The organism is Streptosporangium subroseum, assembly GCF_900188345.1.
GTDB classification, from domain to species: domain Bacteria; phylum Actinomycetota; class Actinomycetes; order Streptosporangiales; family Streptosporangiaceae; genus Streptosporangium; species Streptosporangium subroseum.
Window position 1 is genome coordinate 56175 of sequence record NZ_FZOD01000017.1, and the last position, 55353, is coordinate 111527.

59 protein-coding genes (2 of these 59 running past the window's edge) are annotated in these 55353 nt (G+C 70.0%); 18 read left to right on the plus strand and 41 right to left on the minus strand.

Annotation, left to right across the window (positions count from 1 at the left end; all coding sequences use genetic code 11):
* On the minus strand, window positions 1–466 hold the 5' portion of the coding sequence (locus CHC08_RS18765; protein ID WP_089208606.1) for a hypothetical protein. The gene continues 563 nt to the left of window position 1, outside the view; only the first 466 of its 1029 coding nucleotides appear in the window; the start codon lies at window positions 464–466; its stop codon lies off the left edge, out of view.
* 283 nt (window positions 467–749) lie between these two features.
* Window positions 750–1409: a hypothetical protein gene (locus tag CHC08_RS18770; RefSeq protein WP_143653271.1), complete on the minus strand. Its 660-nt coding sequence runs from the start codon at window positions 1407–1409 to the stop codon at window positions 750–752.
* Between the two features lie 579 nt (window positions 1410–1988).
* Here CHC08_RS18770 and CHC08_RS18775 point away from each other — a divergent pair.
* Complete coding sequence (locus tag CHC08_RS18775) at window positions 1989–3002, plus strand: NAD(P)/FAD-dependent oxidoreductase (protein ID WP_089208608.1); 1014 nt, start codon at window positions 1989–1991, stop codon at window positions 3000–3002.
* Between the two features lie 125 nt (window positions 3003–3127).
* Window positions 3128–3763, plus strand: a complete 636-nt coding sequence (locus CHC08_RS18780; RefSeq protein WP_089208609.1) for an SAM-dependent methyltransferase — start codon at window positions 3128–3130, stop codon at window positions 3761–3763.
* A 152-nt stretch (window positions 3764–3915) separates the two neighbouring features.
* Here CHC08_RS18780 and CHC08_RS18785 read toward each other — a convergent pair whose 3' ends face one another.
* The 4 genes from CHC08_RS18785 to CHC08_RS18800 form a co-directional block, all read right to left on the minus strand.
* Window positions 3916–5160 carry an RNA polymerase sigma factor gene (locus CHC08_RS18785; protein WP_089208610.1) on the minus strand — a complete coding sequence of 415 codons (1245 nt, stop codon included), beginning with the start codon at window positions 5158–5160 and terminating at the stop codon, window positions 3916–3918.
* An 8-nt stretch (window positions 5161–5168) separates the two neighbouring features.
* Window positions 5169–5576: a YciI family protein gene (locus tag CHC08_RS18790; RefSeq protein WP_245878411.1), complete on the minus strand. Its 408-nt coding sequence runs from the start codon at window positions 5574–5576 to the stop codon at window positions 5169–5171.
* 138 nt (window positions 5577–5714) lie between these two features.
* A complete protein-coding gene (locus tag CHC08_RS18795; protein ID WP_218825365.1) occupies window positions 5715–6776 on the minus strand; it encodes a serine hydrolase domain-containing protein in 1062 nt (353 codons plus the stop codon).
* Between the two features lie 27 nt (window positions 6777–6803).
* A complete protein-coding gene (locus tag CHC08_RS18800; RefSeq protein WP_089208613.1) occupies window positions 6804–8195 on the minus strand; it encodes a phthalyl amidase in 1392 nt (463 codons plus the stop codon).
* Between the two features lie 414 nt (window positions 8196–8609).
* On the opposite strand from CHC08_RS18800, the gene CHC08_RS18805 reads away from it, so the two are divergent.
* The gene (locus tag CHC08_RS18805) at window positions 8610–9320 is read left to right on the plus strand and encodes an SDR family NAD(P)-dependent oxidoreductase (protein ID WP_089208614.1); all 711 of its coding nucleotides are present in this window, start codon (window positions 8610–8612) and stop codon (window positions 9318–9320) included.
* A 756-nt stretch (window positions 9321–10076) separates the two neighbouring features.
* Window positions 10077–11153, plus strand: coding sequence for an esterase-like activity of phytase family protein (locus CHC08_RS18810; RefSeq protein ID WP_245878405.1), 1077 nt, complete (start codon window positions 10077–10079; stop codon window positions 11151–11153).
* Window positions 11154–11441: 288 nt separating this feature from the next.
* On the opposite strand, the gene CHC08_RS18815 is transcribed toward CHC08_RS18810, so the two are convergent.
* On the minus strand, window positions 11442–11777 hold the full coding sequence (locus tag CHC08_RS18815) for an NIPSNAP family protein (protein ID WP_089208710.1): 336 nt from the start codon (window positions 11775–11777) through the stop codon (window positions 11442–11444).
* Window positions 11778–12187: 410 nt separating this feature from the next.
* Here CHC08_RS18815 and CHC08_RS18820 point away from each other — a divergent pair, with 410 nt between their 5' ends.
* Both CHC08_RS18820 and CHC08_RS18825 read left to right on the plus strand, forming a co-directional pair.
* The gene (locus CHC08_RS18820) at window positions 12188–13411 is read left to right on the plus strand and encodes a beta-ketoacyl-[acyl-carrier-protein] synthase family protein (protein WP_089208615.1); all 1224 of its coding nucleotides are present in this window, start codon (window positions 12188–12190) and stop codon (window positions 13409–13411) included.
* Between the two features lie 112 nt (window positions 13412–13523).
* A complete protein-coding gene (locus tag CHC08_RS18825; RefSeq protein ID WP_245878406.1) occupies window positions 13524–14540 on the plus strand; it encodes a hypothetical protein in 1017 nt (338 codons plus the stop codon).
* Between the two features lie 39 nt (window positions 14541–14579).
* Here CHC08_RS18825 and CHC08_RS18830 read toward each other — a convergent pair whose 3' ends face one another.
* From CHC08_RS18830 to CHC08_RS18845, 4 genes are all read right to left on the minus strand, one after another.
* Window positions 14580–15398 (minus strand): GNAT family N-acetyltransferase, encoded by an 819-nt coding sequence (locus tag CHC08_RS18830; protein ID WP_089208616.1) that lies wholly within the window; start codon window positions 15396–15398, stop codon window positions 14580–14582.
* Between the two features lie 86 nt (window positions 15399–15484).
* Window positions 15485–16510, minus strand: a complete 1026-nt coding sequence (locus tag CHC08_RS18835; RefSeq protein WP_143653272.1) for a hypothetical protein — start codon at window positions 16508–16510, stop codon at window positions 15485–15487.
* A gap of 363 nt (window positions 16511–16873) precedes the next feature.
* On the minus strand, window positions 16874–17341 hold the full coding sequence (locus tag CHC08_RS18840) for a hypothetical protein (protein ID WP_089208618.1): 468 nt from the start codon (window positions 17339–17341) through the stop codon (window positions 16874–16876).
* A 192-nt stretch (window positions 17342–17533) separates the two neighbouring features.
* On the minus strand, window positions 17534–18238 hold the full coding sequence (locus tag CHC08_RS18845; protein ID WP_089208619.1) for a cytidylate kinase family protein: 705 nt from the start codon (window positions 18236–18238) through the stop codon (window positions 17534–17536).
* Between the two features lie 498 nt (window positions 18239–18736).
* On the opposite strand from CHC08_RS18845, the gene CHC08_RS18855 reads away from it, so the two are divergent.
* A complete protein-coding gene (locus tag CHC08_RS18855) occupies window positions 18737–19126 on the plus strand; it encodes a hypothetical protein (protein WP_089208621.1) in 390 nt (129 codons plus the stop codon).
* A gap of 75 nt (window positions 19127–19201) precedes the next feature.
* Here CHC08_RS18855 and CHC08_RS18860 read toward each other — a convergent pair whose 3' ends face one another.
* The gene (locus CHC08_RS18860; protein WP_143653273.1) at window positions 19202–19579 is read right to left on the minus strand and encodes a hypothetical protein; all 378 of its coding nucleotides are present in this window, start codon (window positions 19577–19579) and stop codon (window positions 19202–19204) included.
* Between the two features lie 177 nt (window positions 19580–19756).
* Here CHC08_RS18860 and CHC08_RS18865 point away from each other — a divergent pair, with 177 nt between their 5' ends.
* The gene (locus CHC08_RS18865) at window positions 19757–20044 is read left to right on the plus strand and encodes a DUF1905 domain-containing protein (protein ID WP_089208623.1); all 288 of its coding nucleotides are present in this window, start codon (window positions 19757–19759) and stop codon (window positions 20042–20044) included.
* Window positions 20045–20142: 98 nt separating this feature from the next.
* On the opposite strand, the gene CHC08_RS18870 is transcribed toward CHC08_RS18865, so the two are convergent.
* The 11 genes from CHC08_RS18870 to CHC08_RS18920 all read right to left on the minus strand — a co-directional run bounded on the left by CHC08_RS18870 (window position 20143) and on the right by CHC08_RS18920 (window position 30983).
* Complete coding sequence (locus CHC08_RS18870; RefSeq protein ID WP_089208624.1) at window positions 20143–20667, minus strand: GNAT family N-acetyltransferase; 525 nt, start codon at window positions 20665–20667, stop codon at window positions 20143–20145.
* Between the two features lie 143 nt (window positions 20668–20810).
* Window positions 20811–22295, minus strand: a complete 1485-nt coding sequence (locus CHC08_RS18875; RefSeq protein ID WP_218825366.1) for a hypothetical protein — start codon at window positions 22293–22295, stop codon at window positions 20811–20813.
* 42 nt (window positions 22296–22337) lie between these two features.
* On the minus strand, window positions 22338–23429 hold the full coding sequence (locus CHC08_RS18880) for an FAD-dependent monooxygenase (RefSeq protein WP_089208626.1): 1092 nt from the start codon (window positions 23427–23429) through the stop codon (window positions 22338–22340).
* A 39-nt stretch (window positions 23430–23468) separates the two neighbouring features.
* Window positions 23469–24416, minus strand: coding sequence for an amidohydrolase family protein (locus CHC08_RS18885; RefSeq protein ID WP_089208627.1), 948 nt, complete (start codon window positions 24414–24416; stop codon window positions 23469–23471).
* On the minus strand, window positions 24413–25591 hold the full coding sequence (locus CHC08_RS18890) for a vWA domain-containing protein (RefSeq protein ID WP_089208628.1): 1179 nt from the start codon (window positions 25589–25591) through the stop codon (window positions 24413–24415). The genes CHC08_RS18885 and CHC08_RS18890 overlap by 4 nt, the downstream gene beginning before the upstream one ends.
* A 176-nt stretch (window positions 25592–25767) precedes the next feature.
* The gene (locus CHC08_RS18895; RefSeq protein WP_245878407.1) at window positions 25768–26742 is read right to left on the minus strand and encodes an AAA family ATPase; all 975 of its coding nucleotides are present in this window, start codon (window positions 26740–26742) and stop codon (window positions 25768–25770) included.
* A gap of 80 nt (window positions 26743–26822) precedes the next feature.
* Window positions 26823–27125 (minus strand): EthD family reductase, encoded by a 303-nt coding sequence (locus CHC08_RS18900; protein ID WP_089208629.1) that lies wholly within the window; start codon window positions 27123–27125, stop codon window positions 26823–26825.
* Between the two features lie 31 nt (window positions 27126–27156).
* The gene (locus CHC08_RS52780) at window positions 27157–28164 is read right to left on the minus strand and encodes a xanthine dehydrogenase family protein molybdopterin-binding subunit (protein WP_089208630.1); all 1008 of its coding nucleotides are present in this window, start codon (window positions 28162–28164) and stop codon (window positions 27157–27159) included.
* A gap of 3 nt (window positions 28165–28167) precedes the next feature.
* A complete protein-coding gene (locus CHC08_RS52785) occupies window positions 28168–29553 on the minus strand; it encodes a xanthine dehydrogenase family protein molybdopterin-binding subunit (protein ID WP_089208631.1) in 1386 nt (461 codons plus the stop codon).
* Entirely contained in the window at window positions 29550–30086 is a 537-nt protein-coding gene (locus CHC08_RS18915; RefSeq protein WP_089208632.1) for a (2Fe-2S)-binding protein, read from the minus strand. The genes CHC08_RS52785 and CHC08_RS18915 overlap by 4 nt, the downstream gene beginning before the upstream one ends.
* A 93-nt stretch (window positions 30087–30179) precedes the next feature.
* Window positions 30180–30983, minus strand: coding sequence for an FAD binding domain-containing protein (locus tag CHC08_RS18920; protein ID WP_245878412.1), 804 nt, complete (start codon window positions 30981–30983; stop codon window positions 30180–30182).
* Window positions 30984–31124: 141 nt separating this feature from the next.
* Here CHC08_RS18920 and CHC08_RS18925 point away from each other — a divergent pair, with 141 nt between their 5' ends.
* The 5 genes from CHC08_RS18925 (at window position 31125) to CHC08_RS18940 (ending at window position 33737) form a co-directional block, all read left to right on the plus strand.
* Window positions 31125–31802 (plus strand): GntR family transcriptional regulator, encoded by a 678-nt coding sequence (locus CHC08_RS18925; protein ID WP_089208634.1) that lies wholly within the window; start codon window positions 31125–31127, stop codon window positions 31800–31802.
* A 128-nt stretch (window positions 31803–31930) separates the two neighbouring features.
* Window positions 31931–32098, plus strand: coding sequence for a hypothetical protein (locus CHC08_RS49645; RefSeq protein WP_179282107.1), 168 nt, complete (start codon window positions 31931–31933; stop codon window positions 32096–32098).
* Between the two features lie 2 nt (window positions 32099–32100).
* Window positions 32101–32751 (plus strand): TetR/AcrR family transcriptional regulator, encoded by a 651-nt coding sequence (locus CHC08_RS18930; protein WP_338055684.1) that lies wholly within the window; start codon window positions 32101–32103, stop codon window positions 32749–32751.
* A gap of 57 nt (window positions 32752–32808) precedes the next feature.
* The gene (locus tag CHC08_RS18935) at window positions 32809–33009 is read left to right on the plus strand and encodes a ferredoxin (RefSeq protein WP_089208636.1); all 201 of its coding nucleotides are present in this window, start codon (window positions 32809–32811) and stop codon (window positions 33007–33009) included.
* Entirely contained in the window at window positions 33006–33737 is a 732-nt protein-coding gene (locus CHC08_RS18940) for a hypothetical protein (RefSeq protein ID WP_089208637.1), read from the plus strand. Before CHC08_RS18935 ends, CHC08_RS18940 begins: the two co-directional genes overlap by 4 nt.
* 129 nt (window positions 33738–33866) lie before the next feature.
* Here the strand turns inward: CHC08_RS18940 and CHC08_RS18945 are convergent, their stop codons facing one another.
* From CHC08_RS18945 to CHC08_RS18960, 4 genes are all read right to left on the minus strand, one after another.
* A complete protein-coding gene (locus CHC08_RS18945; protein WP_218825367.1) occupies window positions 33867–34706 on the minus strand; it encodes an MmyB family transcriptional regulator in 840 nt (279 codons plus the stop codon).
* Window positions 34707–34713: 7 nt separating this feature from the next.
* Window positions 34714–35709 carry an aldo/keto reductase gene (locus CHC08_RS18950; protein WP_338055685.1) on the minus strand — a complete coding sequence of 332 codons (996 nt, stop codon included), beginning with the start codon at window positions 35707–35709 and terminating at the stop codon, window positions 34714–34716.
* 92 nt (window positions 35710–35801) lie between these two features.
* On the minus strand, window positions 35802–35987 hold the full coding sequence (locus CHC08_RS18955; protein ID WP_143653274.1) for a hypothetical protein: 186 nt from the start codon (window positions 35985–35987) through the stop codon (window positions 35802–35804).
* A gap of 38 nt (window positions 35988–36025) precedes the next feature.
* A complete protein-coding gene (locus tag CHC08_RS18960; RefSeq protein ID WP_089208640.1) occupies window positions 36026–36949 on the minus strand; it encodes a LysR family transcriptional regulator in 924 nt (307 codons plus the stop codon).
* Window positions 36950–37020: 71 nt separating this feature from the next.
* Here CHC08_RS18960 and CHC08_RS18965 point away from each other — a divergent pair, with 71 nt between their 5' ends.
* The 3 genes from CHC08_RS18965 to CHC08_RS18975 all read left to right on the plus strand — a co-directional run bounded on the left by CHC08_RS18965 (window position 37021) and on the right by CHC08_RS18975 (window position 39540).
* A complete protein-coding gene (locus CHC08_RS18965; protein WP_089208641.1) occupies window positions 37021–37908 on the plus strand; it encodes an SDR family NAD(P)-dependent oxidoreductase in 888 nt (295 codons plus the stop codon).
* A 102-nt stretch (window positions 37909–38010) separates the two neighbouring features.
* Window positions 38011–38481: a DnaJ family domain-containing protein gene (locus CHC08_RS18970; protein ID WP_089208714.1), complete on the plus strand. Its 471-nt coding sequence runs from the start codon at window positions 38011–38013 to the stop codon at window positions 38479–38481.
* 408 nt (window positions 38482–38889) lie between these two features.
* The gene (locus tag CHC08_RS18975) at window positions 38890–39540 is read left to right on the plus strand and encodes a pyridoxamine 5'-phosphate oxidase family protein (protein ID WP_089208642.1); all 651 of its coding nucleotides are present in this window, start codon (window positions 38890–38892) and stop codon (window positions 39538–39540) included.
* 120 nt (window positions 39541–39660) lie between these two features.
* On the opposite strand, the gene CHC08_RS18980 is transcribed toward CHC08_RS18975, so the two are convergent.
* The 13 genes from CHC08_RS18980 to CHC08_RS19040 all read right to left on the minus strand — a co-directional run bounded on the left by CHC08_RS18980 (window position 39661) and on the right by CHC08_RS19040 (window position 52628).
* Window positions 39661–39999, minus strand: a complete 339-nt coding sequence (locus CHC08_RS18980; RefSeq protein ID WP_089208643.1) for a hypothetical protein — start codon at window positions 39997–39999, stop codon at window positions 39661–39663.
* Window positions 40000–40246: 247 nt separating this feature from the next.
* A complete protein-coding gene (locus CHC08_RS18985) occupies window positions 40247–41728 on the minus strand; it encodes a sensor histidine kinase (RefSeq protein ID WP_179282108.1) in 1482 nt (493 codons plus the stop codon).
* 352 nt (window positions 41729–42080) lie between these two features.
* The gene (locus tag CHC08_RS18990; RefSeq protein ID WP_218825368.1) at window positions 42081–42995 is read right to left on the minus strand and encodes an alpha/beta hydrolase; all 915 of its coding nucleotides are present in this window, start codon (window positions 42993–42995) and stop codon (window positions 42081–42083) included.
* Between the two features lie 7 nt (window positions 42996–43002).
* The gene (locus CHC08_RS18995) at window positions 43003–43959 is read right to left on the minus strand and encodes an ACP S-malonyltransferase (protein ID WP_179282109.1); all 957 of its coding nucleotides are present in this window, start codon (window positions 43957–43959) and stop codon (window positions 43003–43005) included.
* A complete protein-coding gene (locus CHC08_RS19000; RefSeq protein ID WP_218825369.1) occupies window positions 43956–44588 on the minus strand; it encodes a malonate decarboxylase holo-ACP synthase in 633 nt (210 codons plus the stop codon). The genes CHC08_RS18995 and CHC08_RS19000 overlap by 4 nt, the downstream gene beginning before the upstream one ends.
* Complete coding sequence (gene mdcE, locus CHC08_RS19005; RefSeq protein WP_089208646.1) at window positions 44588–45394, minus strand: biotin-independent malonate decarboxylase subunit gamma; 807 nt, start codon at window positions 45392–45394, stop codon at window positions 44588–44590. The genes CHC08_RS19000 and mdcE overlap by 1 nt, the downstream gene beginning before the upstream one ends.
* A complete protein-coding gene (locus CHC08_RS19010; protein WP_089208647.1) occupies window positions 45391–46284 on the minus strand; it encodes a biotin-independent malonate decarboxylase subunit beta in 894 nt (297 codons plus the stop codon). The genes mdcE and CHC08_RS19010 overlap by 4 nt, the downstream gene beginning before the upstream one ends.
* Window positions 46281–46574, minus strand: coding sequence for a malonate decarboxylase subunit delta (locus CHC08_RS19015; protein WP_089208648.1), 294 nt, complete (start codon window positions 46572–46574; stop codon window positions 46281–46283). The genes CHC08_RS19010 and CHC08_RS19015 overlap by 4 nt, the downstream gene beginning before the upstream one ends.
* On the minus strand, window positions 46562–47536 hold the full coding sequence (locus tag CHC08_RS19020; protein ID WP_089208649.1) for a triphosphoribosyl-dephospho-CoA synthase: 975 nt from the start codon (window positions 47534–47536) through the stop codon (window positions 46562–46564). Before CHC08_RS19020 ends, CHC08_RS19015 begins: the two co-directional genes overlap by 13 nt.
* A 7-nt stretch (window positions 47537–47543) precedes the next feature.
* On the minus strand, window positions 47544–49196 hold the full coding sequence (gene mdcA / locus CHC08_RS19025) for a malonate decarboxylase subunit alpha (RefSeq protein WP_089208650.1): 1653 nt from the start codon (window positions 49194–49196) through the stop codon (window positions 47544–47546).
* A gap of 155 nt (window positions 49197–49351) precedes the next feature.
* Window positions 49352–50128 (minus strand): ABC transporter permease, encoded by a 777-nt coding sequence (locus tag CHC08_RS19030; protein WP_089208651.1) that lies wholly within the window; start codon window positions 50126–50128, stop codon window positions 49352–49354.
* Window positions 50125–51693 carry an ABC transporter permease subunit gene (locus CHC08_RS19035; RefSeq protein WP_089208652.1) on the minus strand — a complete coding sequence of 523 codons (1569 nt, stop codon included), beginning with the start codon at window positions 51691–51693 and terminating at the stop codon, window positions 50125–50127. The genes CHC08_RS19030 and CHC08_RS19035 overlap by 4 nt, the downstream gene beginning before the upstream one ends.
* Window positions 51690–52628, minus strand: a complete 939-nt coding sequence (locus tag CHC08_RS19040; RefSeq protein ID WP_089208653.1) for an ATP-binding cassette domain-containing protein — start codon at window positions 52626–52628, stop codon at window positions 51690–51692. Before CHC08_RS19040 ends, CHC08_RS19035 begins: the two co-directional genes overlap by 4 nt.
* Window positions 52629–52738: 110 nt before the next feature.
* Here CHC08_RS19040 and CHC08_RS19045 point away from each other — a divergent pair, with 110 nt between their 5' ends.
* Together CHC08_RS19045 and CHC08_RS19050 are read left to right on the plus strand one after the other, a co-directional pair.
* A complete protein-coding gene (locus CHC08_RS19045; RefSeq protein ID WP_089208654.1) occupies window positions 52739–53920 on the plus strand; it encodes a HAMP domain-containing sensor histidine kinase in 1182 nt (393 codons plus the stop codon).
* Entirely contained in the window at window positions 53917–54585 is a 669-nt protein-coding gene (locus CHC08_RS19050) for a response regulator transcription factor (protein WP_218825370.1), read from the plus strand. Before CHC08_RS19045 ends, CHC08_RS19050 begins: the two co-directional genes overlap by 4 nt.
* A gap of 83 nt (window positions 54586–54668) precedes the next feature.
* On the opposite strand, the gene clpX is transcribed toward CHC08_RS19050, so the two are convergent.
* A protein-coding gene (gene clpX, locus CHC08_RS19055) for an ATP-dependent Clp protease ATP-binding subunit ClpX (RefSeq protein ID WP_089208655.1) crosses the window boundary here: on the minus strand, window positions 54669–55353 show its 3' portion. 611 nt of this gene lie beyond the right edge of the window; the window shows 685 of its 1296 coding nt (coding positions 612–1296); the start codon falls outside the window, past its right edge; its stop codon occupies window positions 54669–54671.

A 55353-nucleotide genomic window follows, 5' to 3' on the forward strand; every position in this document is an offset into this window, starting at 1 on the left:
CCGCGTAGTCGATGAGCAGCTTGTCACCGGTGGGTGACAGCTCGATTTGCAGGCTGAGGGTGCCGAAACCCTTAGGGCGCAGCCCGGCGGGCAGCACCGTGGCCGGGCCGCCGACACGGCGCACGACCAGGCGGTGGTCGCGGGCGCGCCAGTACGCGACCACTCGCCCGTCGGCGCTGACATCGAACTTGCTGAGGTAGTCGATCTCGCGGCCGTTGTCGTCGGTGACGCTGGTGGCGGCGTCACCGACGGTCAGATACCTGCCGTCGCGCAGCAGCAGCCGCCAGTGACCGCAGGGACCGGAGATGTCTGGGATCTTCTTGTCGGGACAGGACGGAAGATAGGCGGCGCGCACGGACGCCGGCCCGGTGCGTGCCTGAGCGGTGGCGACCGGGGCGGGGAGGAGAGCCGCCGCGCCGATGACCGCTGTGGCCAGGAGAGCGGCAGTCGCTGAAGGGTGCCTCATGATGAGTGATCTTGTCGCTCACGCGCTCACTTGGACAAGAGCGAGCGGCCGGTGGGTGATCACGGGTTGGCTACGGCCGGTTGGCCTCATGCCGCTGACGTGGCCGATTCGCATCGCGCGCACCAGCCGGCTGGACAGGAGCTTTCGACGGCCCAATGGCGTGGTGGCCGCGAGCGGGTCCGAGCTCTTACGGAGGCTCGTTGCGCGCAATCTCGGAAGTCGGACCTGAGAGTTTCCTTCCGAGCGCATCCCGGAAGGAAACTCATCTGCCGGCCGAGGAGGCTTACAGCGAGTCGGCTTCCCTGGAGTAGTTTCGGTGCCGCTGCACGCCGAGGAAACGGACCACCATCACACCGATGGCCACGGCAGCTGTCGTCCACACAACCCATTGCCCGATGGTCGTGATCACCTCATTCCTGCCTGGTGGTATCACGACCATCTGGACGGCCGCGCCGACCGGCACGGTCGCTTTGGCGAGCACACCGATTGCTCCCAGTCGCCTGGCACATGACCCTATGGCACCCAAAATCGGCCCGAGCGTAACACTCGCCGCCCACCAGAAGACCGTGTCATACACATAGGAGCCAAGCGGGACATCGTGGACGACCGTATCCACGGCGTAGTACACCGCCGTGGCGGCCAGCAGGGCCACCACACCGGCAACAGCGCCCCGGGCCAGGGATCGGGCCCCAAGGCCGCCCTGCTTGGCGCGGGTGGCCAGGAACCCCGCCAGCACCGCCAGCCCGGCCCATGCCCAGCCAGAGTCCAGCAGCACGCTCACGATCTCAATGATCGACCACCCGTTGGTCGTCGCTTCCCGGCTTTCCAGATCCACAGAAAGATGGGCTACGGCGTTGGCCAGGGAGGTCGCCGCGCCAAACACCGCGCCGGCCGCCAGGACGCCCACCAGGCTTTTCCAGCCGGGTCGCAGGTTGTCGATCATGGACGGCATTCTGCCGAACCAGGTCGTGACGGGCAATCGAAAGGGACCGGAGCAGGTTTCCCTCGGGACATCAGCCAGAGCGATACCTGGTGCCCGGTCGAGCCATCCTCGGTCGGGCCTGCACGCGACTCCTCGGCTTCACCATCGTTGCAACAACCTCAGCGAAGAGGCGGAAGTCTCACCAATCCCGAAATTCCATCAACCGCCAGGCCGTCACGCTCTACATGGAAAACGCCCTGGTCCAGAGGCCGAACGGACTATGGAGGCCCGCACGAACTCCGGGGTTATTCCTTAACCGCCCGTCTCGGGTCAACGCGAGCAGTTCGAAGTACGGCGAGACCACCGTCGATCGCGCCGCGACCTCACGCGAGAGGGTGCTGAGGGAGATCCAGACCGCCCCTCGCCCGCTGGGTCAGGACGGTGCCGTGTTCGTGGCACAGGGCACACAGGCATGGGCCCACGGCGGTCAGGACGGTCGAGAGGTCATCGTCTGCCGGCCCTCTGTTTGCTGTATTGGCAACGAAGTTTGTCAAGCGATGGACTCCGGACGGAGTATCTCCCCGACCGGAGGTGCTTAGCATGAATGCAGAGAGAGAAACCGCCGCCCCCGAAGAGGGGGAGCGGCGTTATGACGTGGTGGTCGTCGGCGGCGGAGCCGCCGGGTTGGGCGGGGCGCTGCCCCTGGCGCGGGCACGCCGCTCGGTGCTGGTGATCGACGCGGGACGGCCGCGCAACGCTCCGGCGTCCCATATCCACAACTACCTGGGACGCGAGGGGACGGCGCCCTCGCAGCTGCTGGCCACGGGCCGCGAGGAGGTGACCGGCTACGGCGGCGAGATCGTGGAGGGCAACGTCGTGGCGGCCGAGCGCCTGGAGGACGGTGGCTTCCGCGTCACACTCGAAGACGGGTCCGCGGTCGTGGCGAGACGGCTGCTGGTGACCACCGGCCTGGTCGACGAGCTGCCGCAGGTGCCGGGGGTGGCCGAGCGATGGGGACGCGAGGTGCTGCACTGCCCGTACTGCCACGGATGGGAGGTCCGCGACCAGCCGATCGGCATCCTGGCCACCGGGCCGAACGCGGTGCACCAGGCCCTGCTGTGGCGCCAGTGGAGCGCGGAGGTGACCCTCTTCCTGCACACCGAGCCCAAGCTCGGCGACGAGGAGTACGAGCAGCTGGCCGCCCGTGACATCGCCGTGGTGGACGGGCGGGTGACGGCGCTGGCGGTGACGGACGACCGGCTCACCGGTGTGACCGTGGACGACGGACGGGTGATCCCCTGCCGGGCTCTCGCGGTGAGCCCGCGCTTCACCGCCCGCGCGGACGTCCTCACCAGCCTGGGCCTGGGGACGACCGAGCAGGAGATGGCCGGGCAGGTGATCGGCAGCTACGTCGCCTCCGACCCGTCCGGGGCGACGGAGCTGCCCGGGGTGTGGGTGGCCGGAAACGTGGCCAACCTGATGGAGCAGGTCATCGGTGCCGCCGGCGCGGGCCTGCGCGCCGCCGCGGCGATCAACGCCGACCTGGTCGCCGAGGACACCCGCCGGGCCGTCACCGCCCGCCGCACTCCTTTCTCCGCGCGGATGGAACCGTAAGCCCGCGAGCGTGTGCTCGGCGATGGAACCGTAAGTCCGCGAGCGCGTGCCCGGCGACCGCCGGCACGGTCTGACCCCGCCCGGCACGAAGACATGAACCACGAAGACATGAAAGAGGTACGCCGATGACCGATGACAATGTCTCGGACGCGGAGTTCTGGGACGCCCGTTACAGCCAGAGCGACCAGGTCTGGAGCGGGAACCCCAACACCGTCCTGGTCCGTGAGATCACCGGCCTGGAGCCGGGTAGGGCCCTGGACCTGGGCTGCGGCGAGGGAGCCGACGCGATCTGGCTCGCACAGCGGGGGTGGCGGGTCACCGCCACCGACATCTCCCAGGTCGCCCTCGACCGTGCGGCCCGGCACGCGGCCGAGGCGGGCGTCTCCGATCGCGTCGACTGGCAACGGCACGACCTGGGAGCGTCCTTCCCCGACGGCGTCTTCGACCTCGTCTCCGCCCAGTTCCTGCACTCCCTCGGCGACATGCCACGAGAGAAGATCCTGCGGACCGCGGCCTCAGCCGTCGCGCCCGGCGGGGTGCTCCTCATCGTCGGGCACTCGGGACACCCCTCCTGGGAGCACGATCACCATCCCGACGTGGTCCTTCCCACGCCGCAGGAGGTCCTTGAAGCCCTGGAACTCGCAGAGGAGCAGTGGGAGGTGCTGATCAGCGAGGAACACGAGCGGATCCAGATCGGCCCCGACGGGCAGCCGGGCACCCGTACGGACAACACGCTCAAGGTCCGGCGCCTGGGCGGTTGAGCCTTCCGTCTCGAGTTCCAACGGACAACACGCTCAAGGTCCGGCGCCTGGGCGGCTGAGCCTTCCGTCTCGAATTCCATCGGCCCGTCCTCCGGCGCCCGCCGTCCTCTGACGTTCAGCGCGTCGCCCACCGGCACCTCGCGGCGAAGGAATCACCGGTCGCCGGTGAGGCGGGCGGCCCGGGCGTGGAGGTAGCGCTGCTGCGGGAGGTTGGTCGTTCGCCGGGCCGCCTCCCGATAGGAGTCGCGTGCCGCCGCGTGATCACCGGCCATCTCCAGCAGGTGCGCGCGGACCGCGTGGAGCCGGTGGTCCCCGGCGATCCGCTCGTCGGCCCGGAGCTTTCCGAGCAGGTCGAGACCGGCGCGCGCGCCTCGGGCCATGGCCACCGCGACGGCGTGGTTCAGGGCCACCATGGGATTGTCGGAGATGCGCATCAGCAGCTCGTAGAGCGCCACGATCTGCGGCCAGTCGGTCGCGTCGGCATCCGGCGCCTCGTCGTGGATCGCGGCGATCGCCGCCTGGAGCTGGTAGGGGCCTGGCACTCCCCGAGGGAGCGCTGCGGTGATGAGTGCCACGCCCTCGGCGATGTGGCCGGCGTTCCAGAGGCTCCGATCCTGCTCGGCCATCGGGATCAGCCCGCCGTCCGGCCCGGCACGCGCCGGCCGTCGGGCGTCGGTCAGCAGCATGAGCGCGAGCAGCCCCGCCACCTCACCGTCGTCGGGCAGCAGGCGGTGGACCAGCCGGACCAGGCGGATCGCCTCGGCCGACAGCTCACCGCGGTGCAGGCTCGGCCCCGACGTGCTGACATAGCCCTCGTTGAAGATCAGGTAGAGCACGTGGAGAACCACGACGAGCCGCTGGGCGCGCGCGGCGGCCGGGGGCATGCCGAAGGGAACACCGCTGTCCTTGACGCGCTGCTTGGCCCGGCTGATGCGCCGGGTCATGGTCGCCTCCGGTACGAGAAACGCCCGGGCGATCTCCGCGGTGGTCAGGCCGCCGACCGCCCGCAGGGTGAGCGCGATCTGCGACGCCGGCGACAGCGAGGGATGGCAGCACATGAACAGCAGGATGAGCGTGTCGTCGGACTCCGGCACCGGCCTGTCGGCGGCGGGCTCCGTCCATTGGCCGGGCGGCGTCCACCTGGCGACGGTGTCCTCACGGCGCCGGCGCGCCTGCTCGCCACGGAGCAGGTCGGTCAGCCTGCGCGCGGCGACCGTGATCAGCCAGCCTCGCGGACTGTCCGGGGTCCCCTCCTTCGGCCACTGCACGGCGGCCGCGAGGAGTGCCTCCTGCACCGCGTCCTCGGCGAGGTCGAAATTCCCGTAACGCCGCACCACCGCGCCGAGGACCTGCGGCGCCAGCCGGCGCAGCAGGTCCTCAACCTCGATCTCGGGCACGGAAGCGGTCAGATCTCCAGCTCGGCCTGGGACTCCGCGATCGGCCGTACGTCCGCGTAGGCCCTCGCGGCGACGTGGGCCGGAGCCGGGCAGTCGCCCAGCCGGGCGGCGATCTCGGTCGCCCGGTCGAAGCTCTCACACTCCACGACCCAGTAACCGGCCAGCACCTCCTGGGTCTCGGCGTACGGCCCGTCCGTCACGACCGAGACACCGTCCCGCGACTCGAGTCTCCTGGTGTGCACCGGAGCGACCAGGGCTCGCGTCTCGACGAGCTCGCCGGACTCCTCCAGCTCCTTGTTGAGCGACTCCATGAACGCGCCCATCGCCGCGAAGTCCTCCCCGGACCAGGCCGGTTCGCCGGTGGCCTTGCCCGCCATGCCGTCGTAGTCCTGCTGCGACCCGTAGGTCAAGATCATGTACTTCACGGTCTCTCCTCCTGACCGGCACCCCATCGGCGCCTCTCACCGGAGACGTCGGAGCCACCGGCCCATCCCGGACATCCACCCACCACCGATTCGCACGTTATTGCCGTTCGCCCGTGCGCTCAACACGGTTCAGAGCGCGGCGTACACCGCGTTGATCAGCGCCATCTTGCGCGGGTCGTCGGCGATCTGCGAGCCCATCCGGTTCATCACGTACCCGATGCTCAGCCCGGCCTCGGGGTCGGCCAGGCCGAAGGAGCCGCCGTAGCCGTCGTGCCCGAACGCGCGAGGGTTCGGGCCGTAGGAACCGCGGGGACCGCTCAGCCAGTAGCCCAGCCCGATCTCCGTCTCCCCGCCGAAGCCCGCGCCGAGCACGAGGTCCACGCATGCCCCCTGCCCCTCGCGCATTCGCTCGACCGCTGACTCGCCGAGCACCTTCCGGTCGCCGAAGCGACCTTTCGAGGCCGCGATGCCGTACAGCTGCGCAACCGCTCCGGCGGTGCCGTGACCGCCCGCCGCGGGCAGCTCGGCGCGGCGCCACGGCAGGCTGTTGGCCTCGGCCGCGCCCACGGGCGGGTTGGCGAGCGCGGCGACCGCGGCCGGGTGCATCTGGGCGATGACCTCGGCCTGCTCGCTCGATCCGGAGGCGGGCGGGTGCACGAGCTCGGCCACCCGGTGATCCTCGGACTCGGGCAGTCCGATGAAGAAATCGACGCCGAGCGGCCCGGTGACCTCCTCGCGCAGGAAAGCGCCGACGCTACGGCCGTCGATCCGCCTGATCACCTCACCGACCAGAAAGCCGTAGCTCATCGCGTGGTACCCCGACACGGTGCCCGGCTCCCACCACGGCTCCATCGCGGCCAGGCGCGATGTCATCAGCTTCCCGTCGAACAGCTCCTCCACGCTGGTCGGCTCCCGCGGTCCCGCGAGCCCCGCCCGGTGCGAGAGCAGGTGGCGGACCGGAATGTCCTGCTTGCCGCCGGCGGCGAACTCCGGCCAGTAGGCACTGACCGGGGCGTCGAGGTCGAGCAGTCCGCGGTCGGCCAGCATGTGGGCGCAGAGCGCGGTGACGCCCTTGGTCGTCGACCACACGTTGACCAGGGTGTCGCGCTCCCAGAGCCGGGCCCGGTCCGGGGCGGTGTGGCCGCCCCACAGGTCGACGACGGTCCGGAGCCGGATGGAAACCGTGCCCACGCTCGGGGCCCGCCTCCCCGGGATGGCTCAGGGGCAGGCCGGGGCGACGAAGGCCGGGCGGGTCACCTCGGTGAAGCGGCAGCCGAAATCCGGCTTCGACGTGTGGTGGACCTGGTCGCCCGCCGCGCGCCTGCCCTTCTCGACCCAGGTGACCAGGTCGTCGAAGGCCCGGGTCAGCTCGCCCTGGGTGAAGTCGCAGTGACCGACCCCCCTGATCGCGCGGGAGACGAAGTTGCCGGTCTGCCGGTTGCGCGCCGTACGGTCCGCGTAGATCTGCTCCATCGAGTACGGGACGAAGAGGTCGCCGATGTCGTGCAGGGAGAGAACGGGGATGCGGGGGTCGCCCAGCACCGCGGGGACGCCGCTGAGGTCGCGGCTCGGACGGTCGGTGGCGGCGATCCTCAACACGTCACGGTTGAGCTCGCGCTCGGCTCTCGTCAGGCCGGGCCGGTCGTCAAGCTGGTAGACCGTCCGCCGGTTGTCCACGACGTTGCCCTCGGCGATGTTCGAGGTGCCCCCGGTCAGGCCCGGGTAGAGACCGAACAGGAACGGGATCTGGGTGAGCGGCGCGCGGCCGATCGCGTTCCAGTAGGCGAAGGCGGAGTCGAATCCGGGACGGTCGCCGCCGCTGCGCCGCTCGACGGCGTCGCTCCAGGTCCTGCCCAGCTTGGTGAGCGTCGGGGGGATGCCCCGGGTGAATCCGCTGCCGAGTTCGGGCAGCAGGCCGAGCACCCGATCGGCGTAGGTCTGCTGGTATTCGGGCGTGGGGGAGAGCGGGAAGTCGGTCCGCGTTCCGGTGAGCGCGGCGGCCGTCACGTTGGCGTCGGTGAAGTAATCGAACAATTCGGTGTCGCCCAGGACGCCACATGCGGGAAGCGCCCCGGCGAACGTCCTGCGGTAGTGCTCGACGGCGACCGCGGTGACGTGCCCGCCCATCGAGAAGCCGGTCATGTAGACGCGGCGCGCGGACCTGCCGGTGACTCCGCGTACCAGCGCGATCAGCGCGTGCGAGTCCTTGACGCCCTGTCCGACGTCGTAGCCGTTGGTCTGGTAGCTGGAGGCGGCCCAGGCGTATCCCCGCGCGATGAGGTGGGCCCGCAGGGGGGAGTTGTCGACGTAGACGGTGGTGTCGGTGCCCCGGTAGCCGTGGGCGTGCAGCACCAGCTCACCGTTCCAGTTCGAGGGAACCTCGATCCGGTAGGCGGCGCCCCGCTCGATGCCCGCGTGGACGGTGGTGCCCGGCAGCGCGGTGAAGGGCGTGCCGGAGGGATACTCACACCACGGGTCGGCCACGGTGTATCCGGGTTGGGTCTCGCTGGGCGCGGGTGGGGCGCAGGCTGCCGCCACGGCGGGCGGTGACCAGACGACCGAGAAGGCCGCGACCATCAGGATCGCGACTCCGAGCCGAAGTGACCTCATCGGGCGCCTCCACCAGAAGATTAATCTGTCCTGCTGGATGTACCACGCCCTGACAATCATCGGTAGGCCCAGTTTCGCCGACTGTCAGATCCCAGGTGCCCGCGGCGTGTTTGTTGTTTTTTGACCAGTACTTCCGGAACACCGTTTGACGTGGGCCGGGCCTGGGGATCGCACGTCGTGGAGGACAGCGGCCTCGTCACCGGGCGGGATCCGGCGCCCGCGAAGGCCACCGTGCACGCGGTCCCGGAATGGTGCGGTGCTCTCCTCGATCACCGATCGACCGGGGACGGACTCGCGAAGGGGTTCCGTCTCGCGGATCCGGCCGGTCCGGGGCCAGACGCGGCGCGTCGAGTGCCACCGGTGCGGCCGGATCCGCACACCGGTCATGGAACCGGCTGATCCGAAGGAGATTTTGTGGGCAACGGGCGCAGGGTCGCCGTCGTCACCGGTGCGTCACAGGGGATCGGCGCGGGCCTGGTGGCCGCGCTTCGCGACCGTGGTTATCAGATTGTCGCGACGGCGCGTTCGATGGAGCCGACGACCGATCCGGATGTGGTGACCGTGCCGGGTGACATCGTCGACCCCGCCACCGCCGACAATGTGATCTCCGCAGCCGTGTCGCGGTTCGGTCGGGTGGACACGTTGATCAACAACGCGGGGATCTTCATCTCGAAGCCCTTCACCGACTACACCGAAGAGGACTTCACCGCGATCATCAACGTGAACGTCGCCGGCTTCTACCGCATCACCCAGCGAGCCGTCGACGTCATGGTGAAGCAGGCCGGCGGTCACATCGTCAATGTCACCACGAGCCTGGTGGAGCAGCCCAGCGCGAAGGTGCCGTCCGTGCTCGCCTCGCTGACCAAGGGCGGCCTGAACGCCGCGACGAAGTCTCTCGCCATGGAGTACGCCACGCGTGGAATCCGCGTGAACGCCGTCTCGCTGGGAAACATCAAGACCTCCATGCACCCGGCCGAAACGTACGAGGCCCTCGCGAAGCTCCATCCCGTCGGTCGCATGGGCGAGATCGGCGACATCGTCACCGGGGTTCTCTACCTGGAGTCCGCCCCGTTCGTGACCGGCGAGATCCTGCACATCGACGGCGGACAGAGCGCCGGTCACTGAACCTGACCTGGCCGTCGGCATCCGCGCCGCGGTGGGATTCAAGCGTGGCGCGGATGCCGACGGCCACGACGGTCAGGCGAACCCTCTGAAAATCTGCCGCTGAGGGCTGCGAACCAAGACGCATACGTCCGCGGGAGGCGATTGTCCCGCTGAACCCCGACAAAAATCTCGGCGTGCTCGAACGCATACTTCAGCGACTTGATAATTGTGCGCCATGACGGGGTTTCGCCCATCATTGGTCTTTCTCTAAGGTCGCAAGATGAGGGAAAGACCAACGATGGGCAATGTTCGATGACGGGCAATGTAAGCGTCACAAGATTCGTGCGCGCGATATACGTGCAGATCGCGCCCCTCGACCGTATTCATGAAACTCGGCACTCTGCGGCGAGTCGCCGTGGAGGCTGCCGGACACCTGCTTGTGTGGGCACTAGGGTCCCTGCTGTCCATATGGCACCATGCTCGCTCCCCTTTCCGTGCCTTTTCCTCCTTCGCTGCGTCGAGGATGAAAATACGCGATAAATTGCTGATTCGCCGTGGCATTAAGCAGCCAACACCTCGTTGAGCGCCTAACGTCGTGGACATCGCTCGTGATCTACGATCTCATATTCCGGCCGGTCCCTTCGGGGGCTCTTTTGGAATAAGGAGAATCGTGTGGTCAATTCGCGAAGAATAATGACAATTGCCGTCGCGTTCGCGATGGCGGTCAGTTTCGGGACCTTCGACGCGCGAGCGTCAACCGCGGCAGCGCCGCCGGCGGTGTCACCGGACTTTAAGATCACCCGTTTCCTCGGTGAGCAGACACTGCCGCACAAGATGCAGTTCGGCGGCACCACCGTCGGCGGCCTGTCCGGCCTGGATCAGGACCCGCGCACCGGTACCTGGTACTTCATCTCCGATGACCGGAATCGCTACAACCCGGCCCGCTTCTACACCGGCCGCCTCGACATCAACCCGGCCACCGGAGCGTTCACCGGGGTCAACCTCACCGGGGTCACCACCCTGCTGGGCCCCGACGACAAGCCCTATCCGGGCTATGGCCTGCCTCGGTCCGCGGACCCGGAGACGATCCGCTTCGACCGGACGACCCGCCGGCTGCTCTGGGGTCACGAGGGCGATCGGCCCGAAGCCGCGAACCCTAACATTCCGGTCTCCGACCTGTTCGTCCGCTGGACCGACCCCACGGGCCTCCATCTGGGCGAGCTGCCCGTTCCCGACAACCTGAAGATGACCGACACCGACAAGGGCCCGCGGCGCAACTTCGGGTTCGAGGGTCTGACCTCCACCAAGGAGGCCATCACCGCCATCGCCGAAGGCCCACGGTACGAGGACGGCGAGCCGCCGACCGTGGAACACGGCGCGCCGGCCCGTCTCACCGTGTGGAAGCGCGACGGCCGGGTGCGCGGGCAGTACGCCTACCACATCGACCCGCTGCCCGCGGCGCCGATCCCGGCAGGAGGCCACTCCGACAGCGGGGTCTCCGAGATCCTGGCGATCGACGACAACCGCTATCTCGCCCTTGAGCGCTCCTGGATCGAGGGCGTCAACTACCGGGTCAAGCTGTACGAGATCAATCTGGATCGTGCCACGAACGTGCTCAACAGGGACAGCCTGGCAAACGGCCGACGCTACCGCCCGGTCACCAAGCGCCTGGTCGCCGATCTCAACACGCAGTTGGCGCCGTCGCCGGTGCAGAACCTCGAAGGTCTCGCCTGGGGACCGCGCCTGGACAACGGAGAATGCACCCTCGTGATCGGCAGCGACGACAACTTCGACACCCGGGAGACCACCCAGTTCCTGGCCTTCGCCGCCCAGGGCTGCCCGAGCGCGAGCTGACCGCGACCGGGCGCACACCCCGGGTCTCGCGTGTGGTCGGCCGGGGCCGAAGATGCGAGGTCTCGCCAACCTCGGCGCATCCGGCGGGAATGCGACGTCGCGGCTGATGACACCTTTTGACCCCTCGCCCCCGTTGCGGTGCGTAGTTCGTCACGTTCACGCGCGTTGAACGACCTTCCCTTGGCGAACGCCGCTCCGCGACGGAGGCGGAGCCGCCCGATGGCTCTGTCCTTCCGGGCGTCCTCCGCGTCTTCTCAGGTGTCCTTCGCGGTCGTTCGAGCGACGGTGTCATTGCCGTTGGAATGCCTGCGCGATCTGTTCCGAAGCCTCGAAGACAATCGTGTGATAGCTGTCGATCCGGGAAACGATCGCCTCGCGGGGGCCGAGCCGCCAGGCATCGCTGCCGTAGAACCTGTCCTCCTGCTCGCGGTGCGTCTCAAGGGACGTGAACGCGCGGATCAGGTAGGCCTCCTCATGCCCGTCCTCGGCTACCAGTGACGTGCCGTAGTCCACCACCCGAATACCGGACTCCTCCAGCAGCGGCACCGACTCCTCCCGCATGACACGGACGAACTCTTCACCGGTGCCTGGCTTCAACCGGTATGTGCGGACCTCGAGAATCACGGGCAACCTTTCCATGACATCCGGTGCGTCAGACGACGTTGACCGGTGCGGACGGCGCCTCGACGCCGGCCCGGCATCCTGACACGTTGTGTCGAGGATACCGGCGGTGATCAGCCCATGATCAGGCAACCGGACCATCCGGCATGACGATCCGGGGGAGGGGAGACCGGCGGCGGAACGGCGGGCGACACGTCGGCTGCCTCGCGCGGGCGCCCGCGTCCTGCCCGGTACGGCCCGGCAGCGATCGTGACAGCGCGGACAAATCTCCCACGACATTTTCGTTGATCAGGCCACCTGCCCGAGCGGCCGCGCCCTGGCAGGGTCTGTATCCGAGCCACTCGGCGGCATCGCTCACGGGACTTTCCCAAGGGCGAGGGGATCGCTGACGGGGCGGGACGAAGGAGTTGTCGATGGGGGACGGAATGAAGGCGGGCGCCTCGGTCACCGGGCTTGGCGCCACCACACCACTGGGCGGGGACGTGGCCTCCACCTGGGCCGGCATGCTGGAAGGGCGGTCCGGCATCACCGTGATAGAGGAGGAGTGGGCGGAGGGCCTGCCCGTGCGGATCGCCGGACGGTTGAGGGTGGAGCCCGCCGAGGTACTGGGCCGGGTGAAGGCCCGGCGGCTGGACCGCTGCCAGCAGGCCGCGCTCATCGCGGCAAGGGAGGCCTGGGCGGACGCCGGGGCTCCCGAGGTCGAGCCCGAGCGCCTGGCGGTGGTCATCGGCACGGGTGTCGGCGGGGTGCTGACCATGCTCGCTCAGGACGACCTCCTTGAGGCGTCCGGGGCGCGGAAGGTCTCGCCGTACACGGTCCCGATGCTGATGCCCAACGGGCCCGCGGCCGTGGTCAGCATCGAGTTCGGCGCACAGGGTGGCGCTCACACCCCGGTGAGCGCCTGCGCCTCCGGATCGGAGGCGATCGCGATGGGCCTGGACCTCATCCGCCTGGGCCGCGCCGACGTGGTGATCGCCGGTGGCTCCGAGGCGTGCGTCCACCCGCTTACCCTCGCCGGGTTTGCCCAGGCCAGGGCCGTGTCCAAGCGCAATGACGCCCCGCAGGAGGCCTCCCGGCCTTTCGACACCGGGCGCGACGGGTTCGTTCTCGGCGAGGGGGCGGCCCTGGTGGTCCTGGAGCGCGAGGGGTTCGCCGCGGCTCGTGGAGCCCGAGTGCACGCCACGCTGGCCGGCGCGGGCACCACCTCCGACGCCCATCACATCACCTCCGCCGACGCGGGCGGGCAGATACGCGCGATGCGGCTGGCCCTGGCCTCGGCGGGGCTGGACGCTCTCGACGTCGGGCACGTGAACGCCCACGCCACCTCAACCCCGACCGGCGATCTGACGGAGGCCCTTTCGATCACCGAGGCGCTGGGAACGCATCCCGTGATCACCGCCACGAAGTCGATGACAGGTCACCTGTGCGGGGCCGCCGGGTCGCTGGGCGCGATCGCCGCGATCCTCGCCATCCGTGACGGGGTGATTCCCGCCGTCCGGAACCTGGAGGACCTGGACCCTCAGGTCAAGCTCGACATCGTCGCCGGGCGGCCGCGCCATGGCCGGTGGGCGGCGGCGATGACCAACTCCTTCGGCTTCGGCGGCCACAACGCGTCCCTGGCCTTCACCGCCGCCTGATGGCCGAAGTTGCCGAACCAGCGGTCCAGCCGCTTCGATGAACTCCGTGTCCCATCCGTTCTCCCTGACCGCACACCGACGTTGGCCGGCCGTTCGCACGATCATGATGATCATGATCCTCGGGCCGCTCGCGTTGACCGGCTGCACTCGATCGTCCGAACCGCCGTCGCTGCCGCCCGCCGGCGTGTACGACCACGACGCGGCGGGTGAGAACTCACGGGCCGAACCCGTTCCAACCGACGGTACGGCCGGGTCTGTCACTCGGCCGTTGACGGAGGCCGGCTGGTTCTGCGCACAGGTCCGGGCCAACGCGGACGGCCGTGCCCTGTGGTGCCGGATCGGCCACCGTGACCAGACGGACACGGTCTATCCGCAGGTCGCGCAGTTTCTGCTTGACCATGACGACCGGCTCGCCTGGGCGTGGTTCCCGCACGCCGAGCAGCCGGCGGACCCAGGAGGAGGTGATCAGGTCGTCGACGCCGCGGCGCCGGTGCTTGCCGCGATCTGGTCCGATGCCGGTGATCGCATGCGGAAGGAGATCGACGATTTCAATCGTGACCTCCGGGATCGGAGAGTGCAGCGGAGCGACGAGATCCCCCGGATCGCGTGGCGGGACAAGCATGCGGACTACAGCTATTCCGGGATCGACGGACTGATGGTCACCGCCCGGGACAGCTCCGTGCGGCGCTGGCCGTTCGGAGCCGAGCACTACGCGACCACGATGAGCTCCGCCGTGGATGATCTTCGGGCCGGCGGTTACGACTGTGCCTATCCGCCCCAGGAGAACTGCAACCGCCCCCAGTCGAACGGCTACTTCCATGTCACGCTCCGTGATGATCAGATCATCACGGCCCGGTTCGGCATCGGCAGCCAGATCGAGTCGGGACGGCAACGGCATCCGCTCAGCGAGGAGTTCCCGAATGGGCTCACCTTCCTGACCGAGGCGGTTCGCGGGCCGGTCACCGAACGCATCGAAGAGGCCCGGCGGTCCGGCACCGGTTTCGCCGGCATCGTGGCCGGGACGGTCGTGATCATCGACGCGAGCCGGGGCTCCGTCGGCAAAGCCGATTTCGCGGCGTACTTCGACATCCAGATCGGCGCCCCGCTGGCCGCGACCCTGCCCGTCTGAGGCCCTGCCCCGCACAGGACGGAGCGGTATGGAGGTGATTCAGTCGGGTTGCAGTGGTCGCCAGAGAGTTCGGGTGTGGGCGATCGTGAATCCGAGGCGTTGCAGGTTGGCTTGACTCGGCGACCCGAACGCGGTCGTGACGACCACGTATGAGGAAGTATCGGCGGCGTCGTGGAGGCGCTGTTGGATCAGGGCGCTCTGGCAGCCACGGTTGCGCATGCCCGGGACGGTTGCCGCGCCGGCGAGGTAACCGCGTTGCCGGGCGGTGTAGAGCGCTGCGGCTCCGGCCGGCCGGCCGTCGATGTAGGCGAGGTATCGGCGTAGGTGGGGTGAGCGATGTTCGATGGCCATCATCGCCCGCTGCGCCGAGTCCGCTTCTGCGGTGAGTCCGTATCCGCTGAACAGCGTCGCGAGGTAGACGGTGTCATCGTCGTCCGGCGTCACCTCACGTATCTCTATTCCAGGAGGCGTCGAGGTCGGCCGACCGGGTCGTGTGTGCAGGGTGGTGTTGACCTCGGCGGCGTAGAAGCCGGCATGGGCCAGTCGCCGTCCCAGAGACGCCGACGCGTCGCCGGCCCAGACCTCGATGAGGGGCAGCAGGGCCGCGTCGGCGAAGAAGGCGCAGATGGACTCCAGGTGGTGGGCGTCGTCCTGGTTGAAGCCCCGGGCCTTGTTGTAGGCGGGATGCCGGGGGAGGGCGGAAAGCCGGGTGGCGGTGGTACGTCCGAAGCGGGCCTTCGCCGCGGCGAGGCCGGGTTCGGCCATCGCGCGGGCGAAGTCGTCATCGATCTTGGCGGTGATGATCATCTCAGCCTCGTCGGCGCGCTGCTCCATTCCGACCATGCTGCCGTACTTCACTCACCCAGTGATCATCGTCGCGACCGGCGGCGCGTGGAGCCGGGAAACCATCACGGGGACTGAGCTTGGGTTCGATGCGGCCGTCCCTATGGAGCGCATTCCCCGATCCCGTGATTGCGATGGCAACGGGGATCCCAGTGGGAACCGTGATGCATCAGCGAGGCGGCCAGATCGGGGTGGGCGGCAGCCCAGACGTCATCGAAGATGAACCACTGGCGGTAGCCGGAGCGGCCATTGATATGGATGGCCATCTGAGCCACGTGCTCGCTCTGCCGGATGATCGTGCGGTGCGGATCGCGGCCTCGGGAAGGCTCGAACACCTCTAACAGACGTAGCGCGACCTCGTGTGCCTGCTGGTGAGCGCCGTACGTCTCCGGGATGTCCCGCTCGAAGTCGGGCCAGCGGTTGCAGCGTTCCAGGGCCGGTCCGATCTCGTCCTCGCCGGGCGCGACGAGGGCGCGCAGGACGGCCGGCTCTCCAGACCACTTATCGATCAGGGCGTCTGTCTCCCGCAGGGTTGCCGTGAGCTGGGGTAACCGGATGCCGGGAAAACACGCCGGGGTGTTCCAGCCGATGCTGTCGAAGGTGCTATAGAAGGTCAGCACGACCGCGTAGGTCGTCCCTTCACCTCCGGGCGGCGCGGGCGTCGGGGTCCAGGTCGCCACCGGAGGGGTGAACGGCCGGCCGGCGGAGAATCCGGGAGGGAGGTTGGGTAGTTCCCATCCGTCATGCAGCAGGTAGGCCCAGCGCTCCGGTTCGGCGGCCACGAGAGCGTCCTCGACGAAGAAGTAGGCCAGCATGACGTCGTCGTCATCGGTGAGCACCCGCACGCTGTGCTCGTCGACCCGTAGCTCCTGCTCGACGTAGAGGTGTTCCTCCAGCAGGCGGTGCAGCTCCGCTGTGCTCTGGGGCGCGGGCAGTCCGGTCTCGAAGATGGTGGACAGGCCGTAGACGTTCGCTCCGAGTTCGCGTGTGACCCACTCGTAAGCGTCGCCGGCTCCCGCCTCGTTCCAGACCCTGCGGAACCAGTCGAGCACCGTGGCATCGGGAAAGTGCCGTACCAGCCTGCCGGAGGGGCCTTCGTAGACGCTGCGGTAGATGAAGGAGACCATGACGCAGACCATCTCAAATGCTACTGACAGAACATGATCCGGCAGTTTGTCATGCTCCGCGGTTTCCCGGATGAACCGACCCGGCCTCCTGGCTCCTCAACCATGCCTTCCATTGGCTTGCTTTGGGCTTGAATGCCTCAGGGTGGTCCAACAACCACAGGAGGTACCGGGCTCGTAAGCGGAAGCCCTCATCAGGATCATCGGCGATCTCAACCAGGAGACGCCGCAACCGCAAGCCGCCGATCGCCCTGGCCAGTACGGCGTATCCAGCGTCTTTGCAGCGGTGCTCACGTCGTACGGCACGACAAATCAAGTCAACCAGCTGATCGATCACCTCGGTTGCCAGATACGGCACAGCCCTGGCTAGATCGTGCAACTTACCGTGTTTCGTCCCCAGCTCTTGGCGGAGGCCATCCACTCGTCCGGATACTGGGCCTCCCACTCCAGATAGAGCAGGACATACCTAAGTCCGGCCCAACCGGCGTAGGAGGCAGCGGGAGTGAACTCCCACAAAGCATCCGGCAGCGTTCTTCGTCGCTCGGCGATGTATCGGCCTCCCGCCTGATCAGCGGCCGACAACCCCTCCTCTCGCCAGACCTCATTGAAGGCATACAACGCCTCACTACGGCGATCTTGAGTAGCCCTCAGCCGGTCGCGCGCCTGCTCACGCCGAACGGGATCTTCCGAGATCAACTCGAACGTCCATCCCAAGCACCGATCCCACTCCTCAGCAGACTCCATGATCCCATTATCCGAATAGCAGGAGGGTCCGCCTACTTCTCCCTCGGCCTGGTCTTCCTGCGCACCCGGCTTCACGATCTCCGCCACCATCGACTACAGCGCTGTGGAAGCAAGGCTCAGCCTGACATTGAGATCCGTAGGTCCCTAAACGATCTCCAAGAGCGTTCAGGCCAGTTCACCCCGCAGGTCACGCTCGATCCGCCCGTTCGTATCGGCAAGCCCGATCCGGGGCGTACGGCCCCTTGGCTGGCAGAACCGGAGTACCGACGGTTTGAGCAATTGTCAAATCCTGTGTATCGATGAGTGTGGTCGGACTTCCCAGGTCGGCCGTTGGAGCTGATCGTTGTACACGATGATGTCGGCGTGGTCGGTTGGGCGGGCTGTGGCGAAGTAGAGCTGTTGGGAGGGGATATAGCGGTTGCGCCAGGACCGTTCGATTTCGGCGGTGTCGGCGGTGGATCCGGCCAGCGCTGTGCCTCGGTCCCGGGCGCGATCTACCGTCTGCTCGAATGGGACGGACACGAAGATGCGCAGGTCCCAGCGGTCGATGAGTTCTGGGCGCAGGAGGAAGACGCCGTCGAAGAGCAGTACGGCGTCTGCGGGGGTGGTCGTGGCCGGCGGAGACGATGGAGTGTCGGTGTCTCTGTCGTAGACCGTGTGTTGGAACCTTCGGTCTCCGCCTGGGCCCAGCGGATCGAGCAGGACCCGGCACAGCGCGGCGTGGTCGTGGGCGTCGAAGTAGCAGCCTTCGGCCGAGTACTGGCCGCGTCGGTAGCGCTGTGCACGGGGGAAGAGGAAGTCGTCGATGGTCGCGCGGATGACGTCGCGGCCCTGCGCGCGCAGGACGACGGCGAGCTCGTCGGCCAGCGTGGTCTTGCCGGCGGCGGGCGGCCCGTCGATGGCGACCCGTAGCGGGTGCGCGGTCGTGACGGACCTGATCGCCTCGGCCAGCCGACTGATGAGCTCGCCGCGGGTGCCTTGGTCCATTGCTGTCTCTCTCACGGTGTCTCTGTTTAGCACCGCACGTCAGGCTGCGGTCGCCGACTCGCGTTCGACGAGGACGCCTCGTTCGAAGCGGGCTCCGCGGATCGTCGGCCGGTTCGGTCGCATCGAGTCACGCGATGACGGCGGGATCCTGGTGTGCGATGATCAGCTTCGCCTTCTTCAGGGAGCGGAGCGCGTGATACTGGATCTTTCCATGGCTGAGGATTTCTGCACCACGTTCACCACCCACGACGACATCGGGACTGTCGCATCGCTGATCGGCGCAGTCCCTCTGGGGGTGGACTACCATTCCCAGAAGCTCTCACCTCGAACACCGCCACCATCATCCGCTGGGGCGACGGGACCCTGATCAACCAGCCCTACTATGGCCACGAATGTGCCCGCCAAGAGGCCATGAGCGCCCTGTCACGCCATGGCCACCTGGCCGTCTGCCTGGCGTGGGGAATCTCGCTCTCCCCATGGAGGAAGACATCCGCCAGGATGGACCCGTGGCACGCGGCGGGCGCATCCTTCGCCTATTTCGCCTACGCCGCGAACGGGAGACTGGAGGTCGGGTTCGACCCTTATGGCGACTCCGACAGGGCCGACCCGTCCGTCCGCTGCGGCTGGAATACCGGGGTGGTCGACGCCTACCTGCACGACCTGGACTTAAGCCCTTTTACGGTCGCGACGCAGCAGCCCGGGAGGGATCGGCACAAGTACGCCTGCGTCACCCTGATGGAACGCATCGCGGGCGCCACCTTTCCGGCGGATGTCGAAAGGCCGGATTCGCCCGGTGCGGGATTCACCATCGCCAGCCCGGTACCAACCATGAGCGGTGCCGAGTTTGCCCACTTCATGGGGCCGCCCGCCGGAGCGCTGAGGCGGTAGAGACGGCAGGCTGAACGTCTCGTTCCCCGCGATCCCGGCTTGCTAGATCAGAGTCTCCACCGAACCCGGGGCGATTCAGTCCGGCTCGATAACCCATACATCGATCGTCGCCCCCACAGTCTCGTCGGCGCTCGGAAGGCGTTTGGCAGCCTCGATACGATCGACTCTGTCGTCGGCGGACTGCGGAGTCCCTCGCCGTGCCCGTGTACCGAAGACGCCCTCCATCGCGTTGAGCGTGGGGCTGATGAGGTTGTCCAGATCCCAGACCTCGTTCGCATCGCGGGCCAGGGCAAGCCGGAACTCCAAACGAACGGCGAAACGCGCATTCTGGGGCTGCACTCCGCTCGCAGTGACAGCTGATCGAACGGCATCCTTCCAAGGCTTTTCGTGGGCTGTCGCGTAGGTGGCAGGTCGTCCAGTTACCTGAAGGGTCACGAGATGGCGATCTGTCATGTGCTCCAGGATCACACGCGACCGCGCTGACCGCGTAGAACTCCCACGAACGCACGATCGCTGCGAGACCAATGGCGCTCAATGCGGCACGGGCGGATGTCGAACACGGCCGCGAGGGCTGGTCAACTGGACGCATGAGCGTGTCTTCTGGAACCGGCCGGCTCCTATCCTGATCGCATGAACCTGGAATTCAGCGGCGAGATGTGGTTCTGGAAAGGCCCGGCGCCGTGGCATTTCATCACCGTTCCGGACGAGGAGTGCGGTGAGCTGGAAACGGCTTCCAGGCTGGTGACCTACGGCTGGGGCATGATTCCGGTCACGGCGCAGATCGGGGGAACCGCGTGGAAGACGTCGCTGTTCCCGAAAGATGGGCGGTACATCGTGCCGGTGAAGGCGTGGGTGCGGAAGGCCGAAGGGCTTGAGCTGGGCGACATGGTGAAGGTCCGTCTGGCCGTCGATGTCTGACCGGCCGGCGAACCGGCGAGTGCGCTGCGTGCGGCGGATGAGCGCACGGTATGAGCCACTCCCCATGCTGCTCGGGCCGGGGAACGCAGGCCGGCGGGTTACTGGATCTTGATCCAGTAACGTCGTACGGTGCCGAGCTCGGTGTCGCGGACGTCTTCGAGGACGCCGCCGTGGTGCTCGATCGTCTTCACCGAGGCGATGTTGCCGGCCTCGCAGGCGATCAGCACCCGGTCCAGGCCGAGCACCCGTGCCTCGTCGAGCATCCGGCCCAGCGCCCAGGTGGCCAGTCCGCGCCGGCGTGAGGACGGACGGATGCCGTAGCCGATGTGGCCGACCAGCAGCACGAAGTCGTTGAGCTCGTGCCGCAGCGCGATCCCGCCGAGCACCCGGTCGCCCTCGACGATCCAGCGGTACGTACAGCGCATCCGGCCGGTCTCTCCCGCCTTCGCCGGATCCGACTCGTCAGCCAGCCGCGCCACCCAGGTCGCGAACCCTTCCGGCGAGTCGACCTCGTCGGAAGGATGCAGCCCGAAGCCGTCCTCGTGGACGCCGGGACCCCACTCGTCACGCGCCTCGAGCCAGGCGGTGCGCAGGCGGGCGGTGGGCGCGACCAATTCGGGCATACGGCGACAATACCGATCTAGGACGCGCACTGGCACGGCAGCGGGTATTCCGTCGACCTCCGGCCAACCGCTCGGAAACAGCCGGTGGCAATGACCGTGCCTTTGACGGAGGGATGACGGCAGGCGAGGAGGTCGCTCACCTGTCACGGTCGTGAGCGCGTCGGGCGGCTCGCCGGTTCGCACAGATAGGGGCGGGCGAGGGTGAGGGCGATCGTGGTGAGGCCGATTCCGAAGTACACCGGAACCAGGTGTTCGAAGCTCGTGTATTGAATGATCATGTGCACGACGACGACGGGTACGAAGCCGGCGGTCGCGGCCAGGGCGAGCGACCACCACACCCACGACTCGCCGCGGCGCCAGCCCCACGCGCTGAGCAGGCCGACGGCCAGGGCGGAGGCCATGAGGGCGCCGCCGAAACCGGCCCGATCGTGAGCGACGAACGGCACGAGCCGGGGGTTGGCCGCGTGCAGGTGGCCGGCTTCGGTGCCCAGGAAGGTCAGGTCGGTGGAGACGAAGACGTCACTGAGACCCACGACGGAGACGACGGCGCCGCCCACGAACAGTCCGAGGCCGACCGTGATCATCAGGAGCTGGCCGACCAGGGCTCGCCGCCGCAGACGCTCCGGTCCTTCCGGCCACAGGATCCACCGGGGTGGTGCCGGGCGCCGCCACGTGGCCAGCAGGAACATCGGAAGCAACACCACGGTGACCGCGACGTGCAAGGGCTCCACGAAGCCCGTGCTCAGGAAGTAGAACAGGGTGGAGAAGGCGACCACGCCGGAGACGAGATACGCCTTACGGGCCCATCCCCATCCCTGTCGTATGCCGCCCCATGCCAGCCCGGCATACAGCACACCGATGGCCACCATGGTGGCGGCCATCGTGATCCGGTCGTGCTGAAGGAAGGGCACGAGGTTGTGGTTGACGGCGTTGAGGTGCTCCCGGTTCATGCCGAGATAGTCGTGGTCGTACCAGAGCAGCAGCGGTCCGAGCGTGATCATGGCGGCGCCCAGCCCGGCGCCGACCATGCCGAGCCCGGCGAGCAGGCCCCACCACCATCCTGGCCAGCGCCTCGGGTCGAGGGGAACGCTTCGCAGTCCGGTCGGCGGCGCGGTCGGGGTCATCGCTTCGATGACCCGCTGGAACCAGCCGGGTCCGGCGGCCACCAGCACGCCGGGTGTGGCCAGCACCGTTCTGGCCGGGTCGGTCAGCGCCGCCGTGGCACGCGCGATGGCCGGGTCGGCAAGGTGGACCAGGTCCGGTTCGTCACCGGTGACCACGCGGTCGACGTACGGTGCGAGCCGCGCGGCCACGTCGGGTGTGGTGGCTCGAATGATCACCGAACAGCGGCGGTCCGCCACGGCCCGGCGTACCAGCGGCACGTCGGCCGGGCCGACCGGTCCCACCTCGATGACGCCCGCACCCTGGACCGGCAGCGCCCGGATCGCGTCCCGGGCGAACTCGACCGGAACGACCGCGCCGAGCCGTGCCGCCACGTCCGCCGGTGGGCGGGGATGGTCGAACGACCAGGCGATGAGTCGTTCGCCTCCGGGCAGGGAGGTCAGCGTGGCCAGGGTCCGCAGCGCCGCTCGCTGCGACCGTCGCCGGCCCAGTACGAAGGCCGCCAAGGGGCGCAGAGGATGATAGGTCCAATCCGGCATGCCTCATGGTCACATACGCCAGCCGAGGATCGGGGCCATCGAGCGCAGCGTCATCCGCGTCGGGGTCAGCCGGGCCGCGACATCGCGCAGGAGCACCGCCGGTGGCCACGCCAGCTGACCGATCGTTCCGAGCCGTGCGGAGCGACGTACCACCGCCTGTGTCCGTGGTCGCCGCAGCCGGTCGTAGCGGGCCAGTGCGGAGGGGAGGTCCGAGGTGTGCTGGAGGCAGGCCGCCAGTGTCACCGCGTCCTCCAGCGCCTGGCAGGCGCCCTGGCCGAGGCTGGGCGTCATCGCGTGTGCCGCGTCGCCGACCAGGACGGTCCGGCCGGAGACGAAGGACGGCAGGGGCGGCAGATCGTATAGATCATGTCGAAGCACGGACTCCGGCGGCGTGGCCGCCAGCAGGGCGGGAATCGGGTCGGGCCAGGAGCCGAAACGGCGGCGCAGCTCGGCGTACTCGCCGTCGACGCCGGCGCGGCCCTCGGGCACCGTGGCGGCGGCGAAGCAGTACACCCGCCCGCCCGACATCTCGGTGAACCCGAACCGCTCTCCGCGGCCCCAGGTGACCGCGCCCTCGGTCAGCGGCGGCAACGGATCTGTGATCATTCGCCAGGCGGTGTGCCCGGCGTAGCGGGGCTCGCACCGCGGCCACAGACGCTGCCGGATGGCACTGCCCAGCCCGTCCGCGGCGACCACCAGTTCCGCCGCGGGGACATCGGTCACCTCCACCCCGGCCCGGAGCGCCTCGGGCGGCAGCGCCGCCAGAAGGATCCCCATCAGATCGACGCGATGCACCACGACGAGGGGAAACCCGAACCGGCGTTCAAGCTCCGCCGAACCGGTCCGCGACAGCCACCGGCCCTTCCCGTCCCGTACTCCGCCCCGGGCCTCCACCACGCCGAGCGCCGTCACCTGCTCCCGCAACCCGAGCAGTTCCAATGCCCGCAGGCCGTTCGGCCACAGCGACAGGCCCGCGCCGACCTCGGTGAACTCCCGCGCCCGCTCCAGTACGGTGACGTCCCAGCCGATCCGGCGCAGTGCGACGGCCGCGGCCAGCCCACCGATCCCGCCACCCACGATCACCGCGGTGCGCTCTGCCATGCCGACACTGTACGACGAGCATGGCGACCTGACGGGTCCTCAGAGGCGGTAGACCCGGCGGGCGGTCGCGGTGAACACGTCGTGGACGACCTGGGCGGGCCGGTCGGCGAGGACCTCCTGCCAGGTGGAGACCAGGGTGGGCAGGTCGGTCCAGAGCTTCTCGATCGGGAAGTTGCTTCCCCACATGCAGCGGCGGGAGCCGAAGAGCTCCAGGCAGGTGCCCGCGACCGTCTCGATCAGTGACCGGTCCACGCGGTGAACGAACGTGCCCTGGCCGGTGAGTTTCACCACGACGTTGGGCCGCTCGGCCAGGAGCTTCAGGCCGCTGGTCCACTCCGCGATCCGGGACGCCTCGGAGCCGTCGAGCATTCCCGCGTGGACCAGCACGAACGTGACGTCGGGGAAGTCCTCGACGAAGCTCGCGGCGTCGGCCATCTGGCCGGCGAACACCTGGAGTTCGAACAGCCAGCCGAGGTCGGCGAGGGAGGCGATGTTGCGGCGGAAGACGGGGTCCTTCATGCGGTCGGGGGCGGAGGCGAACCGGAACTCCGGCCGCTCGTGCCAGTGCAGCTGCAGCCGGGTGCCCCGCATGAGCGGGGTGAGCGCGGCCTGGCGGCGCATCACGTCCGCCGCGCCCTCGTCGAAGAGGTCCGCGGAGCCGATCACGGCCGTGGGCCAGCCGGTCTCGGCGTGCACCTCGTGCAGCCACCGCACCTCGTCCAGGGAACGGTCGAGCGGCCAGTTGGCCTGGACGTAGACCGCCGAGGTGATGCCGCAGGCGGTGGCCTCCTCGACGTACTCCGACACCGGGTAGTCGCGGCGGATCGGTTCGTAGGGGCCGAAGATGCGCGGGACCATCTCTCCCTGGAGCCAGGGCAGGTCGGCGGCGCGCCAGATGTGGTGGTGGGCGTCGACAATCCCGGCGGACGGAGCGGCGGACGGAGCGGTGGACGGAGCGGCGGACGGAAGGGCGGTGGTGTCGGTCATGAGCGGGTTCCCGTGGGTCGTGGGGTGGACCAGCGCCTCGCCGCCGCGCGCCGGAGGCCGGACAGGACCGCCGGGAGGCGGCGGACCTCCGCGAGGCCGGTGGACAGGTCGCGCACGCCGCCGAGGTGGTCGAGGCTGGGGAGCTGGGCGGCCATGGCGCGGGTGGCCGGGCTGTAGGTGGGGGAGCACGCCAGCGGCGACCACCAGACGAGCCGGTGGCCCAGGCGGGACAGGCGGGCGGTCGCGCGGACCATGGGCGTGTGGTCGCCGCGTTCGAGCCCGTCGGAGAGCACGATCACGAGCGCGCCCCTCGCGAGCGCCACGAAGCGCGGAACGCTCAGGAACTCGTGCAGGGCCGTCCCGATCGCCGTGCCGCCGTCGGCATCCGTCACCTGCCCGGATACCGCCCGCAGCGCCCGGCCGGTGTTCGGGTGCGACAGCGCGGAGGTGATCCGGGTGAGCCGGGTGCCGAAGGTGAAGACCTCGGTGCGGGCCGGTGCCGCGCGCAGCGCCGTGTGCGCCAGGCGGAGCAGGTCCGGGGTGTGCTGCCGCAGCGAGCCCGAGACGTCGACCAGGATGAGCAGGCGACGCGGGCGCGGAGGCCGGGCGCGACGGCGAAGCTCGATGATCTCCCCGTCGTGGCGGCGCGCCCGCCGCCAGATGTGCCGCATGTCCAGCCGGTCCCCGGACCGCGCGGAGCGCCGCCGCCGCGAGGGCGCCCGGGGCAGTACGGCGGGCCAGGCTGCCTCCAGCGCCCGCATGACCGAGCGCCGCCGCTCGTCGGCCGGACCGAAGTCCCGCCTGCCGTACGTGCTGAGCGAGCTGGCCTCGGTGCCGTCGCCGGGCAGCACCTCCTGCGGGGCGGGGTCGTCCTCGCCCGGACCCTGAGGGGAGGGCACGTCGCTCTCCCCGGCCGGCGGCGGGACGATGTCCTGGAGGCCGCCCTGCCGGAACCACGCGTCGAAGACCCGGTCGAACGCGGCGAGCTCGTCGACGTCGTGCAGCAGCGTGATCCGGGCGTACCAGTACAGGGCGGTCAGGTCACGCGGCGGCGACGCGCCGATGACCCGCAGCAGGTCGGCCTGTTTCGGCAGCGCGGTGGTCACGCCCGCGGCGCGCAGCGCGGACAGGAACCCCCACACATGGCCGGCGGCGAGGGCGACGGGTTCAGGCATCGCCGGACACCTCCTTACGGCCTGCGGCGAGGACGGGCTCAGGCATCGCCGACCACCTCCGTACGGCCTGCGGGGACGACGGGCTCAGGCATCGCCGACCGCCCCCGCGCGGCCTGCGGCGAGGACGGGCTCAGGCATCGCCGGACACCTCCGCATGGCCTGCGGCGAGGACAGGTTCAGGCATCGCCGAACAGCTCCTCCGCGTGCCCGAGGAGCAGCCGGGTGTCCTCCTCGTCCTTGATGAGCAGCCCGAGAGCGCGGCGCAGCGCCACGGGCCACGGGCTTCCGCCCTCGGCCAGGGCCGTCGCGCCCCGGGCCCACTCCACCGACTCGGCGATGCCGGGCCGCTTGAGCAATGGCAACCCGCGCACCCGCTGAACGGCGCGCACCAATCCCTCCGCCGCCCGCTCCTCCAGACCGGGTACGGCCGCGCGCAGGATCGCCCGCTCGCGATCGACCTCGGGGAAGGCGATCCAGTGGTAGAGGCACCGCCGCTTGAGCGCGTCGTGCAGTTCGCGGGTCCGGTTGGAGGTCAGCACCACGATCGGCGGGGTGCGCGCCCGGATGGTGCCCAGCTCCGGGATGGTGATCTGGAAGTCGCCCAGGAACTCCAGGAGGAACGCCTCGAACTCGCTGTCGGCGCGGTCGATCTCGTCGATCAGCAGGACCGCGCCCTGGGCGGACTCCAGGGTGCGGAGCAGCGGCCGCCTCAGCAGGAACTCCTCGCGATAGAGGTCGCCGACCTCCTGGCCGCGGCTCTCCGCCACCCGGACCTGCAAGAGCTGCTTGGGATAGTCCCACTCGTACAGCGCCTGCCCGGCGTCCAGCCCCTCGAAGCACTGGAGCCGGATGAGGTCCCGGCCGACGACGCGCGAGAGCACCGAGGCGACCTCGGTCTTCCCGACGCCCGGCTCTCCCTCCAGCAGCAGCGGCCGGTTCAGCCGCAGCGCCAGATGGATGGCCGTGCAGAGCCCTTCGTCGGCGAAGTACCCCTCCCGTTCGAGCGTCGCGGCGAGCTCGCGCTCGTCCAGGAGAGCCGGTGCCACGGAGGACCCACCGGGCGACACGGAGGACCCACCGGGCGCCACGGAGAATCCGCCGGGCGTCGCGATGGACCCGCCGGGTGCCACGGGGGACTCGCCGGGCGCCACGGAGGATCCTTCGGGCGTCTCGAAGGATCCGCCGGGCACCACGGGAGACCCGCCGGGCGTCGTGAAGGACCTGCCGGATGTCACAGTTGTGCGTGCTCGGTCGTGAGCAGGTGGACCCGCTGGGCGGTGTGCGCGGCGGCGTCGGCCGCGGCGGCCTGGCCGTGCTCGGAGCCGAAGGCGGCGACCCGGGCGTCCTCGTCGTCGAAGTAGAGCTCGTTCACCGAGTCGTACGGCGCGTCCTCGCCGTTGCTGACGCTCACCGTGTACTTACGCAGTCCGGGAAGCTTCCTGGCGAACTCGATGTGCTCCTCCACGACCCACTTCGCGAACTCCTCGTGGGATATGTTCTCCGCGCGCTTGAGCAGTGACACGACTTTCAACATGGTGATCGATTCCTTTATCTTTAGTGGGTTTTCAGGCGTTCCCGCGCAGGGCGTCCAGCCCGCGCAGGACACGTTCGGGGGTGAACGGCATCGCCGTGAGACGCACGCCGCAGGCGTCGAAGACGGCGTTGGCGATGGCCGGGATCGGCGCGTTGGCGGTCATCTCGCCGATGCCCTTGGCACCGTAGGGGCCGTTGCCCGCCGGGCGTTCCAGGAACAGGCTGTGCTGCACGGGAATGTCGGCGGGGCCGGGCATGAGGTATTCGGCGAAGTCCCGGGGCCCGTGGTCGCGCCGCGGGTAGTAGGGCTCGGTGGTCTCGAACAGGGCGTGCGACAGGCCCATCCAGGCTCCGCCCTCGACCTGCTGGGTCGCCATGGCCGGGTTGAGCGCCCGGCCGATCTCGTAGACGTTGTAGAGCTCCAGCACCTCGACCACCCCGGTCTCGTCGTCCACCTCGACGAAGGCGGCCGTGCACGCGTGCGCCTGGCACGAGTCGGGGTCCATCTCTCCCGTCTCGGGCACCGGCGTGCTCGGCTCCTTGAGGAAGATGCCGCGCCCGGAGATCGTGCGGCCGTGTTTGAAGTGCGCGGCGAGCGCCAGGTCGGTGATGTGGATGCTCTTCTCGTCCGAGCCCTTCAGCTTGATGAGGCCGGTGCCGTCGGTCTCCAGGTCCGCGGCGTCGACCTCCAACTCCTCGGCGGCGACCTCCAGCATCACGCCGCGCGCCTCGGCCGCCGCCATGATGACGGCGTTGCCGACGCGGTGGGTGCCCCGGCTGGCGAAGGTTCCCATGCAGTGCGGGCCGGTGTCGGTGTCGGCGGTGTCGACCAGGACGTTCTCGATCGGCAGGCCGAGCGTCTCGGCCGCGCACTGCGCGGCGATGGTCTTGATTCCCTGGCCGAGGTCCACCGAGGACAGCGTGATCACGAACGTGCCCGTGGTCGTGGAGTGGATCAACGCCTGTGAGGGGTCGCCGCCGAGGTTCATGCCGGTCGGGTAGTTCACCGAGGCGTACCCGCGCCCGCGCAGCTTGGCCATGGCCTACAGCCCTTCTCGCGTTGTGGAGGACATGCGGCGGTAGGCCTCGGGCAGCTCGTGCCCGACCATCTCCGCGGCCTTCTGGACCACTTCGACCAGGGCCGTTCCCTCGGCGACCTTGCGGTGGGCCTTGAGGTCCCCGTCGCGGTAGGCGTTGAGGAGACGTAGCTGGAGCGGATCCATGGACAGCGCCCTGGCGACCCGATCCATTTGCGACTCCAGCGCGAAGTCGCCGATGGTCACGCCGAACCCGCGCATGGCGCTGGACGGCGTGCGGTTGGTGAACACGCAGTGGCAGTCGGCCCACACGTTGGGGATCGAGTACGGCCCGGGCATGTGGGCGGCGGCCTTGGTGGTGCCGTACGGGGTGTGCCGGGCGTAGGCGCCGGAGTCGACGTACAGGGTGACCTTGCGGCCGATGATCCGGCCGTCGTTCATCACGGCGTCCTTGATGTAGATGCGCTCGGCCGCGCGCGGCGAGGAGACCTGCATCTCCTCGTACCTGTTGTAGACGAACTTGACCGGGCGATCGGTCATCATGGCGGCCACGCAGGCGACCGGTTCGACGATGACGTCGACCTTGCCGCCGAAGCCGCCGCCCACCGTCCCGCCGACGATGCGCAGCTTGTTGAACGGGACCCCCAGGATCAGCGCGGTGTTGTCGAGGGTGAAGAAGCACGCCTGGGTGTCGGAGTGGATGCGCAGCCGGCCGTCCGCCTGCGGGATCACCACGCAGCCGGTGGTCTCCGTGGGGGCCTGCTCGATCGGCGCGGACTCGTAGCGCCACTCGAAGACGTGGTCGGCCTGCCCGAACGCCTTCTCCACGTCGCCGAAGCGGATCCGCCGGCAGTGGTGTCCCTCGTACGTGAAGAAGTTCCGGCCATGGTACTCGTTGACCAGCGGCGCCCCCTCCGCCAGGGCCTCCTCGACGTCGAAGACCGCCGGCAGGTCCTCGTAGTCGACCCTGACCCGGGCCGCGCCCTCCAGGGCCGCCGCCTCGGACTCGGCGACCACGGCGCAGATCGGCTCGCCGAGGTAGCGGACCTTGTCCACGGCCAGGATGGGCTCGTCGTCAGGCTCGACGCCGATCAGCTTGAGCGGGGTGTAGAGGTTGTTCGGGATGTCGGCGTGGGTGAGGATCCGCACGACGCCGGGCACCGCGAGGGCCTCGGTCAGATCGACGCCCCGGATCCTGGCGTGGTGGCGGGCCGAGCGGTGCATCTTCAGGTGCAGCAGCCCGGGCGGGGCGACGTCCTCGAAGAACTCGGTCCGGCCGGTGACGTGCCCGCGCGCGTCGGAGCGCTGGACGACGGAGCCGATGACGGTGAAGTCGTCCTCGCGTTCGGCGGCGAAGGGACTCTTGTCGATGGGGGCGAGCCGGTAGGTCATCGCGACACCGCCTCTTCCGCCGGCCGCGCCGGCGCGGTGCCCTCGATGCCCTCGACGCTCTCCCCGCGCCTGCGCCTGGCCGCGTCCAGGATGGCGATCATGATGGGCCGGTAGCCGGTGCACCGGCAGACGTTGCCCGAGATCGCCTCGGCCACGTCCTCCTCGCTCGGATCGGGATCACGATCCAGCAGAGCCTCCGCGACCATGATCATGCCTGCCGTGCAGAACCCGCACTGGGTGGCGAAGTTGTCGACGAAGGAGCTCTGCACCTCGTCGAGGTTCCCGCCGACGGCCACTCCCTCCAGCGTGCGGACCGAGCAGTCCGCGACCGTCTCCACGGCGATCAGGCACGCGGGCGCGGGCCGGTCGTCGACCAGGACGGTGCAGGTGCCGCAGCTTCCCTGCGCGCAGCCGCGCTTGGCAGCGGTGAGCCCCAGCGCCTCACGCAGGACCGCCAGGAGCGTGACTCCCGGCCTGGCGATGAACTCCCTGGGCTCGCCGTTGACGACGAGCGAGACGATCTGTGACGGCATGGTCCGGCCCTTTCTGGTGGATGGGCGCGTGCGGTGAACGGTCGGCGGGTGTCTCCGAGCCCCGACCGGGTGGGTTCGAGGGCGGGTGCGGGGTCACCGGCCGGCGAAGGCCCGGCGCAGGTGCACGGGCAGGACGCGCGCCCGATACCACGCGCTGGCGTAGGCGTCGTCGAAGGGCGCGGTGTCGGCGCGGGCGGCCTCTCCGGCCTCGGTCAGGACCTCGGGGCTCAGCGGGCGATCTCGCAGCAGCCGCTCGGCCGAGACCGCGCGTACCGGGCGGGGGGCGACGCCGCCGAGGGCGATCCTGGTCGAGGTCACCACGCCGTCCGCGGTGCGGGTCACGGAGGCGACGGTCACGATGGACGCCGAGTTCAGCTTGCGGCGCATGGCCTTGTGGTAGTACCAGGTTCCCGGTTCGGGCAGTGCCGTCACCACCGCCGTGACGAACTCGCCCTCGGCGATCCCCGAGGCGAGCACCTCGGCCACCGGGACGTCGCGCCGCCCGGCAGGCCCGGCGATCTCGCACGTCGCGTCGAGGGCGAGCAGGCAGACGGCCAGGTCACCGTAGGGCTGCTCGACGAACAGGTTGCCGCCCACGGTCGCCAGGTTGCGGATCGTGGGGGAGGCGATCGTGCGCAGCGCCGGACGGAGGAAGGCGAGCTCGGGATGCTCCTCGACGGAGGACAGGGGAGCCGCCGCGCCGATCCGGGCCACGCCGTCGCGGACCTCGATCCCCGCCAGCCCCGCCCTGCGCAGGCTGACCAGCTCGCTCCGGGTCGCGGCCCCGCTGTTGACCAGCGGCATCACGACGGTGCCGCCGCCCATGATCCAGCCGCCCCTCGCGGAGTGGACGGCCACGGCCTCGGCGGACTCGGGTAGGTGGACCGCCTGGATCATCACGTCAGGGACTCCCTGGCTCATTCCGTTACAGCGGGGTTAACTATCGATAATTGATTATCGGCACCGTATTTCGGGCTCTGTTCCGGCGTCAAGGGGGAGATCGATAAGCGTGAATCGACACTCGGTAGGATTCGCCCCATGACCGAAGAGCCCTCCATGCTGCCGCGGCTGACGCTGTCGCGGCAGATCCGCGACTCACTGGTCAGCCGGATCGTCTCCGGCCAGTTCAGGCCCGGCGAGCGGCTGGTGGAGACGAGACTCGCGGCGACGTACGGCACGAGCCAGGCGCCCGTCCGCGAGGCACTGCGCGAGCTGGAGGTCATGCGGCTGGTGGAGACCCAGCCGCGCCGGGGCACCTTCGTGCGCCCCTTCGTCCACGAGACGCTCCGGGAGAGCTACGTCGTACGGGCCGCGCTGGAGGAGACGGCCGTCCGCCTGGCCCTGCTCGCCGGGACCGTTCCGGTGGAGGCGCTCCGATCGGAAGTGGAGGCGATGCGGGCCGCCGCCGCCGAGGGTGACGGCGAGGCCTCGGCGCGGGCAAGCGTGTCCTTCCACCGTCGCATCGTCGAGGCCGCCAGAAACGAGCTGCTCAGGCTCTCGTGGGAGGGCCTGCAGATCGAGGCGCGCACGTCGGTCACGATGCTCGCGACCAACATGGACCTGGGCGACATCGCCCGCGACCACGCGGCGCTGCTGGAGGCGATCGAGCTCGGCGACCTGGAGACGGCCTGCAAGCACGCCCGCGACCACCAGTGGCACTACGCCGATCTCCCGCACGACGCCCACGGCCGGATCCGCGACACCGCCGCCGGCTGAACCACCGTACGCGGGGACGCCCTCCTGGTTTCGGACCGCGCTCCGCCGGTTACGGAGGGTCCCGACGGTCATTGACTTGAATAAGTCACGTGGCTTAAATGGAGGTGCCCCCGGCGTAGGAGATGCTGATGAGTGAGTCCGGCACGCAGGAGTACCCCTTCCGTAACCCGACAGCGCTGGAGCCGCCCGAGGACGTCGAGGTGCCCACCCTGGATCTGGCCGTACCCGCCGACACCCTCGCCCGCCGCGAAGGGCTTCTGGTCGGCGGGCTCCAGCAGATCCCCGGGAGCCGGTGACCGTGGCCGCTTCCCAGACCAGGCCCGAGCGCGGGCGGGAGACCCGCGAGGCGATTCTCACCACCGCCGAGCGGCTGTTCGCCGAGCACGGCATCGCGATGGTCTCCAACCGTCAGATCGGCGAGGCGGCCGGACAGTCCAACAACTACGCGGTGGGCTACCACTTCGGCACCAAGGCAGACCTCGTGCGTGAGATCGTGCACCGCCACACGGCGGCGAAGGAACGGCGGCGCCTGGAACTGCTGGCCGAGATCAAGGGCTCGTCCGACCTGCGCGAATGGGTCTCCTGCCTGGTGCGCCCGACCATCGACCACCTGGCGTCCCTGGGGAGTCCCACCTGGCATGCCAGGTTCATCGCGCAGGCGGACACCGAGCCCGCGTTCCGCCAGATCGTCATCGCCGAGGTGATCGCCACCCCTTCGATGCGGCAGAACCTCGAAGGGCTTTTCCGGCTGGTGCCGGGCCTGCCCGAGGAGATCAGGCGCGAACGCGGCGACATGAGCCGGCTGTTGATCGTGCACATGCTGGCCGAGCGGGAGCGCGCCCTGCACGAGGGCACCGCGCCGGGGCGGGCCACCTGGGAGGCGACGGCGGTCGGATTGATCGACGCGATCGTCGGGCTGTGGCTGGCCCCGGTCACCTCCACACCTTGATCACACCGGGTCTCGGCCTCAGGCCGGCCCGCCGACCTCGAAAAGGAAAGAACGACTATGGATGTGGCCGTTGACCGCGACATGTGCTGCGGAGCGGGGCAGTGCGTACTGCTCGTCCCGCAGGTGTTCGACCAGGGGGAGGACGACGGCATCGTCCTGCTGCTGGACCCGGCCCCGGCCGAGCCGCTGCACGCGGCCGTCCGGGAGGCCGCGAGCGTCTGTCCCACCGGGGCGATTCGCCTGGACCGGCAGGGGTGACGCGACCGGATGCCCTGCTGAGGGCCGATCCGCCGCTGGACTACTACCTGGTCTTCGCCACGGCGGGGGACCGGGGCCGTGGAGCACCGCCGTCGGGAATCCTGGTCGAGGAGTTCCTCCTGTGCGACGACTACACCGCGGCCGGCATCGACGGCGTCGAGTGGACGCCGGCCGTCGGCGCCTGGTGCGGTTCTCCGGCGTCGAGCCGAGCCATCCGCACCGATGCGAGGCTGCGGGAGCGGGTGGCCGTGGTGAGCCGCCGCGATGCCGGAACCGCCTACACGATGCTCGGCGGGGGCGAACTGCCGCATGAGGCAGCCATCCGCACCTTCTTCCGCGACTGCCAGCCGCTGCCCGCCGCCGCCCCGCTGGACCTGGGCTCCATACCCGGCGAACCAGGTGGCGGGACGCGCCTCTACCGCATCCTGTTCGCCGGGGAGTTCGGCGAGCGCGGCCTGGCGAACGTGTGGCCGGTCCTGAGGCTGGAACCGGTCGGAGACCCGGCGGATCCGGAGGCGCGCGTGATCGGCACGGCGACGGCGACCACCGCCGGCCACACCCTCACCTGGGAGCTGCGCCGGATCGGGCCGGGCATCGCCTGGTGCCTCGACGTGACCGTGCACCTGGGCGCCGGCCCGGTCTCCGCCATCGGGACGCTGCTCCACCACCACCGGCAGACGATCCGCGAGCAGGGGCTGATTCCCGTCACGATAGAACGCTTCACCTGAGAGTCCGGCCGAACTCAAGGGTCCTCGACGAGAGTTCTTCCCGGTCGGCCTGGACGCGATCGGCCGAACGTGGCGCGGCGACGACCGGCCGGGCCACGCCGGTCGTGGCGAACACCGGTGCGGTGGTGGTCAGTCTTCGAAGGACTGCCGGCCGAGGGCGTCCAGAAACTCGAAATTCTCCGCGGTGGCCGACCCGGGCTGGGGCCGGAAGATCACCAAGCGGTGCCCGGTGGTGGAACTGAGCAAAAAATCGCATTGCACGTCCAGCTGCCCGGCATATGGGTGGATCATCGTCTTGAGAGTGGACCGCAGGGGCGCGACCTCCATGTCGTCCCAGTAGCGGCGGAACTCCTCGCTGGCCTCGGTCAGATCCGCGATGAGCTGGTCGCTGACGGCGTCCCGGCCACGGTGAGCGGCGGTGGCGCGCAGGTCCGCCGCGTAGCCACGCCCGATCGCCTCGTACTCCGCGGGAACGTTGAGGGCCCGCGACGCCGGATCGGTGAACCAGCGCCAGGTCACGTTGCCCGCGCGGTCGCCGCCGTGTACCCATGGGCCGATGAGCGCGTGACTGAGCCGATTCTGCGCGAGCATGTTGGTCAGGTCGTCGACGACGTGCGCGGGCACGGTGGTCAGCGCGTCGAGCAGGAACATCATCGCCGGGTCGACATAACCGCCGGTCGCGCCCAACCGGGGCGGCGGATAGCCTGCCAGGTGATAGAGATGATCGCGCTCGTCCACCGACAGCCGCAATGCCCGGGCCAGGCTCGCCAGCAGCGCCTTGGAGGGTCTGGCGTTGCGAGACTGCTCCAGCCGCTCGTAGTAGTCCACGGACACGTCGGCCAGCAACGCGACCTCGGAACGGCGCAGGCCGGGTGTGCGCCGGCGTCCGCCGGGCACGAGCCCCACATCCGCCGGCCGCAGCACCTCCCGGCGGGCCCTCAGAAAACTGCCTACGTCGCCGTGCTTCACGATGCACTCACTCCTGAATCGCACTCATCGCGACCGGCGTGTAACGCTCGCCCGCCACGGCGCCGGCCGGAACCGCCTCGTCCAGCGCCATGAGCGTCTCGGCGTCCAGCACGAGGTCTGCCGCGGCGACGTTGTCTTCCAGGTAGACCCGGCGCTTGGTGCCGGGGATCGCGGTCACACCCTGCGCGAGCACCCACGCCAGCGCCAACCGACCAGGCGTTACACCACGATTCTCGGCGATGGTCCGGACCTTGTCGACCAGCCGGAGGTTGTGCTCCAGGCTCTCCCCCAGGAAGCGGGGGGCCGTGCGGCGGAAGTCCCCCTCCGGCAACCCCTCCACCGAGCGCAGACCACCGGTGAGGAACCCGCGCCCCAGGGGCGAGTACGCCACGAACCCGATGCCCAGCTCCCGTACGGTGTCCAGCACACCGTTGGACTCCACCGTACGCGTGAACAGCGAGTACTCCGTCTGCACCGCGGAGAGCGGGGCGGCGGAGTGAGCCGCGCGGATGCTCTCCGCCGACGCCTCGCTGATCCCCAGGTAGCGCACCTTTCCCTCGGCGACCAGTTCCCCCAGAGCGCCGAAGGACTCCTCCACCGGCACCTTCGGGTCAACCCGGTGCAGGTAGTACAGATCAATGTAATCCGTGCCCAGACGACGGAGCGACCCCTCGACCGACCGGCGCAGATAGTCGGACCGGCCGTTCGGACCACCGACGATCTTCCCCGTCTCGTCAAGGGTCACACCCCCGCCCTTGGTGGCCACCACAACCTGGTCGCGATGGGCCGACACCGCCCGTCCCAGCAGTTCCTCGCCGCTGAACGGGCCGTACATGTCCGCAGTGTCGAACATCGACACACCGAGCTCGATCGCCCGGTGCACCGTGGCGACGGCCTCCACGTCGTCCGGAGTGCCGTACATCGCGGTCATGCCCATCGTGCCGAGTCCCTCGACCGAGGTCACCAGGCCCTGGCCGCCGACCGAATGCGTGTTCATGCTCATGGTTTGATCGTCCACTTCTCTTGTCGGGCCCGCCTCGTTCGGCGGCCACGTGAGAAGCATGCGGCCGGGGTGGAAACCTTCCAGCGTCCTCCCTAGCCCCGTCTTCGCAGGACGACGCTGCCGACTTCGGCGTTCTCTGGCGCCTGGGTGACCGGATTCGCGGCCTCGACGAGGCCTGCGGCGCCGTCGAGCCCGTGGACGTACTCGGTGTTCTTCATGATCGTCAGAGCGTTGAACGGCCTGGTGAACCGTCCGGCGCCGACCGCTCTCACCTTCACCGACACGGTGAAGGTGAGAGCACGGGAAGTCGAAGACGCTATACCGGTGTGCCCACGTCGAGCGCCGCGGCGCGCAGGGCGTCGGCGAGGCGGGCGACCGGCTCGGTCAGCGGGTGCGGAAGCCGCGCCAGGATGAGGCGCCGCTGTTCCTGCGGGCCGCCGCGCACCGCCACGATCCGCACTCCCGGGGGCACGGCGGCCGCCAGTGAGGCGGACACGGTGGTCAGTCCGCACCCGGCGGCGACGAGGTGCAGCTTGGCCAGCCAGTCGCGGGCGGTGTGCGCGATCTCGGGCCGCTCGTCCAGCCCGGGCCAGACCCCCATCAGGTTCTCATCGCCGGAGGAAGGGCTGGCGATCCAGCGCTGACCGCGCAGGTCGGCGACCTCGACGGCGTCATGCCGGGCGAGCGGATGGGTGGCGGGCACCGCGAGGCACAAGCTGCGCTCGGTGAGCGTCCGCAACTCCAGCGGAGGGGACTCGGTGTCGAGCGGACGGAACGGCGGCGCCGAGGCCAGCAGCGCGAGATCCACCCTGCCGGCCCGCAGCGCGCGGACCAGCGCGGGGGTGCTGCCCTCCCGGGAGGTGACCGTGATGGCGGGGTGGCTGCGGCGCAGCGCGGCGATGGCCCGGGGCAGCAGGACGGCGCCCGCACTGGGGAACCAGCCGACACGCACCGTCCCGGCCTCGACGGGCAGTCCGGCGAGCTCACGCGCCGTGGCGTCGATCTGGTCGAGCACGGTCGTGGCCCGCCGCAGCACGATGTGCCCGGCGGCGGTCAGCCGCACCCCGTCGTGGCGCCGTTCCAGTAACGGAACCCCCGCCGCCCGTTCGAGGGTGGAGATCTGCCGGGACACCGCGGACTGGGTGTAGTCCAGCGCGGCCGCCGCAGAGGTGAGCGTGCCTCGCTCGGCCACCTCGCGGAAAACCCGTAGCGCGGTCAGCGAGGCGTTCGTGAAGTCCATGACTTTTACGCATACCAGGTGTGCGTAACTTTCGCTGGCCGCATGGCTGGCTTCTTCCTAACCTGGACTGCATGAAATCCGCACGTATCGCCCTGGTCACCGGGGCCAACCAGGGCATCGGCTTCGCGCTCGTCGAGGGGATGGCCTCCCGGATGGGCCCGGACGACGTGGTCCTGCTCACCGGGCGCAACGCCCAGCGGGTCGCGGACGCCGCCGCGCTCGTCGCCAAGGCTCCCGGGACGAGGAGCCGGGTGGAGGGCCGGGTGCTCGACGTCACCGACGCCGGCGCCGTGGCCGCGATGGCCGCCGAACTCCACGAACGCCACGGCGGGGTGGACATCGTGGTGTCCAATGCGAGCGCCCTGCTCACCCCTGACCGGCCGCAGTCCGAGCAGGCCGACGAGTTCATCGACGTCGCCAACGGGGGCACGCACGCGATGCTGCGATCGTTCGGCCCGGTGCTGCGCCCGGGCGGACGGCTGGTCGTCATGGCCAGCTCCCTGGGCAGGCTCGGCCATCTGGACCCCCGGCTCCGGCCCCTGTTCGACGGCGCGTCGCTCGACGAGGTCGAGAAGGCCGTCGAGTCCTGGCGCGCCGCCGTTCACGCCGGGACGGCCGGGGAACGGGGCTGGCCGCACTGGCTCAACGTGCCGTCCAAGGTGGCCCAGATCGCCGCGGTGCGGGCGGTCGCGGCGCGACGCAGGAAGAACGACGTGCCCGAGGGCACCCTGATCGCGGCGATCTGCCCCGGACTGGTGGACACCCCGCTGTCGCGGCCGTGGTTCACGGACTTCAGCCAGGCCAGGACTCCGGCACAGGCCGCGCGGGTCGTGCTCGACCTGCTGCTCTCCGAACGGATCGACCCGGCGCTGTACGGCGAACTCGTCCGCTTCGGCAGCGTGGTGCCCTGGCACGACGGAACACCTCCCCAGGAGCCGGACCGGCTTCTCGCCCCATGATCCGTCGCGGAGCGAGCACGGCCGGGGGCCCGGGGATCTCGTCGAGCGCGCCATGCGATTATCGTCGAAGGCGCTGCCAGCCGCGGTATGGGAGGCGAATCGGTGACGGACCGCAAACCACCTGGAGTCAGCTTCGAGACGTGGATCGACAAGCAGATCCGCGAGGCCACCGAGCGCGGGGAGTTCGACAACCTGCCCGGCGCCGGCAAACCCCTCCCCGGCGAGGGCAGGCCGGACGACGAGATGTGGTGGATCAAGCAGAAGATGCAGGCGGAGAACCTGTCGTTCCCGCTGCCGGGGACGCTCGCCCTGCGCAAGGAGGCCGAAGAGGCCCGGGCGGCGGCGGTGGGCGCGCGGACGGAGGCCGAGGCTCGCAAGATCATCGAGGACATCAACGATAAAATCCGCGAGAGCCACGGCAAGGCCCTGTCCGGCCCGCCGCTCACCCAGTCGCCCTTCGACGCCGAAGAGGTCGTCGGCGAGTGGCGGATCCGCCACCCCGTCAAGGAGAAACCCGCCCCCGAACCGCCCCGCGCGAAGCGCTCCTTCTTCCAGCGGATCAGGCGCGGCTGAACCGTTGAAGGTCCGGTACGGATCGCCAGGGCGCCGGATGAGTCGGACCTTGGCCGGCATGCCTTCCCGCATGGTCACAGGGTGCTGATGGCTGGGCCCGCGAGCACGATGTTGCCGAGCCGCCGGAGCCGGCGGATGACCTCCGAGCAGCTCGATCCATCGGCCCATGCGCTGTCTGGGAGCACGATCATGGGCTTGGGCCGGTTGGGAGGGCCACACTGCCGTTCCAGGGGCGTAAGTCCCGGGAATGCGGGCACATCGGTCATGTCGGATCGCTCGACCTAGGCGGACATGTGGAGCATGGGCGATTCGGGCTCATCTGACGGAGCCGGAGCCAAGACACGCCGGTGCCCACCTCACCCGCCTGCGGCGCGAGCCGTACCGTCACAGCGAGAGCAGGGAATGTTGATGTCCGATATAACGCCCGAGCCCGGCGACGTCGGCCCGCGTGTCGCCTTCCACCGCGAACGTCTCGGCCTGACGCGCGAGGAACTCGACGACCGTACGGGAATCCCGCCGGGATCGGTGGAGTACATCGAGGACAACCCCACTCGCGTGACCGAGGGTACGCTGACCCACCTGGCCGACGCACTGGACACCACACGCGCGGATCTCATCGCCGGGGACGTGGAAAAGCCTCTCGGTCGCGACAGGCCCCTTTCGACGGAGCTCGACTGGGAGGAGTGCATGCGTCTCATCGCTCCCGGCGGCATCGGCAGGATCGCCTTCGTCGGCGCGCCGGGGCCGACCGTGCTCCCGGTCGACTACGCGCTGCACGACGGCGCGGTCATCTTCCGCACCCAGGTCGGTGGGCCGATGGACCAGGACCTGCGCGCCGGTCTGGAAAGCGCCGAAATCAAGATCGGGTTTGAGGTGGACCGGATCGACGAGGCCCGGCCGGGGGGATGGAGCGTGCTCATCCAGGGCCCCGTCCACCATGCCACCGCGGAAGAGCTGCCATCGGTGCCGCGCTCGGGGGTGAAGCCCGAGGCGGGCGGCGAGCTCTACGTAAAGATCATTCCGCAGCGGATCACCGGCCGTCGCATCCACGGCACCTGACGTACACCCGAGCCGTACGCCCGAGCCGTACGGCCAGGTGCCGGGTGCTCCGGTTCGCCGGCCGAAGTCACGGCTGCGTGCCGGCTCGCGCCGTCGCCTCGCCGCGGACGGCGGGGAGACTCAGCTGCTCTTCCCGCACAGGTTGGCATGACCGGCGTTGTAACCGTCAACCCAGCCCTTTCTATCCAAATCCGATCCGTTGTAAGAGAAACTCTCCGGCTTGCTGCAGTCCTTTCCGGCGTCGGTGTAGCCCTTTCTGTAGGCGTCCCGGTATGCCTTCGGCTTGCCCTCCGGAGCCTCGGGATCCGCGGTGGCCGTGGTGGCGGTGCTCTGCGGGATGTTCGCCGCCACCACCCGCGCGGAAACCGGAGCGACGGCGAACTGGGGGCCTGTGGCCGTTCCAAGCGCGAGGACTGCGAGAAGTGCCGGGCTGAGCAACAGATGTCGCCTGCGGTCCATGAGCTCCTCCTCCGATCAGGCCGTCGACGGAAATCGCCGGAGGCCATGTCCGATAAAGCTAGGATATGAAGTGAATTATCCTGAATAAAGAAATTGTTCGCTTATTGTCTTATTCTTGGGCCAGATATGGGCGGGTGCTTTTTCTCCTCACCAAAACCATGGGTCACCTGGGCGCGGGCCGGTTGTGATTTTGGCGGTGAGTTCTCTCCGGACCGGTGAACCGGCGCCGAGCGGGGGAGGGCGCGGCTCAGTCGGCGCGCTCGCCCTGGGTGCCGGGGTCCGAGGGAAGGGGTGGGGACGACGGTGATGAGGGGGGCGACGGGAGCGACGGGGACGATGGGGACGATGGGGACGCAGCATCGGCATGGTCGTCCTCGGATGAGGTGGTCGGCAGGTAAAGGACGAAGCGGGCGCCGCTGGGACTGTCCTCGATGCGGAGGGTTCCTCCCGAGGTTTCGGCGATCTGCCGGGCGATCGGCAGACCCAGCCCCGCGCCTCCCGAGTCCTTGTTGCGAGCCGCGTCCAGCCGGGTGAACCGCTGGAATACCAGTTCGCGCTTGTCCGAAGGGATGCCGGGCCCGTCGTCGAACACTTCCAGCACCGCGGCGCCGCCCGGGAAACGTTGGTCGTCGCACGAGTCGCCCGGCTGCCACCGTACGGTGACCCCGATGGTGGTGTCGGCATGCCGTTCGGCATTGTCGACGAGGTTGGCGAGCAGGCGAGTCAGACGTGACCGGTCGCCCGTTATCAGCACATCAGGATCAAGCGCGGATTCGATCCTCTTGGTCGGGCGGCGCGTCTGCAGTTCCGCGCTGACGAGCTTGGACAGCTCGATCGGCTCGCGTGCGCCGGGTAGGCCGGAGTCCAGCCGTGCGATGGTCAGCAGGTCGTGCGTGATCGCCTGCAGACGGTTGAGGCCGCCCAGAATGGTCGAGCCCAGCGTGGTCACGCTGGTCTCCTGGGGTGCGATGAGCGCGTCTTCCACCTCGGCGCGTATGGCGGTGATCGGGGTGCGCAGGTCATGGGAGACGTCGGCGACCATCTGGCGCTGCTGTTGCAGTGAGGCCTGCAGCTGTTGCAGCGCGGTGTACAGCCGGCCCAGCGTGTCGTTGACGCTTCTGGCCAGATCGTGGATCTCGTCGCGGGTGGGCGGTACCGGCACCCTGCGGCCGGGAGGGACCGCGTTGATCTCGTCGAGTTCTGTTTGGATGGCGGTCACCGGCCGGAGCGAGGCGGCGGCCACCCGGTTGCCGAGGTAGGTGATGATCAGGGCGAGCAGCACCGCGCTTCCTCCTATCAGCGCGGTCAGCTGCGGATCCTCCCATGGGGGGATCCTGGGGGAGGAGCCGTAGACGATCCAGCGCTCGTCCCCGCGATGGGCCCGCTGCGCGACCACGATGTTGCATTCGTCGCGAGGGAAGACCCCGCCGCACACGACGGAGGAGGCCACGTTCGCGTTACCCGGGATGAACGTCGTCATGGCCGGCCTGCCCCGCAACTGCGGGGTCGAGGCGACCACGCCGCCTCGCGAGTCGACGACCTGGATGTTGCGGGACGGGCGTTCCGCGAGAGGGTAGGTCAGCCGCCCCCGCTCCATCTCGATGGCCACCCGGCCACCGGCCGCGGCGACCTCCTTGGTGAGATATCCCAGGGTGAACCGGTCAATGGCGATCATGAGCACCGTGGCCAGCATCGCGGACAGCAGGACGGCCACCGTACCGGTGAACAAAGTGATACGAGATATAATTGAGATTTGGCGTCCAATGTTCATCTTTAGCCCCTCTGCCAGTAAATCACACGGGCCGCAGAGCTGGGACGCGAGGAAGCCGAGACTCAATAACGCGGTTGCAAATCGCATATTCGAAGAATCGCCCAACGGGCTCCGAGTGATCCTTGGAGAACGATTCTTTGCCATGTCATTCCTGGTCACAGGCTCACAAGGAAACGCAGATCTTTTTTGGTCGATCGCCGTGCTCGGAGCTCGGGCCACCTCGGTGTATCGCTTCTTGGCAACGGGATACGACTTCGGAGCGGCCGAACTCATTGGCGACGGAAATCGAGTGGATCGCGAACCGAACCGCCTAGCGTATGGAGCAGATCGCGGATCCGATGACCGACGTCACCGCGTCCGGGTGCGATATCAGGGTCAGGTGGGAGCCACCGGGGAACTGGGTGACTTTCGAGTGCGCCCGGTGGGCCATGGACAGCTCCGAGGACGGGGTGATGATCCGGTCGCCGGTGCTGATGAAGTACCAGGACGGGATCGTCTTCCACGCCGCGGCCTTCGACGGCGTCATGAACGCGCTGGTCGAGGCGGGCCGCTGGGAGGCCCACAGGCGGGTGGCGACGTTCCGGGGCAGGTCCGAGGCGAACGAACGGGTGAAGACGTCCTGCCTGAGATAGAGGTCCTTCGCTCCCTGGGGCGCTCCCGGGTAGGGCACCGTGTCGAAGAGGGAGCCGGGATCCTTGTTGAGGGCGGAGTCCGTGCCGCTGAGCCCGCCGGTGGTCTCACCGACATCGGGCGCCGCGGCGTCGACGTACACCAGGGCCTTGACGTTCGGGATGCCCGCGGCGGCGTTCGTGATCACCGAGCCTCCGTAGGAGTGTCCGACGAGCACGATCGGGCCGGAAACGGTCTTCAGGAAGTCGGCGACGGACGCGGAGTCGGTGGTGAGGTTCCGGAGCGGGTTCGCTACGGCCCGCGCGACATAACCCGCTTGTTGCAGGGAGCTCACCTCGCCGTTCCAGCTGGAGGCGTCGGCCCAGGCGCCGTGCACCAGGACGACCGTGGGCTTGGAGTGGCCCGGCGACTGACAGGGCAACGGCTCACCCGCGAGCCATGAGGCACGCGTCGGCGGGGCCGCCATGGCGTCGGTCGCCGGCGACGCTCCCGCCGAGGTGGCGATCACGGCGAGCGCCATCGCGGGTGCGATCGCTCTGAGCCGCCGCCAGGTGGGTGCGGATCCCGTTTCTCTCTGCTCCGGTCTGGGCTTCATCTCTCCCTCATCTCCAGCTTTTCGCTCGGTAGGGCTCGGTACGACTGTGGGCGCGGCGGGCGAGCAGCGCCGCGTCGGCGATGCCCGTCTCGGCGAGGGTGATGACGCGGGCGCGGGGGTGGGCGGCTTGGGCGATCCGGGCGAGGACGTGTCCGGGGGGCGTCTGGATGAACACGGTCGTGCCGAGCTCACCGAGCAGAGCGATGGCGTCGCGCCATCTCAGCGTGGTGGCGACGCCGCGGGCAAGGTCGTCGAGGACGGCGCCGCCGTCGTGGAGGAGGCGCCCCGTGGCGTCACCGAGGTAGGGGACGGCGAGGGGGCGTTGAGGGATCTTGGCGAGGTGGTCCGCCATGGCGTCGGCGACGTGGTCGAGCAGCGGGCAGTGCGAGGGGACGCCGATGTGCAGGCGCTGTACGCGCCGGGCGCCGGCCCGGGCGGCCTGCGTGGCGAGGCGTTCCAGGGCGCGGGTGCTGCCGGCGATCACCACCTGCTGGTCGGTGTCGACGACGGCCACGTAGGCCGGGTCGTCGTCGGTGGTGATCGATGCGACCACGCGCCGGACCTGGGACACGGTCAGCCCGAGAACGGCGGCCATGCCGTACCCGGAGGGGTAGGCGTCGCGCATCAGCTCGCCGCGGTGACGTACGGCCGTGAGGGCTTCGGCGAAGGTCAGGGCCCCGGCGGCGACGGCGGCGGGGAATGTTCCGCTGGAGTGCCCGGCCACGGCATCGGGAGCGGCGCCCTCGTCGGCGAGGGCGTGGGTCGCGGCGACCCCGGCGACGCAGAGCGCGACCTGCGTGGTGACGGTGGACTTCAATGCCTCCGCGGTGTCCTGCCGAGACGAGCCGGGCATGATCCGCTCGGCCTCGGCGAGGGTCGCGGTGACGGCCGGGTGGCCGGGCAGGTCATGGAGCATCCCGGGGCGCTGGGTGCCCTGGCCCGGATACAGGAAGGCGACGCTCATGCGGGAGCCCACGGGTCGTTCAGCAGCCGCGGCCCGTGGTCGGTGCGGGCCAGGACGGGGCCGTCGGGGCGTGCCCATTCGGCGAGAGCGACCCCGCCGGAGGGAGTCTCCAGCTGGCAGTCGACGGCGATGGGGAGGGCGGCGAAGGCGGCTGCCAGCCGCGCGGCCCGGGTCCGCTCCAGCCTGCGCGGTGTCCGTATCAGCAGGTCCAGATCGCTTCCGGGATGGGTGACCGGCGCCCCGGTGGCCAGTTCGAAGCCGACGCTGCCGACCGGTCCCCAGGCCACGTCGCCTTCCAGCTCGGCGGCGAGCCGGAGGGCCACGGCGGAGAGGGTGGCGCTGAGCGGGGAGAGGTGAGGTCGCCGTTCTCTCAACTCCTCGGGTGACACGGAACGGGTGACCGCGCCGGCGGGAACGAGGACGGCGTGGCGCTGCCATCGCTCGGACCCGCGCACACCGACCGGGATGAACCCGGGCCGATGCGGCGCCCGCCGTACGACGCCCCAGGGGCAGGCGGCGAGCGACGCGGCGGCCCAATCCGGGAGCGTGTCGTCGAGTGCGGCAGCCCCGGTGGCCCCGGTGAGCCTCAGCAGGTCGTGCGGGTGCGCGATCGCCGACATCACCGACATCACTTCCATTGGGCGGCGAGTGCCTCGCGGATGCGGCGGGAGGCTGTCCGGGTCTGCCGGGCGCCGGGTGAGGTGAGGCGGTTGCCCAGGTCGCGGGGGCCGCTTCGGGCCCGTCCGACGGCGGCGGTGAGCGCGTCCTTCGCCTTCCGGACGTCCTCGCCGGTCGGGTCGGCGGCGTTCTCGACGTCCAGGAGTTCGTCGCACAGGCCGAGCTTCGCCCAGTCGGTGACGTCGTAGGACAGCGGGGGGATGCGCCGTGCCAGCTCGTCGAGCTGATCGACGGTCCGGAGGGTCACCTTCGCCGCGGCCTCCTTGTGCATGGCGTGGATCATCACGCCGGGGTCGTTGAGTGCCAGGATCTGGTTGGCCTGCGCACCGTGCGCCAGGAATCCACCGGACAGCGCCGTTCCGACGATGAGCGTGATCACGGGGTGTCCGGCGGTGCGGGCGGAGGCGTAGGCGTCCACGGCGACGGCCAGGGCGTGGTGGATGCCGAGCAGCTCCTCGATGCGCCCGTAGGCCTGGCTGGGGACGTCGACGACGGCGACGATCGGGCGGCGGCGGTCATCGGGCAGGCGCGCGTCCTCGGTGACGGCCTCGGTCACCGCCTCGGCGAGGGAGAGCCCCTCCCGGAGGCCGACCTCGCCCTTGCGGGCTCGGTGATAGGGGCTCTTCGGGTCAGGTACGACGGCGACCAGGCGGGCGGTGTCGTCGCCCAGCGTGGCGTCCGCCGTGATCACCGACGGGCTCACGGCGCCCACGTCGCCGTCGGCGAGCGCTCGGGTCCAGTTCAGGCCGCGGCTCATCGCCGGTCTCCCCTCGGCGGTACGGCGTTCGCCCAGACGGCCGCGAGGTCGGCCGGCTCCGGCGGGTCGGCCGGGTCGACGGCTTCGAGGAGGGCCCGCAGCTCGTCGATTCGCTGGGAGCGGTGCCTGCCGGGCACGCCGTGTCCCACGGCGTCGATCACGGCGGATCGTACGGCGGTGACGTCGTCGAGGACGAGCGCGTCGGCCAGCGCGGTCCCGGTGCGCTGCGTGCCGCCGTCGACGGACCAGATCAGCGTGTGGTCGGAGGCGTCGAACTCGGCGATGCCGGCCTCGGACTCGATCACCTGGGGGCCGTCGAGCCCGAGACGGCTCTCCCTGGTCATGATCAGTCTGGTACACAGTCCGGCGGCGATGCTCATGCCGCCGAAACAGCCCAGAGCCCCGGCGATGACGCCGACGACGGGCTGGAGGGCGCGCAACTCCAGCAGCGCGGAGCACACCTCCGCGACCGTGGCCAGGCCCAGATTGGCCTCCTGCAGGCGTACGCCTCCGGTCTCCAGCAGCAGGACCGCGACGGTCGGGGTGCCGTCGCGGTTGTCCCGGGCGGCCAGGGACAGCGTGGCAGCGATCTTCACGCCGGAGACCTCGCCGATGCCGCCGCCCTGGAAGGCCTGTTCGATGGCGATCACGACCGCGGGTCGCCCGCCGAGCTCTCCCTTGACCACGACAACGCCGTCGTCCGACTCCGGGACGACGCCCTGGGGTTCCAGCCAGGGCGACTCGATCCGGTCGAAGGGGCCGCACAGCTCGCGAGCGGTGCCGTCGTCGAGCAGCGCGGCGGCGCGCGCCCGGGCGCTCAGCTCTATGAAGCTGGTCCGGGCGAGCAGCGCGGCCCAGTCCGTGCCTTCTGGAATCGCCGTGGACGTCATGCTCTGCCCTCCTCAACGGCCTGCCGCAGGCGCAGGGTGACCACGCCGGGCGTCGCTCCGAAGTCGTTGAGCTCGAAGCTCCCGGCGACACCGTGCCGGGCGAAGAACCGCTCCAGCACGGTTCGCCACACCGTGTCGAACCCGTCGACGCTGGTGCGCACGCGCACCCGGGCGACGCCGGTCGGCTCCGGGATCATCAGGATCTCCAGATCCCCCGAGCCGACCACCCCGACGTGTGCGCGCCGGCCGGACAGGCTGTCGGCAGGGAACTCGTAGTTCAGCGTCTGCACGCGAGAACCTCCCGTTCGGCCCGGGCGACGTGCCCCGGCCACGGCACCATGTCGAGGAAGAGCGCGGCGGCCAGCAGATCGGCGCTCCCTCCCGGTGACAGCCGCCGTGCGGTGAGCCGCCCGTCCAGCTCGATGAGGGCGGCGTGGCCGGAGTCCGTACCCGCGCCCCCCTCGGCCAGGACCCGCTCGGCGCCGAGCCGTACGACGCGCAGGCCCTCAAGACCGCCACGGTGCAGGACGCAGGTGTCGTCCAAGAGGCTCATCACCTCCAGCAACGCGTCCAACCGGGACGCCTCCTCAGTGAGCCCGGCCGTCCTGGACCGGCGCAGTCGCGGCAGAGCGACCTCGATGACGTGGGGAAAGGCGGCCTCGGCCTCGCCGCGAGCACCGTGCACCCCGTATCGCCGCCGGGCCCGCTCACCATGGGAGACCACCCCCGACGGGAGGCGCCGGTCGGGAAGGGCGGCCAGCCCGGCCGCGTGGCGGGCGGCCTCCCGCTCGTCGGCGGCACGGCCGACTGCGGCGACCAACAGCCCGAGCACCCACAGCGCCCCGCGGTGCGTGTTCACCCCCCGGGTGATCCGCAGCATGGCCACCTCGCCCACGCGGCCGAGCCGGCCCAGCTCCTCCCGGAGCCCGACCCCGGCGGACGTTCGCTCCGCCGCCTCGGCGACGGAGCGGAACGTGGGGCGCAGCGCCTCGGCGGAGGCCAGCAGGAGCGGCAGATCCATGTCGTCGTGCGCGCCGCGTCCACGGCGGTCGGCCAGGCCGGGCTTGGGGCTCAGGTGTGCCTCCTGGCGGAGCGCCCGGACGGCCATGCCGGCGAGTGAGGCCGCGGACGGCTTCGACGTCGACGCCCCTGCCGGGGGCCGGCCACCGATGTTCGGCGTTCCCGCCGGCGGTCTGCCACCGATGTTCGACGTCGGCGCCTCTGCCGGCGGCCCGTCACCGATGACGGTCATCGGCGGATCACCAGGTCCGGAACTGGGCGGGCGGGTCATACAGGCCTCCGGACCAGGCGATGAGATCTTCGATGCTGCGGGCCGCCAGCAGGGAGCGGTCCGCCCTGCGGACGTCGACCTTGAGATCCTCGGGCAGGGCGACCAGACCGTCGCGGCGCAGCTCCTCCACGCGCCGCTCGTCCAGGTCACGGCCGACCGGGGTGGCGCCCGCGACCGCGGCCACCGCCTCACGCCGCTCGGCCAGGCTGCCGGCCCTGTAGAGGTAGGCCACCCCCTCTTCGGTCACCACGTGGCTGACGTCGTCGCCGTAGATCATGATCGGTGGGATGGGCATGCCGGCGTCCTTGCCCACCTGGATCGCGTCCAGCGACTCGACGAACGCCGGGGTGCCGCCGGAGCGGAAGGTCTGCGTGATCTGCACGACGAGCTTGCGCCCGCGCAGCGCGGGCGCCTCGCCGCCCAGCAGGCTCAGCCAGGCAGGAGAGGCGTGCCTGCGGCCGTGCGGATCGTGTCCCATGTTGGGTGCCCCGCCGAAACCGGACAGCCGGCCCTCGGTGACCGTCGAGGAGTTCGCGCAGGCGTCGATCTGCAGCGATGACCCGATGAACATGTCCACGGCGTACTGGCCCGCGAGCTGGCACAGAACCCGGTTCGACCGGAGAGATCCGTCGCCGCCGATGAAGAAGACATCCGGGCGGGCGGCGACATAGCGCTCCGTGCCGGGTTCTCCGCCGAAGCAGTGCACCGACTCGACCCAGCCGCTCTCGATGGCGGGAATGAGCGTCGGATGCGGGTTGAGCGTCCAGTGCCTGCAGATCTTTCCGCGCAGGCCCAGCTCCTCGCCGTAGGTGGGCAGGATGAGCTCGATCGCCGCGGTGTCGAAGCCGATCCCGTGATTCAGGGCGGTCACCCCGTGCCGCTCGTAGATCCCGCGCAGTGCCAGCATGGCCATCAGGATCTCCACCTGACCGATCTGGCGGGGATCCCGGGTGAACAGCGGCTCCAGCACGAACGGCCGGGGACTCTCCACGACCAGGTCCACCCAGTCGCCGGGGATGTCCACCCGGGGGACCCTGTCCACCAGTTCGTTGACCTGGGCCAGCACCACACCGTCGCGGAACGCCGCCGCCTCGGCGATGGTCGGGGTGTCCTCGGTGTTGGGCCCGGTGTACAGGTTGCCCTCGTGATCGGCCTGTTCGGCGCAGAGCAGGGCCACGTCCGGGGTGAGGTCGACGAACATCCGCGCGTACAGCTCGACGTAGGTGTGGATCGCCCCGACCTCGATCTTGTCGTCGGCGAGCATCTGCGCCACGCGTACGCTCTGCGGGCCGGCGTAGGCGAAATCGAGACGGCGGGCCACGCCGCGCTCGAAGACGTCCAGGTGCTCACGCAGGCTGATCGAGGAGATCAGCAGATGCAGATCATGCACCACATTCGGATCACATCCGGCCAGGGCCTCGGCGAGGAAGTCCGCCTGTTTCTGGTTGTCCCCCTCCAGGGCCACCCGGTCGCCCGGACGGAGCAACGCCTGCAGCGCGTCGCGCATCCGCCCGGCATCCAGCACCCGTCCCGAGGCGAAGGGCCGCACCGCCTCCAGCCGCTCCCGTTTCGCGGTCCGCCGCCGCGTCCAGTCCCGGGGGGCCGCAGCCGTGGATGCCATCGCCTGCCTCCGATTGCGCGCGTTCGCTAAGGTCTAAATGCCTCAAAGTCGGAGGAATTAACTCAAACCAAGCTAAAACGTCGCAGAGGGGATCCAGAGGCGGTGCCCTCCCCGGTCTGCCCTGTCAGGCGGGGCGCCGCCGGGGAGGGCGGCGCTCACGCGTCGCGTAGTCGTAGCAGCAGCCCGCCGCCCAGGAGCGCCGCGGCGGCCCAGACGGCGAGCACGCCGAGGCCCGCCCACGGGCTGAGGGGCAGGCTGGAGAGATGGGTGGTCGCCTGGATGGCGAGCCCGGCGTTCATCGGCGAGATCCGCCACAGGAGCCGCTGCCAGTCCTGGTCGGAGACCATGAGGATGACGACCGGGAAGAGATAGAGCAGACCGAGCACGCTCCCGACGGCCACCGCGGAGTCCCGTACGGCGGCGGCGATGCCGAGGCTGAGCAGGGCGATCAGCACCAGATAGAGGACCGAGCCGGCGGCCGCGCGCAGCATCGGCCCGTCGGCCAGGGACAGGAGCGGCCGGCCGTGGGCGGGGGTGAAGCCGTTGCCGGGCAGGATGAGCCGCCCGGCCAGCACGGACGCGAGCACGGCCAGGGTGCCCGCGGCGAGTGTCAGGCCGGTGAGAACGACCGCCTTGGCGGCCAGGACGGTCGTTCTCACCGGCATCGCGGCCAGGGTGGTGCGGATCATGCCGGTGCCGTACTCGCCGCTGATCGTCAGCACGGCCAGGATGGCGACGACCGCCTGGCCCAGCTGAACCCCGAAGAGGCTGATCTCGGCGGGGTCGTAGTCGCAGCCCGCCGGGGGGCAGGACACGGCGGCGGCTGCCGCGGCGCTCACGGCGAGGGTCAGCATGACGGTCCCGAGCAGGAGCCGACCGGTGCCCGTCACGGTGCGCAGCTTCGTCCACTCCGCGTGCAGCTGCTGTCTCATGCGTCCCTCCGGCGCAGCAGGACGACGGCGAGGACGAGGGCGAGCGCGGCGTAGGCGCAGAGCACGGCGAGGCCGGCCCACGGCGCCAGCGGGTAGTAGCCCGCCTGGGGCACGTAGTGGCCGGTCACCTGTGGATACTCCGGAACGCTCTGCTGGATCGCGAAGCCGGCGGCCGGGGTGAGCCGCAACAGCCACCGCGCCGCGCCCTCGGGCAGGACGGAGACGGTCGCGAGGATGGAGGGGACGACGATCACCACGACGGCGGTGACGATCGCGGCGACGCCGCGCCGGAACACGGCGCCGAGGGCGAGGGCGAGAACGGCGGCGACGCCGAACAGCGCCGCGACGCCGACGACGACGCGCAGTTCGGTGAGCGGGCTCACCGGGAGGATGTAGTTGCCGTTGGAACGCAGGATCCGCTTGCCGGCCGTGACCGTGACCGTGGTCGCGGCCAGTGCGGCGACGAAGGTGACCGCGCCGATCACGAGGGCCTTGGCCGCCAGCGTCCGGCCGCGCCGTGGACCGGCGAGCAGGGTGGTGCGGATCATTCCCCGCCGGTACTCGCCGGTGACGAACATCACCGCCACCACGATCACCAGGATCAGCCCGGTGAGCGCGCCGGTGAGGGTGCGCTCGACGGTCTGGCCGTCCATCCGCGGCGCGAGGTCGCCGGCCCCGGTCACGGTGAACGTGCCGCCGGACTCCAGCACCCCGTTCGGGCGGTGGTAGCGCTCCCAGTCGGTCGTCCCGGTGACTCCCACGGCGTCACGGCTCCACGCGCCGCCGGGCACGTCGCCCCGCAGGCCGACGTTGTCGAAGACGGCGGTGGCCTGGGTGAAGCGCATCTGCTCGATGCTCCCGCCGAGATCGGCCCGCTTCACCGTCAGATCGCCAGGGGAGGCGACGAAGAGCCCGATCTGGACCGTGGCCGGCAGCCCGGCCAGGTGAGCCGTGCCGACCTTGGTCCACCGCGTGCCGTCGGCCGACTCGTAGCCGGTGAGCGTGTCGCCCGAACGGGTCAGCCGCAGCCAGCGCGGGGACGCCGCCGAGACGCCGCCCGGGCGGCCGGCCGTGTCTTCGGTGAAGTTGTGCTGCATCCGCACGCCGTGGCTGCCGGTGACCATCATCGCCGCGTAGGCCGACCCCTGCCGGGTGCCGTCCTTGACGATGACTCCGGCCTTCGCCCACGGCACGAGGCCGGGGACGATCTTGTCGTGGTCGGGCGGGGGATAGGTGATGATGCCGGTCATGGAGGTCAGGCGGGCGGTGATGTCGCCGTTCCCGGTCAGCGACCGGTGCGCGAAATAGAACTGGTCCTCCACCGCTTCGCCGCCCGGCCCCACCGGAACGGCGGGGCAGGCGACCTCGACCGGGCCCTCGCTGCACGAGGCGTGGCTGCCCGCCGCGGCGAGCAGCCCGAGCAGCACGGTGACCAGCGCCGCGATCACCATGGTGGTCACCCAGCCGCGGACCGTACGAAACTTGGTCCACTCGGCGTGCAGCAGGTGGGCGAAGCCGTCGCGTCCGGCCCGCGGGCGTGGGCGGTACGGGGCGGTGGTGGTCATCGTGCCGCCTCCCGTCCGGCGGCGGCGCGAAACTCGACCGCGTCCCGGGTGAGCTCCATGTAGGCCTCCTCAAGCGTCGCGCGGTGGGCCGCCACCTCGGAGAACGGCACCGTGTTCCGGCTGAGGAGCGTCACGACGCCCTCGGCCGTCAGCCCGGACACCGTCAGCGCGTCCCGGCCGTCGGCCCCCGCGGTCACCACGGCCCCCGCGTGCTCCAGCACCCTCGCCGCCTCCTGCCGGGCCGTGGTGCGCAGCGTCACCCGGTCACCGGACACCGTGGCCAGCAGCTCCGCCACGCCGGTGTCGGCGATGACCCTGCCGCGGCCGACCACCACCACGTGGCCGGCGACGTCCTGCAGTTCGCTCATCAGATGGCTGGACACCAGCACGGCGCGGCCCTGCCCGGCCAGCTCGGCCAGCAGTTCGCGCATCCACACGATGCCGTCGGGGTCCAGGCCGTTGAAAGGCTCGTCCAAAATGATCACGGGCGGGTCGCCGAGCAGCGCGGCGGCGATCCCCAGCCGCTGCCGCATGCCCAGGGAGAAGCCGCCCGCCTTCCGCCGGGCCGCCTGTCGCAGGCCGGCCTGTTCGATCACCTCGTCGACCCGTCCGGCGGTCAGACCCTGGGAATGGGCCAGCCACAGCAGGTGGTTGCGGGCGGAGCGGCTCGGCTGCAGCGCGGCGGCGTCCAGCAGGGCCCCGACGTGGCGCAGCGGGTGGCGCAGGCTCCGGTACGGCCGCCCGCCGATCAGCGCGCTGCCCTCCTCGACCGCGTCCAGGCCGAGGATCACCCGCATCGTGGTGGACTTTCCCGCGCCGTTGGGGCCGACAAAGCCGGTGACCTGCCCCGGCTTCACCGAAAAGGACATCCCGTCCAGTGCCACGGTCGGCCCGAAGCGTTTGCGCAGACCGTTGACGTCGATGGTTGCTTGCATGTCTTCGGTTGTACGGATACGGCCATAACGTGGGCCGAACGGAGGCCGTCATGCCGTTGTTAGGTCCGGGACGGCATCCTGGAGGCCGGCACGGAAGCGGGAGAGGACCGATGAGGAATCTGCGACGCCCGGCGCTGCCGGGCCGCACCGTACGGCTGCGCTTCACCGCCCTGTACGGTGTCCTGTTCCTCCTGTCCGGCATCGGGCTGCTGGCCCTCACCAACCTCGTGGCCCTCGGGTCGTCGAGGGTCACGGTGCCCGGTGAGAACCCCCAGCAGCCCACGCTCGCGGCCTCCCAGGAGCTCGTCGGCCGGCTCCAGGCTCAGCTCTCGGAGACGCATACGGCCCAGTCGCGCCAGCTCCTGATCGGCTCGGCGGTCGCGCTCGCCGTCATGGCCGTGGTCTCGGTCGTGCTGGGCCGGGTCGTCGCGGGCCGGGTGCTGCGCCCGTTGCGGACGATCACCTCGGCCACGCGGCGGATCTCCGCCGACAACCTGCACGAGCGGCTGGCCGTGCCGGGCCCCGCCGACGAGGTGAAGGACCTCGCCGACACCATCGACGGGCTGCTGGAACGCCTGGAGGGCTCCTTCTCCGCGCAGCGCCGGTTCGTCGCCAACGCCTCCCACGAGCTGCGCACCCCGCTGGCGACCATTCGGGCGTCGCTGGACGTGGCCGTCGCCAAGCCGGAGCCCGTACCGGCGCAGACGATCGCGCTCGCCGACAGGATCCGCACCGAGCTCGACCAGGTCGACCGGCTGCTGGAAGGCTTCCTCCTGCTCGCCCGCACCCAGCACGGAGCCCTGTCCGACCGTGCGACGATCTCGCTCGGCCGCGTGGTGTCCGCGGCCCTGGACAGCCGGGCCGCCGACATCGCGGCCAGGAGCCTGACCGTCCACGGCGACGACGTCCAGGACGGCGCCTGGACGCGGGGGAGCCGGACGCTCCTGTCCCGCATGGTCGGCAACGTGATCGACAACGCGATCACCCACAACCACGACGGCGGCTGGATCCGGGTCGCCGCCACGGCCGACGGCGCGACGGCCCGGCTCATCGTGGAGACGGGCGGGCGAGTCCTCGACCAAGAGCAGATCGCGCGGCTGGCCCAGCCGTTCCAGCGGCTGGGCGCGGACCGCACCGGCTCCGACAGCGGCTCCGGACTCGGGCTGTCGATCGTCGCGGCCGTCGCCACAGCCCACGGCGGCGACCTGGATCTCCGTGCCCGGCCCGGAGGCGGCCTCCGGGTGGCCATCACCCTGCCCCTGGCGGACGCGCGGGCGGGTGTCCCGGCGTGAGGGTGCTGGTGGTCGAGGACGCGCGCTCCCTCGCCGCCGTCCTCGCCGAGGGTCTCCGTGACCAGGGCATGGCCGTGGACGTGGCGCACGACGGCCTGGAGGCCGCGGCCAAACTCGATCTCAACGCCTATGACGTGGTCGTCCTCGACCGCGATCTGCCGGGAATCCACGGCGACACCCTCTGCCAGATGATCACCGAACGCGATGACCGCGTCATGGTCCTGATGCTGACCGCGGCCGGCTCGCCCGGCGACCGGGTCAGCGGCCTGACCCTGGGAGCCGACGACTATCTCGCCAAGCCCTTCCACTTCCCCGAACTGGTCGTGCGCATCCGTTCCCTGGCCCGCCGCCAGCCCTTCGCCCGCGCCCGCACCCTGCGCGCGGCGGGCATCGAACTCGACCCCCTGCGCCGCACCGCCACCCGCGACGGCCGTCACCTCGACCTGTCGGTCAAGGAGTTCGCCCTCCTCGAAGCCCTCCTGCGCGCCACCCCCGCCTTCCTCAGCACCGAGGACCTGCTCGAACAGGTCTGGGACGAACACGCCGACCCGTTCACCAACACCGTCACCGTCACCATCGGCCGTCTGCGCCGCAAACTCGGCGACCCCTCGATCATCACCACCACACCCGGCGTGGGCTACCGCATCGCCGATCCACCCGGCTAGGGGTCGCTCTCCGGGCCGAACCATCCGGCCCCGCGAATGTCCGGCTCCGTTTCACGAGCCGGACATCCGGCCCGGGGAACGCCTCAGGCGGACTTCTCGGGGCTGTCCCAGGTGCGACCGGGCTGCTCGCGCGGCACCAGGGTCGGGTTGACGTTGTTGAGCACGGTGTCGCGGTCGATCACGACGCGGGCCACGTCGTCCCGGCTCGGCACCTCGAACATCACGTCGAGCAGGACCTCTTCGAGGATCGCCCGGGTCGCCCGGGCGCCGGTACGGCGGAGCAGCGCCTGTTCGGCGATGGCGCCGATGGCGTCCTCGGTGAACTCCAGCTCGACACCGTCGAGCTCGAAGAGCTTCTGGTACTGCTTGATCAGCGCGTTGCGCGGCTCGGTGAGGATCCGGACCAGTGCCGTCCGGTCCAGTTGCCGGAAGGTCGACACGACCGGGAGCCGGCCGACCAGCTCGGGGATCAGCCCGAACTTCAGCAGGTCCTCGGGCGTGACCTCGCCGAAGGCGTCCTCCTCCCGCTCCTCCCCGGTGTGGATCGCGGCGAGGAACCCGGCGCCCTTGCGACCGACCCGCCGTTCGATGATCTGCTCCAGGCCGGCGAACGCGCCGCCGACGATGAACAGCACGTTGCTCGTGTCGATCTGGATGAAGTCCTGCTGCGGGTGCTTGCGGCCACCCTGCGGCGGCACGCTCGCGACCGTGCCCTCCAGGATCTTCAGCAGCGCCTGCTGCACGCCCTCACCGGAGACGTCGCGGGTG

Excerpts from the sequence above, each read along its gene's own strand:
- CHC08_RS49645 (WP_179282107.1), top strand. The coding sequence starts at position 31,931 with ATGAGTGAGTCCGGCACGCAGGAGTACCCCTTCCGTAACCCGACAGCG.
- CHC08_RS18845 (WP_089208619.1), bottom strand. The coding sequence starts at position 18,238 with ATGGACCAAGGCACCCGCGGCGAGCTCATCAGTCGGCTGGCCGAGGCG.
- CHC08_RS18920 (WP_245878412.1), bottom strand. The coding sequence starts at position 30,983 with ATGATCCAGGCGGTCCACCTACCCGAGTCCGCCGAGGCCGTGGCCGTC.
- CHC08_RS18770 (WP_143653271.1), bottom strand. The coding sequence starts at position 1,409 with ATGATCGACAACCTGCGACCCGGCTGGAAAAGCCTGGTGGGCGTCCTG.
- CHC08_RS18780 (WP_089208609.1), top strand. The coding sequence starts at position 3,128 with ATGACCGATGACAATGTCTCGGACGCGGAGTTCTGGGACGCCCGTTAC.
- CHC08_RS52785 (WP_089208631.1), bottom strand. The coding sequence starts at position 29,553 with ATGACCTACCGGCTCGCCCCCATCGACAAGAGTCCCTTCGCCGCCGAA.
- CHC08_RS18870 (WP_089208624.1), bottom strand. The coding sequence starts at position 20,667 with ATGCCCGAATTGGTCGCGCCCACCGCCCGCCTGCGCACCGCCTGGCTC.
- CHC08_RS18980 (WP_089208643.1), bottom strand. The coding sequence starts at position 39,999 with ATGGACCGCAGGCGACATCTGTTGCTCAGCCCGGCACTTCTCGCAGTC.
- CHC08_RS18820 (WP_089208615.1), top strand. The coding sequence starts at position 12,188 with ATGGGGGACGGAATGAAGGCGGGCGCCTCGGTCACCGGGCTTGGCGCC.
- CHC08_RS18885 (WP_089208627.1), bottom strand. The coding sequence starts at position 24,416 with ATGACCGACACCACCGCCCTTCCGTCCGCCGCTCCGTCCACCGCTCCG.
- CHC08_RS18965 (WP_089208641.1), top strand. The coding sequence starts at position 37,021 with ATGAAATCCGCACGTATCGCCCTGGTCACCGGGGCCAACCAGGGCATC.
- CHC08_RS18860 (WP_143653273.1), bottom strand. The coding sequence starts at position 19,579 with ATGACAGATCGCCATCTCGTGACCCTTCAGGTAACTGGACGACCTGCC.
- CHC08_RS19045 (WP_089208654.1), top strand. The coding sequence starts at position 52,739 with ATGAGGAATCTGCGACGCCCGGCGCTGCCGGGCCGCACCGTACGGCTG.
- CHC08_RS18835 (WP_143653272.1), bottom strand. The coding sequence starts at position 16,510 with ATGGTCTCCTTCATCTACCGCAGCGTCTACGAAGGCCCCTCCGGCAGG.
- CHC08_RS18855 (WP_089208621.1), top strand. The coding sequence starts at position 18,737 with ATGGACCCGTGGCACGCGGCGGGCGCATCCTTCGCCTATTTCGCCTAC.
- mdcA (WP_089208650.1), bottom strand. The coding sequence starts at position 49,196 with ATGGCATCCACGGCTGCGGCCCCCCGGGACTGGACGCGGCGGCGGACC.
- CHC08_RS19035 (WP_089208652.1), bottom strand. The coding sequence starts at position 51,693 with ATGACCACCACCGCCCCGTACCGCCCACGCCCGCGGGCCGGACGCGAC.
- CHC08_RS18925 (WP_089208634.1), top strand. The coding sequence starts at position 31,125 with ATGACCGAAGAGCCCTCCATGCTGCCGCGGCTGACGCTGTCGCGGCAG.
- CHC08_RS19010 (WP_089208647.1), bottom strand. The coding sequence starts at position 46,284 with ATGACGTCCACGGCGATTCCAGAAGGCACGGACTGGGCCGCGCTGCTC.
- CHC08_RS18790 (WP_245878411.1), bottom strand. The coding sequence starts at position 5,576 with ATGATCTTGACCTACGGGTCGCAGCAGGACTACGACGGCATGGCGGGC.
- CHC08_RS18825 (WP_245878406.1), top strand. The coding sequence starts at position 13,524 with ATGATCCTCGGGCCGCTCGCGTTGACCGGCTGCACTCGATCGTCCGAA.
- CHC08_RS18935 (WP_089208636.1), top strand. The coding sequence starts at position 32,809 with ATGGATGTGGCCGTTGACCGCGACATGTGCTGCGGAGCGGGGCAGTGC.
- CHC08_RS18990 (WP_218825368.1), bottom strand. The coding sequence starts at position 42,995 with ATGAAGCCCAGACCGGAGCAGAGAGAAACGGGATCCGCACCCACCTGG.
- CHC08_RS18950 (WP_338055685.1), bottom strand. The coding sequence starts at position 35,709 with ATGAGCATGAACACGCATTCGGTCGGCGGCCAGGGCCTGGTGACCTCG.
- CHC08_RS19040 (WP_089208653.1), bottom strand. The coding sequence starts at position 52,628 with ATGCAAGCAACCATCGACGTCAACGGTCTGCGCAAACGCTTCGGGCCG.
- CHC08_RS19000 (WP_218825369.1), bottom strand. The coding sequence starts at position 44,588 with ATGTCGGTGATGTCGGCGATCGCGCACCCGCACGACCTGCTGAGGCTC.
- CHC08_RS18960 (WP_089208640.1), bottom strand. The coding sequence starts at position 36,949 with ATGGACTTCACGAACGCCTCGCTGACCGCGCTACGGGTTTTCCGCGAG.
- mdcE (WP_089208646.1), bottom strand. The coding sequence starts at position 45,394 with ATGAGCCGCGGCCTGAACTGGACCCGAGCGCTCGCCGACGGCGACGTG.
- CHC08_RS18995 (WP_179282109.1), bottom strand. The coding sequence starts at position 43,959 with ATGAGCGTCGCCTTCCTGTATCCGGGCCAGGGCACCCAGCGCCCCGGG.
- CHC08_RS18915 (WP_089208632.1), bottom strand. The coding sequence starts at position 30,086 with ATGCCGTCACAGATCGTCTCGCTCGTCGTCAACGGCGAGCCCAGGGAG.
- CHC08_RS18975 (WP_089208642.1), top strand. The coding sequence starts at position 38,890 with ATGTCCGATATAACGCCCGAGCCCGGCGACGTCGGCCCGCGTGTCGCC.
- CHC08_RS18890 (WP_089208628.1), bottom strand. The coding sequence starts at position 25,591 with ATGCCTGAACCCGTCGCCCTCGCCGCCGGCCATGTGTGGGGGTTCCTG.
- CHC08_RS18900 (WP_089208629.1), bottom strand. The coding sequence starts at position 27,125 with ATGTTGAAAGTCGTGTCACTGCTCAAGCGCGCGGAGAACATATCCCAC.
- CHC08_RS52780 (WP_089208630.1), bottom strand. The coding sequence starts at position 28,164 with ATGGCCAAGCTGCGCGGGCGCGGGTACGCCTCGGTGAACTACCCGACC.
- CHC08_RS19020 (WP_089208649.1), bottom strand. The coding sequence starts at position 47,536 with ATGACCGTCATCGGTGACGGGCCGCCGGCAGAGGCGCCGACGTCGAAC.
- CHC08_RS19030 (WP_089208651.1), bottom strand. The coding sequence starts at position 50,128 with ATGAGACAGCAGCTGCACGCGGAGTGGACGAAGCTGCGCACCGTGACG.
- CHC08_RS18840 (WP_089208618.1), bottom strand. The coding sequence starts at position 17,341 with ATGGTGGCGGAGATCGTGAAGCCGGGTGCGCAGGAAGACCAGGCCGAG.
- CHC08_RS18775 (WP_089208608.1), top strand. The coding sequence starts at position 1,989 with ATGAATGCAGAGAGAGAAACCGCCGCCCCCGAAGAGGGGGAGCGGCGT.
- CHC08_RS18880 (WP_089208626.1), bottom strand. The coding sequence starts at position 23,429 with ATGGCAGAGCGCACCGCGGTGATCGTGGGTGGCGGGATCGGTGGGCTG.
- CHC08_RS18865 (WP_089208623.1), top strand. The coding sequence starts at position 19,757 with ATGAACCTGGAATTCAGCGGCGAGATGTGGTTCTGGAAAGGCCCGGCG.
- CHC08_RS18800 (WP_089208613.1), bottom strand. The coding sequence starts at position 8,195 with ATGAGGTCACTTCGGCTCGGAGTCGCGATCCTGATGGTCGCGGCCTTC.